The sequence below is a fragment of the Martinezella calliandrae genome (assembly GCF_030272695.1).
GTDB classification, from domain to species: domain Bacteria; phylum Pseudomonadota; class Alphaproteobacteria; order Rhizobiales; family Rhizobiaceae; genus Rhizobium; species Rhizobium calliandrae.
The window spans coordinates 113876-170342 of the sequence record NZ_JARFYN010000004.1; the positions used below are offsets into that span (position 1 = coordinate 113876).

Consider the following 56467-nt stretch of genomic DNA (forward strand, 5'->3'; position numbering starts at 1 on the left):
CAGGAAGGGGCGCGAGAAGGCAAAGGTCTTGCGCAGATCGGGCGTGACCGCGACGCCCGCGATCACCGCATCACCTTGCGAACTGGCAAGCGCGCCCTGTAGCTCATCGAACGGCAGCGCCTGGATCTGGCATTTGTCCAATATGCCAAGCTCACTGCAGATTTCGCGGGCAAGATCCACATGGAAGCCGGCGAGCTTGCCGTTCTGGTCGGCAAAGTTGAAGGGCGGGAAATCGACGGATGTCAGGAAACGCAGCCTGACTAGCGAGGAAAGGTCCGGCTTCGGCAGCCGCTCGCGCGAATCGAACAGGATCGGAAGACCGGGCGGCGGCTCTTGCGCGCCAAGGGGCATGGCATAGAACACGGCGATCAGCACCACGCCTGCCATCAGCCTTGCCACGGATCCCAAAAGCGAAAGGCCAACAGGCATGATGATGATCCAGCCTCCAATCGAATGTTCAGATCTCTGATGTCGAAACCGGTCTAGCAGAGTTGGGCAAAATGGAAAATATCATGCGGCAGCTGACAGTCACGAGCCTTTCTCAAGCTGAGCAGCATTCATGATCGCATCCGGCGGTTGCGGTGCACCAAAAAAGCACGGACGCTGTAGAATTCGGCCCCGAACACTGTCGGCGTTAGCGGTCGATTAAGCTCTATCGATTCTATTTGAGGCATCGACGACGTCGGCTCCGGAAGCTGATCGCATGACGCATGTCGTCCGAACCTTTTTCGCAAGGTATCCCACAAGAATTCGGCTTCACCTGCGTGCATCAGGCAGCAAGCGTTAAATCCGCCGCCTCTCCCAGGCGCGCGGGCCATTGCGCGCTACCGTCCGATGCGGCGCGATATCCCTCGGGCGGATCGTCATGTTCAGGAACCTGAAAATCAAAACCAAGATGCTCGCCGTGATCCTGCTTCTCGGGATCATCTCCTTCGCCGGGCTGCTTTACATCGTCAGCGAATTCCGCAAGGCGGACCAGGCCTATAGCGCCTTCCTCGACAACGAGGCCGTCGCCGCGTACATGGGCACACGCTCAAGCACATCCATTCTAAATTCGGTGCTGCAGGCGAGCCTGATGCTGAATTTCGATCCCGACAGCCAGGCCTTCAAAGCGCTTGCCGGCGATAAAAGCCGCTTTGGCGAGGCCAAGGATCGATTGAAGCAGGCCGAAAGCCTGGTTCCTTCGAAAAAGGCGCAAATGGATGAGATTCTCGCCGGCATGGACGAGCTGGAGGCACTGACGAACAAGGTGATCAACCTGCGCAAGAGCGGCGACGTGGGGGGCGCAGAAGCGGGCATGGCCGACGTCAGCGACAAGCTGGCCGCACTGGTCGGCAAGATGCAAGAGAACAACAATGGGCTGACCGACCGACTGAATAAGGGCGCCGATGCCCTGTCTGCCCATGTCAACACCGCAATCGACTACGCGCTCGTCATCCTCGGCGCTCTGACGCTTCTTGGCATGGCCCTTGGCGTCTATGTCGCGCAGACAGGCATCGCCACGCCCCTGACGCGGCTGCATCGCCGCATGGTGACGCTCGCCAACGGCGACACGACGAGCGAGATCGACGGTCGCGACCGTCGCGACGAAATCGGCCAGATGGCTTCGGCGGTTTCCGTTTTCCGCGACAACGCCATCGAACGCGGCCGCCTGGAAGCGCAAGCCGAAGCCGATCGCAATCTCAACGACAGCGAGCGTGCCGAGCACGAGGCGCAGCGGGCGGAAGAAGCCGCGCATCTGCAGCAGGCAGTCCAGGTACTCGGCGATGGTCTGAAGCGCCTCGCGGAAGGTGATCTCGTCACCCAGATCAATACGCCTTTCGTTGCCCATCTCGACCAGCTGCGGCAGGATTTCAACAACTCGCTCACCAAGCTGAACGAGGCCATGCAGGCGGTCGGCGCCAATGCGCGCGCCATCAATGCCGGCGCTAACGAAATCCGCGGTTCCGCCGACGAACTTTCCAAGCGCACCGAACAGCAGGCGGCATCCGTAGAAGAGACGGCCGCCGCCCTCGAGCAGATCACTACGACAGTCAAGGACGCCGCCAAGCGGGCGGAAGAAGCCAGCCAGCTCGTCGCCCATACGCGCGCCGGCGCCGAACGGTCGGGCGAGATCGTCCGCAATGCCGTCAGCGCCATGCAGCAGATCGAGAAATCCTCGTCCGAGATCGGCAATATCATCGGCGTGATCGACGATATCGCGTTCCAGACCAACCTTCTCGCTTTGAATGCTGGTGTCGAAGCAGCGCGCGCCGGGGAAGCCGGCAAGGGCTTTGCGGTCGTCGCACAGGAAGTGCGCGAACTGGCACAGCGCTCGGCCAATGCCGCCAAGGAGATCAAGTCGCTGATCACCGCCTCCGGCACGCATGTGCAGACCGGCGTCAATCTGGTCGGCGAGACCGGCAAGGCGCTCGACGCCATCGTCTCCGAAGTTCAGGAGATAAATCGGCATGTGCATGCGCTCGCCGAAGCATCGCGCGAACAATCGGCCGGCCTGCAGGAGATCAACACGGCCGTCAATGCCATGGATCATGGCACGCAGCAGAATGCCGCCATGGTCGAGGAAAGCACCGCCGCCAGCCATAGCCTGGCAGCGGAAGCCGCCTCGCTGACGGCCCTGCTCAGCCAGTTCCGCATGACCGAAGGCGGCCACGTTTCGGCAGCGTCACCGAACTACGCGCCGCGCACCACCGTCCGCCCAGCGCCGCGATCCGCCGCAGCACCGGTCCGCGCTGTCGAAGGAACGAAAGCACGCCCCACTCCCTCACCGGCCCGCGCGCTCGGCCAGAAGCTGATGAGCGCCTTCGGAGGCGGCAGCCAGGCAGCCGCCGCTCCAGCGAAGGATGCGGACTGGACGGAATTCTGAGCCGCGTCACTGCTTGGTGCGATAATTCGACAACAAAACAGGCGGGATGCCTTCAACACATCCCGCCTGTTTATTTGAATGAAATCTATCGATCCGCTTTTCGTTTAGGAATTGGCAGCGGTTCGACATTTGCGTATCGGGCGCCGCCGGCAGCTTCGCCTCGCCGCCTGATCAGCTTCGCGGGGCCGCCAACATAGATGCCATAGGGTTCAGTCTTCCCCTTGACGACGGAATTTGCGCCAATGACGCATCCCTTGGATATATGGGAGCCGCCGAGGATTTTCGCTCCGGCGCCGATCCAGACATCGTCTTCGATGACCACCGGCTTCTTGGTAACGCCCTGCATACGAATGGGCTGGTTCGGATCGTCGAAATTATGGTCGAACGACACCACCATAGCATGGGCGGCGATCCGCACGTCGTTGCCGATCGTGATGCCGCCACGTCCGAGCAGAATAGCATAGTCATTGAGGGAGACGCTGCCGCCGATGTCAATGCTGCCGCGTTGGGCATCGATGACGATCCCCCTGCGGAGAAAGGCCTTTGGCCCAATGCTGACACTACCATCTTTCCAGACGATCATTGCGCTCAGTGGCACCTTCGTGCGTCGGGAGAGCTTCAACACACCCCGCGTGAAGATCGCCCTCAATCTGTAAAACCACGCAATGTTGAGCATCGGCTTCCATTCCATTTTTGTTGATCTTTTCGCACGAATGTCTGGCAGCAACCTGAAGGAAGAAAGGTATTAATGCGGCGGCACCAATGAAGATACCGCCATTCGTTCGTTACGACCATTCGGGCCAGAAGATATATCAGCTCCTTGTGGCAAGCCCGGTCAGGAGTGCTGCAGCTCCGAAAACTGCGCCGGTGGCACAGACGGCAGTCCAGCCACCCCAGCTCGAGGCCGTGCCGGCCAGGGCCGAGCCGACGGCGCCGCCGAGAAAGAAGATGCCGACGAACAGCCCGTTGATGCGGCCTCGCGCTTCCGGCCGTAGCAGATTGATCGCCCTGCGGCCCAATGTCTGATCGCCAGTAACGCCGACATCGAGCATTACGGCACCCGCGCCGAGCAGCACTAGGGAAATCACGGGTTGGCTGGCCTTAGCCTCGCCTGCCCAAGCGGACAACGTCATGGCGCCGATCAAGATCAGATGCGAGACGGTTGTCGCCACCCGTGTCCAGCCACGGTCACCCATTCGCCCGAAGGGCGAGGTCGCCACCGCGCCGCCGGCTCCGACAAGGGCGAACATGGCGATGCCGGCTTGACCTAGGGAAAATGGTGGCTGCGCCAGCCGCAGCGCGACCGCAGTCCAGAAAAGGCCAAAACTCGCCATCACCAGCGCGGCCGTGAGGGCGCGTATCCGCAACACCGCTTCATCGTGCAGGAGGTGCCAAAGCGAGGCGATCAAGCTGACGTAGCTTGATCTTACCAATGGTTGGCGTTCCGGCAGTCGGGGCGCAAGAGTGGCCGTCAGCAGGGCGAGCGCAGCGGCGCTGACCGCGTAGAAGCTGCGCCAACCCCAGATATCAGCGACCAGGCTAGCCAATGGACGCGACAACAAAATGCCGACCATCAGACCGCTCATGACGTTTCCGATCACCCGGCCGCGATGTTCCGGCGGCGTCATGGTCGCAGCGATCGGTACCAGGATCTGAATGGCGGAACAGGCCGCGCCGAGCAAGAAAAGAAAGGCGAGCAGGCTTAACGGCAGAGATGCCGTTTTTGACGTAGCCGATAGGTTAGGAGGCGGCGACTACGACGGCGGCGCGGCGGGGAGCGAGTCGCCGCCTCGCACCCAAAACGCCCTGCCGTTCGCGTTGCCTTCAAACACGTATAGGCAGCACTATTCGATCTGAGCTCCGCCAAGAGCCGCGATCCCAGAGTCGAGAAGATGCTTCGCGATCCCCTGTCGCCTTTGCGATGCACACACAGCAAGATGATGGATCAGACCGCGACGGCCATCATGCCCAACAAGAATGGTGCCTACAATATTTCTTTCGTCTTCAGCGACAAAGCTTGGGCCGGGATTGCGAGCCAGACCGGCGAGAATGGCATGTTTTTCGTCTGCTGAACTTAAGCCGACAACCTCGGTTGTCTCCCATAGCGACCTGGCGCCTGCATAATCAGCCGGCATGAAGCATCTTATTGCGAAGGACATGCACTTTAGCCTTTAATCCTCATTCTGAAATGCATGTCACGCTGATGCCAAATCTGGTGGCTCAGAGCGACCATTGTAAAAATCCCGATTCTTGTAATGTTTTGCGACTGATTTCTACAGTCCCGCGAATGTTCTGTGGCCAGAGGTTTTGGAGCGGGTGAAGGGAATCGAACCCTCGTATTCAGCTTGGGAAGCTGCTGCTCTACCATTGAGCTACACCCGCTTGACATTCAGAGATGTCCAACAGTTGGCGGCCTCTGTCAAGGCCGCCAACAAGACGATCAAAGCCGGAAGTGCTTCGACAGCTTTAGGCCCTGCGCCTGATAGTTCGAGCCGAGGCCGGAGCCGTAGAGGCTTGACGGCTGTTCCAGCATATGCTCGTAGACCAGGCGGCCGACGATCTGGCCGTCTTCGAGGATGAAGGGAACTTCGTGGCTGCGCACTTCCAGCACCGCGCGGCTACCGCGCCCGCCGGCGGGCGCATGGCCGAAGCCGGGGTCGAAAAAGCCGGCATAATGAACGCGGAATTCGCCGACCAGGGGATCGAAGGGCGTCATTTCGGCGGCATAATGCGGCGGTACGTGGACGGCTTCGCGCGACACTAGGATGTAGAACTCGTCCGGATCGAGGATCAGCTCTGTGCGGCCACGGCTATAAAGCGGCTCCCAGAAATCGAAGATATCGTGCTGCGCCTTCTTGTCGACATCGACAACCGCCGTGTGATGCTTGCCGCGGTAACCAATCAGGCCTTCCTTATCGCCGGCAAGATCGATCGAGAGCGCTATGCCGCCGCCGGTCACATTTGGCTGCTTGCTGGCGACCAGTGTCTCGCTGGCATGCAGCGCCATAAGCTCCGGTTCGCTCAGTAGTGCCTGGCCGACTCGGAAGCGGATCTGCGACAAGCGCGAGCCGCGGCGTACGACGATCGGGAAGGTCCGGGGGCTGATTTCGAGATAGAGCGGGCCGGAATAGCCGGCGGGGATCTTGTCGAACTCCTGAGCCCGGTCGGTGATCACGCGGGTGAAGATGTCGAGGCGGCCGGTCGAGCTTTTCGGGTTGGCGGAGGCCGACATGTCGGCCGGCAGGTCGAGCCGCTCCATCAGCGGCACGATATAGACGCAGCCGGTTTCCAGCACTGCGCCTTCGGAGAGATCGACGACGTGCAGCTTCAGCCGGTCGAGCTTGTCGGCCACGAGATGCGAGGGGCCAGGCATGAAACTGGCGCGGACACGGAAAGCATGCGCGCCCAATCGAAGGTCAAGGCTCGCCGGCTGGATCTGATCGACATCCAGTTCCTTTTCGCTCGTCAGCCGCCCCGCTTCGAAAAGGGCGGCAATGGCCCGATCGGCCAAAATTCCAGTATTGCGAGCCATCATGCCTCATCTCCAGCGCATAACCCGGCAAGTCGAGAATAGACTTGCCGGGTTATGCGCCGATTTAAACTGTTACTGTGACCCTTGCGGATCCTTCCGAACGCGCGGGCAGTAATTTGCCGGAGACAAAACCAAACTCGGGGAATTGACGCAAGCGGTCAACGGAAGTATTGCAACTTATCCCGTGGTGATTTGGCCGGTCGGCTTGCAGCCACGTTAAACAAGTGGCTAAAAGGACCGGGGTTAAACCGGTCTGCTTTCGCGGCCGGTTTTTTGTTTTGAAAGTGGTGATGGCATGAGCAAGACTTGGCGCCCCGCAACACAGCTCGTTCACGGCGGAACGCTCCGTTCGCAATTCGGCGAGACGTCTGAAGCGATCTATCTGACCCAAGGCTTCGTCTACGACACCTCGGAAGCGGCCGAGGCCCGTTTCAAGGGTGAAACCGACGGCTTTATTTACGCCCGCTACGGCAGCCCCACGAACGACATGTTCGAAAAGCGCATGTGTGCGCTCGAAGGCGCCGAAGATGCCCGCGCCACCGCATCCGGGATGGCCGCCGTTTCCGCCGCCATCCTCTGCCAGCTGAAGGCCGGCGACCATATCGTTGCCGCCCGCGCCCTCTTCGGCTCGTGCCGTTGGGTCGTCGAAACGCTGGCACCGAAATACGGTATCGAATGCACGCTGGTCGATGGTCGTTTCGTGGAGAACTGGGAAAAGGCGATCCGCCCGAACACCAAGGTCTTCTTCCTGGAAAGCCCGACCAATCCGACGCTCGAAGTGGTCGACATTGCCGCCGTCGCCAAGCTCGCCAACCAGATCGGCGCCAAGGTCGTGGTCGACAATGTCTTCGCCACGCCCCTCTTCCAGAAGCCGTTGGAACTCGGCGCGCATATCGTCGTCTATTCCGCCACCAAGCACATCGACGGCCAGGGCCGATCGCTCGGCGGCGTCATCCTCTCCGACAAGCAGTGGATCAGCGAGAACCTGCAGGACTATTTCCGCCACACCGGTCCCGCGATGTCGCCGTTTACCGCCTGGACGCTGCTGAAGGGCATCGAGACGCTGCCGCTGCGTGTCACGCAGCAGACGGCGAATGCAGCAAAGGTTGCCGATTTCCTCGCCGAGCAGACAAATAAGGTCGCCCGCGTCATCTATCCCGGCCGCAAGGACCATCCGCAGGCTGACATCATCGCCAAGCAGATGAGCGGCGGCTCGACCCTCGTGGCCTTCGAGCTGAAGGGCGGCAAGGAAGCGGCGTTCAAGCTGCAGAACGCACTGGAGATCGTGAAAATCTCCAACAATCTCGGCGACTCGAAGAGCCTGATTACGCATCCGGCCACGACCACGCACAAGAACCTCACCGACGAAGCTCGCGCCGAGCTCGGCATATCGCCCGGAACGGTCCGCTTTTCCGCTGGCATCGAGGACAGCGAGGATCTGGTCGAGGACTTCGCCCGCGCGCTGGCGTTGGTTTCAGCCTGACCTTTCTACTCAAACCCGTCCGAACATCGTTCGGGCGGGCTTACAAGTCTTGAAAGCAGACCATGCGCCTATACTTTCGGCCGCGTGCGATTAAGCTTTAGAATTAGGGCTAACATTTGAAAATCCGATTGGTTTAACCCGGCAAGGGAGTTTTCACCAATCCGTTCCTTGACGGAACAGGTCGCTTTATAGGATACCGCTAACAGTCCCGCTTTCCGTGGGATCATAGAAAGCGGATAAGATGCCCTAGACGTAAAATGCTGGAGCGTCCTTTGTGTGTTCGTTTGAATGCATGGCGTTTCGGAGAAGTGACCAAGGTATCAGGCATGTATCGCGCTCTGACACGCGACATCGAAGTTGTCGTCGAACCCTTTTATCTGGAGGAGCAATCCGATCCGGACGACGATCGTTATGTCTGGGGTTACCGTATCGTCATTTCCAACCACTCCGCCATTTCCGTCCGGCTGGTGACGCGTTATTGGCACATCACCGATCAGAATGGTCTGGTGGACGAGGTGACCGGTCCCGGCGTCGTCGGCGAGCAGCCGAGGCTGCGGCCGGGCGATACCTATGAATATTCCTCAGGCTGCCCGCTCGACACGCCGTCGGGCATGATGTTCGGCCACTACCAGATGGAAACGGATGACGGGGAGCTCTTTCACGTCAAAATCCCCGCCTTTTCACTGGATACGCCTAACCTGTTGCGCACGCTGAACTGACTCTGAGACAAGTTGCTCAGGCGTCAGTCACCTCGGAAACCTCGAAGCGATAGGTCGTAGAGCAGAACTCGCAGGTGACGGCAATTTCGCCATTCTCTTGGCTCGCCTCGATCTCCTCGGCAGAAAACCCCTGCAACACACTCTTCAGCTTGTCGCGCGAACAGGTGCAGCGGTCGAAGACCGCCTTCGGCTCGTAGACCCGCACGCCGCGCTCGTGGAAGAGGCGGTACAGCAAACGCTCGGTGCCGACCTGCGGGTCGGTCAGTTCGTCCGCATCGATCGTCTCGACAAGCGTGCGCGCTTCCGCCCAGGCGTCATCCTCGACATGTTCGCGAACGCTCGTGTCACCGTCGCCGCCGTGGAGGTCCGGCTGGCGCATGCGCTCGGGTGCTTCCGGCAGGAACTGCGCAACCAGGCCACCCGCCCGCCAACGGCGGCGCGGCTTGCCGGCCTCGTCGCGGTCGAACAGTTCGGCCGCACCCAGACGAACACGCGTCGGGATCTGCTCCGACTGGCGGAAATAGGTGCCGGCAATCTCCTCGAGCGAAGCGCCGTCAAGCGCCACGATCCCCTGATACGGCTGGCTGAAGCGGCCTTGATCGATGGTGAAGGCGAGCACGCCCTTGCCGAGCAGCTGTTCCGGCTCGGTCTTGCCGGCGGCGACAGCCTCGCCCAGTGCCTCGTCATCAAAGCGGGCATAGGCGCGGACGTTCTCTGGCGTCGAGAAATCGGCAACCAGAAGATCGACCGGCCCGTCGCTCTTCGTCTGCACGGTGAACTTGCCCTCGAACTTCAGCGAAGTGCCGAGCAATACGGTCAGCACCACAGCCTCGGCCAACAGCCGGGCGACGGGGGCAGGATAATTGTGCCGGGCGAGGATTGCATCCAAAAGAGGCCCGAGCTGCACGGCGCGGCCGCGTACATCAAGACCTTCTACCTGGAAGGGAACGACATGATCGTCGCCGGCAAAATCGAATTGACCCAGCGAGGCTGCACTTTCCGCCATTGCTCTACTCCTACTGCGCCCGCGACATTAACGCGGTTCTATATCCTCAGATCGCGCCCAGGCACCAAGCAAGAATCGATTTTTGCGCATGAAGGCGGTTTTCCGCCTCATCGAAAACAACGGATTGCGGACCGTCGATCACCTCGTCCGTCACTTCCTCCCCGCGATGGGCGGGCAGGCAATGCATGAACAACGCGTCCTTGCCGGCCTGTGCCATCAAAGCCGCATTGACCTGATAGGGCTGGAAGACGTTGTGACCGCGGGCCCGGTGCTCCTGATTCATGGAAACCCAGGTATCGGTTACCACACAATCGGCGCCAGCGACCGCACGGTCGGCATCATGCGAGAGCATGATTTCGGCGCCCTCGTTGCGGGCCCAGTTCAGATAGTGATCCTTCGGCTCGGAACCAAGGGGCACGGCCATGTTCATGCGATAGCCGAAACGGGCAGCCCCTTCGACCAGCGAATGAAGCACGTTGTTGCCGTCGCCGCTCCAGGCGATCGTCTTACCCTTGATCGAACCGCGATGCTCCTCGAAGGTCATGATATCGGCCATGATCTGACAGGGATGCGTGTCGTCGGTCAGAGCGTTGATGACTGGCACGGTCGCGTGTTCGGCGAGTTCCAGCATGCGCGAATGGTCGGTCGTGCGGATCATGATCGCGTCGACGTAGCGCGACAGCACCCTGGCCGTATCGCCGATCGTCTCGGCGCGGCCGAGCTGCATTTCCGTACCCGACAGGAACAGCGTCTCGCCACCGAGTTGGCGCATGCCGACGTCAAAGGAGACGCGTGTGCGCGTGGACGGCTTCTCGAAGATCATCGCCAGCATCTTGCCGGTCAACGGCTTGTCGACAGCGCCCGCCTTCAGCGCCTGCTTTCGCACGATAGCATCGTCGATGATATTGCGCAGATCGGTCGCCGCGACGGCGGAGAGATCGAGAAAGTGTTTCGGTGAAGCCATGTCTTACCTGTACTCCCAAAAAGATTACGCCCGCTGGGGGCAATAACGCCCCAAAACAGCGGGCGTTGAACTCACGCCGACTTCTTGGCGCGGGCGGCGCGCAGGCTCTCGGCGGCACGTTCGATGCGAGCAATGCCTTCGCGCGCTTCCTCGGCAGTGACCACCAGCGGCGGCAGCAGGCGGATGACGTTGTCGCCGGCCGGCACGCCCAGCAGATGTTCGGCGCGGATCGCCTGCAACAGCTCCGATGATGGGATGGCAGCCTTCATGCCGAGCAGCAGCCCCTCGCCGCGGATATCCTCGATGATATCCGGAAAACGATCCTTGAGCGAGGCGAGGCCCTGGCGGAAGACCAATGCGACATCGCGCACATGCTGCAGGAAGCCATCCGCCAGTACGATATCCAGCACAGCATTGCCCACGGCCATGGCGAGCGGATTGCCGCCATAGGTCGAACCATGGGTTCCCGCTTTCATGCCCGATGCGGCCTCAGCCGTCGCAAGGCAGGCGCCGAGCGGAAAGCCGCCGCCGATACCCTTGGCGACTGCCATGATATCAGGAGTGATACCGGCCCATTCGTGGGCGAAAAGCTTGCCCGTGCGGCCGACGCCGGTCTGAACTTCGTCGAGAACCAGCAGCAGACCATGCTCGTCACAGATCTGACGCAGCCCGCGCATGAACTCGTTCGTCGCCGGGCGAATGCCACCTTCGCCCTGTACGGGCTCGATCAAGATGGCGGCCGTTGCATTGGTAATGGCGGCTCGCACCGCATCGAGACCGCCGAAGGGTACCTGGTCGAATCCAGGCGCCTTCGGGCCGAAACCTTCGAGATACTTCTCCTGGCCGCCGGCCGCGATCGTCGCGATCGTGCGGCCATGGAAAGCGCCTTCGAAGGTAATGATATGATATCTCTCCGGATGACCCTTCGCGAACTGGTAGCGCCGTGCCGTCTTGATGGCGCATTCCAGCGCCTCGGCACCGGAATTGGTGAAGAACACCTTGTCGGCGAACGTGGCTTCCGTCAGGCGCTTCGACAGCTTCTCCTGACCGGGCACTTCATAGAGGTTGGACAGGTGCCAGACCTTGTCGACCTGCGACTTCAGCTCTGCAACCAGATGTGGATGCGCATGGCCAAGCGCATTGACCGCGACGCCAGCCGCGAAATCGAGATAGCGCTCGCCGGTTTCGGTGATTAGCCATACGCCTTCGCCTCGCTCGAACCGCAGCGGAGCACGCACATAGGTGTCATAAAGCGGCGCGGTTTCAGCCATGGCCCATATCTCCTCGATCACAACCTTTAGGACAAACGTTTCCCTTCGAGTGAAACGGGCCCGAAAAAATCAAAATGCCGCCTTGCGGCGGCCCGAGGCACTATTGATGTTTTGCACCGCGATGTCAACAAAACTGGCGAGTTAGCAGGTGCGGCAGACCGCCTCTGGATGGATGGCACGCCTTCGACAACTTATATTGCATAAATGCCACTCACGTATAGCAAGTTGGGGAAAACCTCGAAATCGATTCTCCAAGATTCGTGCGACTCTTGTCACGGAGTCAGCCTCACACTAGGTTAAAAACCAATTACTAGACTGCATGCGGCGGAACTAGTCACCACAATTTTAAAGCGTTTCGCGCCTCGACCCAATGCGAGGCAATGGTGAGGGATTCTGCCATCAGAAACGCGACAGCGGAGACAGGGCATGAATTGGACAGACGAACGCGTCGAGAAGCTGAAGAAGCTGTGGTCCGAAGGTTTGAGCGCCAGCCAGATCGCGGCACAGCTCGGTGGTGTCAGTCGCAATGCCGTCATCGGCAAAGTGCATCGCTTGAGCCTGCCGGGCCGCGCCAAGGCCGGCGGCACGGCAACGGCGGCCCGAGCGCCGAAACGCAATACCTCGGCACCACGCGCGCCGAACTACGCCTCGCGCGTTGCAACCCGCACGGTTACCCGCCAGCAGGGTGCGACGATGCTCAAGGAAGAGGTCGAGATCGATACCGTCAACGAGATCGAATATCGTCCGGCCGCCAATGTGGTCGTTCCGATCTCGCGCCGCCTCGGCTTGACGGAACTCACCGAACGCACCTGCAAGTGGCCAGTCGGCGACCCTCTGAAAGACGATTTTCACTTCTGCGGCAACGACAGCCCGGACTCTTCGCCTTACTGCACCTATCATCAGCGCCTCGCTTACCAGCCGGTACACGATCGACGCCGGGCGGCACACTGAACCGCACCAGCCACATGAAAGAAACGGGCCGAAGGGCCCGTTTACTGTTTCCGCCGCTCTGCAAAAACCTGTCGGATGATCCCGATCAGGCCTCCATGGAATAACCCGCACCGCGAACGGTGCGGATGACATCCTGCATATTGGAGAAATTCAGCGCCTTGCGCAGGCGACCGACATGCACGTCGACTGTGCGTTCGTCGACATAGATGTCGTGTCCCCATACGCCGTCGAGCAACTGGGACCGCGAAAAGACGCGGCCCGGCGAGGACATCAGGAATTCCAGCAGGCGGAATTCCGTCGGCCCCAACCGCACTTCGCGGCTCTTGCGGTGAACGCGATGGGTTTCGCGGTCCAGTTCGATATCGCCACAGCGCAACACCGTGGAGAGAACTTCCGGGCGGGCGCGGCGCAGCATCGCCTTGACGCGAGCCATCAGCTCCGGCGTCGAGAACGGCTTGACGACATAGTCGTCCGCGCCGGTGGAAAGGCCGCGCACGCGCTCGCTTTCCTCGCCGCGAGCGGTAAGCATGATGATGGGTAGGCGCTCTGTCTCCGGCCGCATGCGCAGCCGGCGGCAGAGCTCGATGCCGGACACGCCAGGGAGCATCCAATCGAGGATCAGAAGATCGGGGGTGCGCTCCTGGAGGCGCAGCTCGGCTTCGTCGCCTCTCAGGATGGTGTCGACCTCGAAGCCCTCAGCTTCAAGATTATAGCGCAGCAGAACGCTTAGCGCTTCCTCGTCTTCTACAACAGCTACTCTCGGAACCATGCGCCTCTGGTCTCCCTCTCTTACTCTCTTAGCGTGTACGTTATTCCGTCACTGCACCGACGGTGTTCGCGGTATCGTCTTTCGGGCGCTCGCCTTCGGGCTGGGCGCCGGTTGCCATGTAATAGATCGTCTCGGCAATGTTGGTGGCATGGTCGCCGATGCGCTCGATGTTCTTGGCGCAGAAGAGAAGATGCGTGCAGGTGGTGATGTTACGCGGATCTTCCATCATGTAGGTCAGCATCTCGCGGAAGAGCGAGGTGTACATGGCGTCGATTTCCTCGTCGCGTTCGCGGATCGACACAGCCTTGTCGGGCGAACGGGTCGTATAGACGTCGAGCACTTCCTTGAGCTGGACGAGCGCGAGTTCGGAGAGGTGTTCGATGCCGCGAGCGAGACGGCGCGGAACGCCGGTGCCCTGCACGGCTATGACGCGTTTGGCGGTGTTCTTGCCGAGATCGCCGACGCGCTCCAAGTCGGAGGCGATGCGGATGGAGCCCATGATTTCACGCAGGTCGGCAGCCATCGGCTGGCGGCGAGCGATGGTGACGATCGCCTTGTCGCCGACTTCGCGTTCGGCGTGGTCGAGAATGACGTCGTCGGAGATGACCTTCTGCGCCAGGCCGGCGTCGCCATTGACCAGAGCGCGAACACTGTCGCTGACCATTTGCTCCGCCAGGCCGCCCATTTCAGCAATGCGGCGCGTCAGAAACTTCAGGTCTTCGTCATAGGCAGAGAGAATGTGTGTGGAGACCATTTTTCTATCCTCAAGGTGAACGATGTGAAGGGAACCGCGCGGGGAGCATCATCAGCCAAAGCGGCCCATGATGTAATCCTGCGTGCGGAAATCATCGGGATTGGTAAACATCTTATCGGTATCATTCTCCTCGACCAGATGGCCGAGATGAAACATCGCGGTGCGTTGTGAGACGCGGGCCGCCTGCTGCATGGAATGCGTCACGATGACGATCGTGAAGTTTTCCCGCAGCTCATGTATGAGTTCCTCGACTTTGGCGGTGGCAATCGGATCGAGCGCCGAGCATGGCTCGTCCATGAGAATGACTTCCGGACTGACGGCGACGGCTCGGGCAATACAGAGGCGCTGCTGCTGGCCGCCGGACAGGCTGGTGCCGGCATCATGCAGCCGATCCTTCACTTCTCCCCAAAGGCCGGCCTTCTGCAGGCTGGTTTCGACGATGTGATCCAGATCGGCCTTGGAACGATAAAGTCCGTGGATACGAGGCCCATAGGCCACATTCTCGTAGATCGATTTAGGGAAGGGATTGGGCTTTTGAAACACCATGCCGACGCGGGCACGCAGCTCCACCACATCGATGGCGTTGTCGTAGACATCCTGATCGTCGAGTGTGATCTTGCCGGTGATGCGGCACGTGTCGATCGTATCGTTCATGCGATTGAGGCAACGCAGGAAGGTGGATTTGCCGCAGCCCGAAGGACCGATCAGCGCGGTAACCGTATTGGCGCGGATGTTCAGGTTTACGTCGAACAGGGCGCGCTTGTCGCCGTAGTAGACCGAGACGTCCTGGCCGATCATCTTGTAGGGGATCCTCATCATCTTCCTGGCCAGTAATCTCTCGCTCGCGGCTTCCGTGATCATGTTCATACCGTCTTCTCCTGTCACCAGCGCCGCTCAAAACGACGGCGCAGCAGGATTGCTCCGATGTTCATCGCAACAAGGAAGAAGAGCAGAACGATAATGGCACCGGAGGTTCTTTCGACAAAGGCGCGCTCGGCTTCGCTCGCCCACATGTAGATCTGCACCGGCAGGGCCGTCGAAGGATCTAGCGGCCCTACCGGATAATTCGCGACGAAGGCGACCATGCCGATCAAGAGCAATGGTGCGGTTTCGCCGAGCGCATGCGCCAGCCCAAGGATCGTGCCCGTCAGGATGCCGGGCATGGCGAGTGGTAGGACATGGTGGAAAACCACCTGCATGCGCGACGCGCCAAGGCCGAGGGCTGCGCTGCGGATCGACGGCGGCACGGCCCGCAGCGCCGAGCGCGTGGCAATGATGATCATCGGCAGCGTCATCAGGCTGAGCACCAGCCCGCCGACCAGCGAAGCGGAACGCGGCAAGCCCATGAAATTGATGAAGACCGAAAGGCCGAGCAGGCCGTAGACGATCGACGGCACCGCAGCGAGATTGTTGATATTGACCTCGATCAGGTCCGTCAGGCGGTTCTTCGGCGCAAACTCCTCCAGGTAAATCGAGGCAGCCACGCCGATCGGCAAAGCCAAGACCAATACGGTCAGCATCAGGTAGAGGGAACCGATCAGCGCGACACCGAGGCCCGCCGCCTCCGGGCGGCTTGAATTGCCGGACAAGAACAGGCCGGTGTTGAATGCCTTGTACAACGCGCCGCTGGCTGCGAGCTGCCTCATCCATGTGAGCTGCTGGTCAGAGACCTTACGGTCCTTTTCTGACGCCGTCAGATCGATCTGTCCCTTGTTGGCGGAGTCGATATTGGCGCCGGCGAGGAAGGTGACCTCGACTGTCTTCCCGATGATCGAGGGATCGGCCAGGACCTTGTCGCGCAATGCAATCCGTGCGCCGTCCGATACCATTTCTGTCGCTTCGCGGACGAGTACCCGATTGGAAGGATCGATGCCCAGCGCCTTCACCAAAGCATCACGAATGAGAGCCGGATAATTGGCCGAGATCAGCACCTTAGGATCGGTGCCGCGCTTGCCCGCAGGATCGAACACTTTCTCCGTGAACTCGATCGGCAAGGTAATCGAGGTCTGCACGAACGCGGTGTAGCCGTGACGCACCACCGTAGAGACCAGGATAACGAGGAAGACGAGGCCGAAGGTGACGGCGGCAAGGCCATAGGCACGGAACCGCCTTTCAGCGGCGTAGCGACGATTGATGCCGATATCGCGCCGTAACGGCGCGCCGGGCGTCAACCCACGCGGAATCGGCGATGGTGCGGAAGAAGCGACCTCGCTCATTCGTATTGCTCCCTATACCGGCGGACGATGTAGAGCGCATAGACGTTCAGGCAAAGGGTCAGGCCGAAGAGCGTTATGCCGAGCGCGAAGGCCACCAATGTCTGCGGCGAGGTGAATTCGAGGTCGCCGGTCAACTGGTTGACGATCTTTACGGTGACCGTCGTCATCGGCTCGAAGGGATCGAGCTGCATGCGGGCTGCAACGCCGGCGGCCAGCACGACAATCATCGTCTCGCCGATCGCCCGCGACGCCGTCATCAGCAGCGCGCCTACGATGCCTGGCAATGCAGCGGGCAGGAGGACGCGCTTGACAGTTTCCGATCGTGTGGCGCCGAGGCCAAGCGACCCGTCACGCAGCGAGCGCGGCACGGCCATGATGATGTCGTCTGAAAGTGACGAGACGTAGGGAATGAGCATGACGCCCATGACGAAGCCGGCAGTCAAGACGCTCTGCGCCTCGATGAAGCTCGCGTAATTGCCCGTCAGCAGGCCGTTGATATCAGCGGAAATGTCGCGCAGGAACGGTCCGACGGTCACCAGGGCGAAAAAGCCGTAGACGATGGTCGGAATGCCGGCAAGCACTTCGAGCATCGGTTTTGCGACGGAGCGCACGCGAGACGAGGCATATTCGGCCATGTAGATGGCGGCAAACAGCCCGACCGGAACAGCGACCAGCATGGCGACGAAGCCGATGTAGAGTGTGCCCGCCAGCAACGGGATAAGCCCGAACGTGCCCGACGTTTGCGAGCCGGCTCCCGTGAAACGCGGATCCCAGACGGTGCCGAAGAAGAATTCGGCGGCGGGAACCATGTTGAAGAAACGGGCCGCTTCCGACAGCATCGAAGCGACAATGCCGATCGTCGTCAGCACAGCGATGGAGGAAGCGACGATCAAGCCGCCGAGAATGACCTGCTCCACCCGGTTGCGGGCACGAAAGCGCAGCGCGATGGCACGGAGGCCATGAATGGCGCACAGCACCGAAAGAATGATGGCTGCCGCCGACATGACGATGCGACTGACATATCGCATGCCGTTATATTTGTTGGCGGCCTCGATCATATAACCGGTCGGCCGGACCGCGAGCGGCACACCCTTCTGCGCCAGGAGCAATTGAAGATCGGCCGAGCCGCTGGCGACAGTGGCAAGCTCCCGGTCATCGAGCAGGCGCATACCATGGGCGATGCTGCGCACCATGCCGTAGCTGAGGTTGAGCTCCGCTTCCGGCAGGGATTTCACCTCCTCCGGAAAGGACTTAATCACGAAACGGTCGATCACCTCCGGGCTGATTGTCAGCCAGACGCAGATCAACGCTAGCGCCGGCAGCACCGCCCAGATGGCGGCATAGGCGCCGTGATAGCCGAGTCGCGAATGCATGGCCGAGGACCTGCCGCCCGAAAGCGCAGCCGCTCTCGTCCGCCCCAGCACGAAGGCAGAGGCGCCGATGATCGACAGGCACAACAGCAGCAATGACAAACTCATTCCCATTCCCCGGCAAACGCCGGCGCGGGCAAACCCCGCCGGCGGCAGTCGTTATGCACTCACATGATCTTCCCGTCCGCGAAATCCTTGCGGATCTGATCCCTTTCAGCATCCGGTGCCGGCACCAGGCCGTATTCGGCCAGGGGGCCGTCCGGTCCGATCATCTGATCGCTCATGAAAAAGTCGACATATTCCTTCAGGCCCGGAATGACGCCGAGATGCGCCTTCTTGACGTAGAAAAACAGCGGCCGCGACACCGGATAGGTGCCGTCGGCGATGGTCTGGCCCGAGGGCACGATGCCGCTCACGGTCGCGACCTTCAGCTTGTCGGCATTGTTCTGGTAGAAGTAGAGGCCGAAGACGCCGATACCATGCTTGTTAGCGTCGATGCGGGCCAGCGTCTCGGGATAATCGCCGTCGATGTCGACCGCCGCTCCGTCCTTGCGCACCGCAATGCACTTCGCCGTCCGGTGATCGGGATCGGAAACGGTCGTCTTGATGACGTCGAGCGCGCCGGAATCCTTGCAGCCGGCGGCAAGCACCTTCTCTTCGAAGACCTCGCGCGTGCCGTGCTTCTCGCCCGGAATGTAGGCTGCGATCTCGAAGTCCGGGAGGGCAGGATTGATCTCGGACCACTTCCTGTAAGGGTTGGGAACCAGTTTGCCCTTCACCACGACCTCGGCGGCGAGCGCCTTGTAGAGATCGGCGGGGACGAATTTTATATCGGGATTGCTCTTGTCGAAAGCAAAAACGATGCCGTCATAACCGATCTTGACCTGCTGGATATCGGCGACGCCGGCTGCCTTACAGGCCACGACTTCGCTGTCCTTGATCGGGCGCGAAGAATTGGCGATATCGATGGAATCCGGGCCGACGCCCTTGCAGAATTCCTTCAGGCCGGCACCGGAACCGCCGGATTCGACGACCGGCGTTTTGAAGTTGGTGAAGGTTTCGCCGAAGGTCTCGGCAACGATCTTGGCATAGGGGAATACGGTGGAAGAACCGGAAATCTGAATCTGATCGCGGGCCAGCGCGACACCGGAACAAGCGGCGGAAGCGACCAACGCAATGATAGACAGTTTCAACGTGTTCATGGTGAACCCTCCCTGACGGGCTTTGAAGAGCGCGGCGGCGAACGGGCGTCCGCCTTTCAACAGCCCTTTTTAGCGGTCAAAGCACCGCCCTTTTATGTCAGGCGAGTGAAACAATTATGACAGTTCAACCTGTTGAAATATATTAATTAAATTGCGTACAAAATGATCGATTCGCGGAGCCGTTCAGAACCGCACGGTAAAGTCCGTTCCTTTTCCGACTTCCGACTTAACGATCAGCCTTGCTCGATGGCGGGTGAGAATATGCTTGACGATGGCAAGCCCCAGGCCCGTGCCTTTTTTCGAGCGGCTATCTTCGACATTGACGCGATAGAAGCGCTCGGTCAGGCGCGGCACGTGCTCCGCCGGAATACCCGGCCCCCTGTCGGAGACGACGACCTCGACGGCCTGACCGGGCTCATTCAGGAGCGAAACCTCGACGACCTTGCCTTCCTGACCGTATTTGCAGGCGTTTTCGATGAGGTTTTCGAAGACCTGCACCAGTTCGTCGCGATCACCCAGCACCTCCACCTTTGCGGGAGGCAAATGCAGATTGATGGTCACGTCGAGATCGCCGGCGAGCGGCAGCAGCGCATCACGGACATGGCCGAGCAAGGGCACGAGATCGACCTTCTGATCCGGCGCGATGTGCGACTTCAACTCCAACCGCGACAGCGACAGGAGGTCGTCGACCAGTCGGCTCATGCGCGTCGTCTGGTCGAACATGATGCCGAGGAAACGCTGCTGCGCCTTCGGGTCCGCCTTAGCCGGCCCCTGGATGGTTTCGATAAACCCGCGCAGCGAGGCAAGCGGCGTGCGCAGCTCGTGGCTCGCATTGGCGACGAAATCGGAGCGCATGCGATCGATATGGCGAAGTTCGGAGATATCGCGGAAGGAGAGCACAAAGAAGGTCCCGGGCTCGATGTCTGTTTCAGGCAGATCGATCGGCGCGATGCGGACGATATAAACGCGTTCGGACGGCAGGCGCTCCGAATGTTCGATCTGGTTCGGCGCGTTGGTGGTGATCGTCTCACGCACCATGTCGAGCACGCCGGGGGAGCGCAGCTTGGCGGAGATATGGGCGCCGGGTGGAAAAGCACCGAAGGCTTTATCGGCAGCGGCATTCTGGACCAGGACGGACGCCTCGCGATCGATGATGAGCACCGGCACGTCAAGTGCTGCAAGCCCGGAAAACACCGTGCGAAGCAGGACCTCTCGATCGGTCGGCACAGGATCGGCGGCCGGCGGCGGGGCTGCCTTTTCGACCAGGGGCCGGCGGATAAGCGCAACGCTCATCACGACGACCCAGATCCAGAAGACGACGCCGGTGTTGATGCCCTCGACGAGCGCGAGAATGGCGATCAGCGTCGCCAGAATCAGGATGGCGGTCTCCTGCCGCAGCCGTGCAGCCAGCTTCCTGAGGAATGACCATTCGTCTTCCACGTGCACCCGTCCCTTCGCCTGCCATTGCGGAATCCAAGACTCCGCGTCTTAGCGGGGATTCATGACAGAATTTTCGGCTCTATCCACAGAAGCCGACGACTTACAACAATAAATGTAGCCGGCAAAGGGTGCCGTCGGCAAAGAGCTTGAAAATACTGGATAAATATCCCAACTTGCTTCAAAGTTTTTTTGCCACACCCAGCGGATATCGTTAGAACAAGATAAATTACAAAGGAATGGAACACATGGGAGAGAACGTGGGAAGCCGCGCGGTCGAGTTGCATATTGGTGGCAAGACCCGCGTATTCGATGTCGACGATCCGGTGCTGCCGGACTGGGTCAACGACGAGGCGCTTGCCTCCGGCGGCTATCCCTACAAGAAGAAGCTGAAGGATGAAGAGTATCTACTAGAGCTGGAAAAGCTGCAGATCGAACTCATCAAAGTGCAGTTCTGGCTGCAGGCAACCGGCAAGCGGGTGATGGCACTCTTCGAGGGGCGTGACGCCGCCGGCAAGGGCGGCTCGATCGCCGCAACGTCCGCGCATATGAACCCCCGCCTCGCGCGCGCTGTGGCATTGACCAAGCCGACCGAGCGCGAAGCGGGGCAATGGTATTTCCAGCGCTATGTCGCTCAGTTCCCGACGGCCGGCGAATTCGTCCTGTTCGACCGTTCATGGTACAACCGCGCCGGTGTCGAGCCGGTCATGGGCTTCTGCACGCCGGAGCAATACGAGCAATTCCTGAAACAGACTCCGCATCTGGAAAAGCTCATCGTCCAGGACGGCATCTTCTTTTTCAAATTCTATCTCGATATCGGCAGGGAAATGCAGCTCAAGCGCTTCCACGACCGACGCCACGATCCGCGCGCCGTCTGGAAGCTTTCCTCAATGGACATCGCGGCGCTGAGCAAATGGAAAGATTACAGCGAAATGCGCGACCGCATGCTGAATGAGACGCATACGGACTACGCGCCATGGACCGTGCTCCATGCCAACGACAAACGCCGCGCGCGCCTCAACCTCATCCGTCACATTCTGCTGACGCTCGACTATGACCGCAAGGACGAGAAGGCGATCGGCGAAATCGACGACAAGATTCTTGGCACGGGGCCGCATGTCCTCAAATAAGAGGCGGCCGCAATAGCGGCGGCGGCCCACCCTTACTGACCGGGCAGGACGCGGATGGCGTAGATGTTGATGCCCCTCGCCTTGCCGTCGACATCGCTGTTGATGATCAGATGGCCGGGCGCGTTTGGCGCCAGCGAACGGTCGAAATGAACCTCGAACAGGGCGTCGTTCTTCTGGCGACTCACGTTAAAGCGGTGACGGCCGCAACTGCCGAGCGAGCCGAAATCGCATTCCACGGTGATCTGCGTCGGTGTGTCCGAAGTGGACTGCAGCGTGAGCGCGACCGCTGACGATTTGCCGGCCAATTGCTGCAGCACACTGACCGGCACTTCGACTGACGCATCGCCGTCCGGGGCGTTGGTCTGAGAGATCAGCCTAACCGCCGGGCCCTCGTTTTCCGCGACGCTCTCGGCCTTAGCCTGCGCACCGCTCACAATTTTCGCCACGTCGGTTGGCTTGAAAATCTCGATCCACTCCTCAGAGAAGCGGTTCTGCGGATCGATTGTTGCCAATCCCGGATTGGCGGGACCATTGTTGTCATCTTCATTGGAGGTGTCGTCGTCGCTGTTGTTGCCCTTGAAATCCTGGGAATCAACATGCGCCGGCGGATTGGGGACGCTTGTGTCGCGCTGCGCGGCCGTCATGAATACGCCCGAACTCTTGATCCACCAAGCGCCGACCCCGAGGAAGGCGAGCAGGATGCAGAACACCAATAAGCGCGAGAAGAACTTGCGCGGCTTGCGGCGAACGGCGGCGCGTTCCGGTTTGAAATTCATCGACCGCGTTGCGCCCAGCGCGGCTGCCTGCGGCTGATCGCTGTCGGCACCGAGATGGTCGGTTGGGCCGGCACGCATGTCGCCAAACTCGCTTTCCGGCGCAGGCGATTTGACGGGAACGGAGGCTTGAGCGGCCGTAGGGCGGTCGCGCGTCTCGCCTCGCACGCTCATGACAGGCTCCTGCGCCTGCCGTTGCTGCACAGGCTGCGGCGCCTGCTGCGGCGGTGCTGAGGGAATATGGGGCGCTTCCACCTCGGGCGTCGCCGGCGTTTGCGGCGGGCGGACGCGCTCCTCACCCTCAATCGTCCGGATGGTCGCCTCCAAGCGCTGGCGCTGGGCCGCAATGATGCCGACGTCGGTAATGTCCTGCTTGCGAAGTCCCGATTCGAGCGCCTGTCGTGCCGACTGATAGATGCGGGCCCGGATTTCCGGATTGGCACGGTCGGATCGCTCCAGGGCGTTTCTGATAGCCGTTTCTAATCCGCTCACTTCAGGTCCTTTACTCTCACCCGCGATGCGCCCGCATACTCTACCGCCACGTCGACCATTTCTTTACCATTCGCTAACCAAATTCGGTAACGCCCCGCCCGGCAATGTGCAAGTCTCTCCAAATGACCCGCGGGCACTCCGACGGGGATAATTGGCAAAGACGACACAAATGGGGTGGCAGTTGGGAAGCAGTAGGCAATGGGGAAGAACGTGGACTGCGGATTCCGGCACCCACTATCGCTTATTGCCTGTTACCTCCTTCTTCCTCCATCTTCCCCTCCCCGCCCGCATCTGCTATCCCTTTGACGTTTTCGTAAACGTCAAAGGATGATGTTCATGGCCCTCCCCGCTGTCCTGACCGAGCGCCTGCGGTTGCCGGTCGTGGCCTCGCCGCTCTTCATAGTCTCGCATCCGGCATTAACGCTGGCGCAGTGCAAGGCCGGTGTCGTCGGTTCGTTTCCGGCGCTGAACGCCCGGCCGGAAAGCCAATTGGATGAATGGCTGGCGATGATCACCGAGGAGCTCGCCGCGCACGACGCCGCGCATCCGGATCGGCCGTCCGCCCCTTTCGCCGTCAACCAGATCGTCCATGCGTCGAACAAGCGGCTGGAGCACGATCTGATGCTCTGCGTGAAATACAAGGTGCCGATCGTCATCTCCTCGCTTGGCGCCGTGCCGGAGGTCAATGCGGTCGTGCATTCCTATGGCGGTCTCGTGCTCCATGACATCATCAACAACCGTCATGCCAATTCGGCGATCGGCAAGGGCGCGGACGGGCTGATTGCCGTGGCGGCGGGCGCAGGCGGCCATGCCGGCCAACTCTCGCCCTTCGCGCTCGTCCAGGAAATCCGTGAATGGTTCGGCGGGCCTTTGCTGCTCGCCGGCGCAATTGCCAACGGCGGCGCGATCCTGGCTGCCCAGGCCATGGGCGCGGACATGGCTTATATCGGCTCGCCCTTCATCGCCACCGAAGAGGCGCGGGCAGCGCAAACCTACAAGCAGGCAATTGTCGACGGAGCGGCTGCCGATATCGTCTATTCCAACTTCTTCACCGGCGTGCATGGCAATTACCTGAAACCTTCGATCCGCGCCGCCGGCATGGACCCCGATAACCTGCCCGAAGCCGATGCTTCGAAAATGGATTTCGAGATCGCGACGACCGGCGTCAAGGCCTGGAAGGATATTTGGGGCTCCGGCCAGGGAATAGGCGCCGTCAAAGCCATCGAACCGGCGGCCAAATTCGTCGATCGGCTGGAAGCAGAATACCACCAGGCACGGGTCCGGCTGGCGCTCTGAGAATGCTCATGCGCTGGGCCAGTTCTTCACAAGCCTCTCGCTTTTTTGCCATTCGCCAATTTGAACGCTTGAAATCTCGCCGCATTGACTGTATCAGCGCCATGCAAATCGCGGGGCAGTACCGAACGCCCTGGGATGCCGCTTTAGCTCAGTCGGTAGAGCACATCATTCGTAATGATGGGGTCACGTGTTCGAGTCACGTAAGCGGCACCATATTTCTCCAATAAAAATAAGATAGTTATATCGTTAGAAGTTCTTGAGCTTTTCTGTGCTGACAGCTCGTGTCGCGACCAATTCGATCCGAGCATCATCTTTCGGCCATAGGCAAGCCTCTCTCACGTCGTACCACTCGCTGACACATAGAATGCTATCGCGGAGAATATCATGACCCCAGAACGCTTTTCCGAATGCCTTTTGCATATCCGTTGGACGCCGATCAATTTGGCGAGCGCCCTGCAATGTGACCTATCATGGGTGGAGGCATTGGAAGCGGGGAATGCCAAAGTGCCAGAGGGGCTGGCAGCATGGCTGGAAACTCTGGCGCAATGCCATGAAGCGGCCGGCGTTCCAACGACATATCGTGGGCGTGGGCATGATTGACTAGATGCGGGCTTGATGTGAGGTTCCCACGGCTCCAACAAGATGGAGCAAATGCCCGCGCTGCCGGTTTCCAATCCTCAAGCGACCAATATGCCGCAACAGTGGCTGGCGACACGGATCCGAAGGCCTGGGAACTCGTTCGAGATTTCCAGGGACTCATGCTCCGATCGCAGACGACGACGCATACCGTCGCTAATGAGGCAGAGGCGGCCACGGGAACGAACGGCGGTATTTGAACCTTCTTTACGGCTCGCTTGATCAACTTTTCTCCAGGCAATGCCCGTCGCTCCCGCCTTCGGCACGCCTGTCGAACAATGAGGCGGACCGTTCAAATACCTCTTCTTCCAGATATAACAGCGCAAAATAGTAGTTGACTTATAATATGTTCAACTTAGTGATTTGTCATCTGGTTGGATTTGACCCCTGATCGGATCGTAGAGCAGCTCGACCGTCTGAGCGGTCGGGCTGCTTGGCTCGGGAACCGGGAAACCGGGGTTCAAGCGCGGTGACAACCCGCTATGCCCTGATGAATAGAGCTCCCACCAGGCCAAAGACCACGATCGACTGCAATATGAACATTGGCCAATCAGCTGACATGGCTTCCTCCTGTTTTTATGAACATAGGGAAGCACTAATGTTTGTCGATTGTCATGTAATCACTTTGGTTGCGCCCTGGCAGACAAAGCTCCAGACGCGATTGCCATTAGGTTTGGAAAGACGGGCCGCCAATTGGCGGCATCGCCACCGCCGAAGCGTCTTGTTGGAAAGCAATGATTTTCCCGAAGTGCGGAAATCAAGGTGCGTTTCGGCTGCTCCCCCCGCTTTTTCATCCAGAGCGCCTGATCGGTCTAACGGCGCCGCAGCTCTTCGTCATGGTCGGCAATCATCTTGGAAAGGAAAGCATCGACGATCCACCAGATGCCGAGAGCAATCAGCATAACGAAGCCGATGACTGCTGTAAGCCAGCCCAGTACCACCAGAATCAAATGCGCCACTCCGCTGCCGGTTCTGCCGAGGTAAACCGGTGAGCGCCCAGAGTGCCCAGAAAGAACCAGAGCACGTTGGCTGCTGCCAACCGATTTGCTTCATTGGCCACGCGTTGTTCGATCAATATTAGCGCTTGCGTAGAAAGCGCCATTTTTCCTCTCAAATGATTTTCGGGCGCAAGCTCCCGCACGCCGTAATAGATTAACTCATAAAATCTCACGCCAGGATAGCAAATTGGGATGCCACAAAAGTTAAGGCAAGCGTCCGATCGCCGTCTATTTGTGATATTCGTCACAACCGGGCGCGCAATCTGCGCAAGCCGACGTCTTGCCTCAGCATCATCCAATCCATTAAAAGGAAACATCATGATCCACGTTCTCGCCATTCTGACCGCCCTGCCCGGCAAGCGCGCCGCCGTGCTCGAAGCCTTCCAGGCGAATGTTCCGGCTGTACACGCCGAGGACGGCTGCATCGAATATACCGCAGTGGTGGATGTCGAAGGCGCAAACCCCGCATTCGGTCCCGATACGTTTGTAGTGGTCGAAAAATGGGAAAGCATGGCGGCGCTTAAGGCACATGCCGCCTCGGCGCACATGGCGGCCTATGGGGAGAAAGTGAAGGACCTAATGGCCGCGCATGCCGTGCATGTACTGAACCCCGTCTGATCTCGCCTCGCAGGGGTCTCACCTCGCAGGAGCTGTACAACTCTGCCCACGGCGCCTCTTGGCGCCGTTCTTCCTGTTACCCAGCCTGCCGGCGCGGGCTGTCCGCTAGCTCAGTACGGGCTGTAATAGCGATCACTCCAATAGGGGCGATGCCAATAGCGGTAATGCCCATAATACGGGCCATCCCAATAGCGGTCGCGGTAGTAGTCGCGATAATAATAGTGACGATAGCCGTAGCTTGGACCGACATAGGCGCCGTAGCCCGGCGAGATCACCACGCTGGGGCCGCCGTAATAGTGGTGGTAATGGTGGTAACGATAATAATGGTAAGCCTCAGCATTGGTCACTGGCAACGCGAGGATACCCAGCGCCACTAACGCTGTTGCGATGATCCTCATTTCTCTTCTCCTTGAACGCATCCGCAAGGCCGGCGACATCTGCGCCGGCCCGATGGTATCGTCCCCGCACAATCAGGGGACATTTGGATAACGCTCAAAGGGAAGGCATGGTTCCGGATGGCTGGACGCAATTAGTTATGCAAGAAATGCGGCCTCTGGCTATAAGCCCGATCCCAGCGGTGATGGACTGGCCGATGGTGATGCCATTCATAGGCGTGATGATAGTAATGGTGATAATAGCCATGATGGTAATAATGAGGATGATGAAAGACGTGATGCGGATGGTACTATTCCCGGGCTTCGGTATAGGTTGCGGGCAAAACGACAACGCCCAGCGCAACGAGCGCTGTTGCCAGAATTTTCATTTCTTTTCGTCTCCTTGATTGCCGGACAAAACATCCGCCCAGAATGGGATCAATGTACGCACGTCCGAACGAACGAGACGTAGGTAACGCGATTAGAGCCGGCTGGTTCCAGATCGCCTCAAGATGGAGCGCGTCTTCAGGCGGCTTCCGGCCTGCCCACCAATTCCCGCACCGCCTCCTGGATCAACCGGCAGGCATCGATCGAAGCGCGGCGGCCGTTGTGGGCGAGGTGATAGGACAGCGGTAGCACGTGGTCCGGATTGACGATCCGGACCTTGTCGGCGATCGGGGCGGCACTGACGCGCCCGAGAAATGAAACATAGCCATGATTGGCGACGAGATCGACGATGACGGGCAGCGAGTCGGCCGAGGTAATGTCGCGGCCGCGAAATCGACGGCGGTCGCCGCTGTCAAAGCCGAAAGCCATAGCGGCATTGCCGATGCCGGTGCGCGGGCTCGGCACGCAGAGCGGATGGTTTTCGACCAATGCCGTCAGGGTCAGCTCCGTGCTACCAGGCGGCGCGATCGCCACCATGTCGGTCGTCACCAGTTCCGTATGCTCGAAGGCATCGAGGCCGAAGACGGAATCGACAATAGCGACATCGATCCGGCCAGACCTCAGCGCCTCGCGCAGATCGTCGGCGGTCATCAGCATCAGGGACAGCGTGTTGCGGTTGCCGCTGATGTTCCAGCGCGCCACGAGGCTGGCAAGCGAGCGCGCCACCCAGCTTTCCGAGCCCGTCGGGATGATCGACCCGATACGCACGGCGCGCGCTGTCCGCCGAAATCGCTCATCCGCCGCCGCCTTCATCTCGTCCCATGCCTGGGTGATACTGGCGAGGATGGCATAGACGTCGCGTCCCGCATCGGTCAGCACCGAACCCTGCGCCTGACGTTCGAACAGGCGGCAGCCGAAGAATTCTTCCAGATTGGCGATCTGCAGCGAAAGCTGCGGCTGACCGAGACGCAGGCGGCGGGCTGCGCGATTGATGCTGCCCTGATCAGCGACCTCGAGGAAACGCTCGATGGTGGCAATCTTCAACGGCAGGCGAGCCGCCCATTGAGCATAGTTCTCCGGCGCTGGCGGTTCCTGCGTTAACGCCGAGAGCTGCCGCATAGCCGACAAGATCGGCTGCAGACTCTTCTGCACCTTCGAGCTGGCGAGCAAGGTGGCAAGCTCGCCGGATGCTCGTTCGACGAGCTTCATCGCCAGTTCCGTCTCCAGGCGTCGTAGCGCGCTCGACACGGTCGAGGCCGAAAATGACAACCTGCGCGCCGTCTCTCTGACGGAACCGATCGAGAAAACCGTATCGGCGACGAACAATGCTCCGAGATACAAACCAGCCTTCCTTCCAGGCGTGCTGCATACGTCCCCTTTTGCATGCCGCCCGCCGCGACGATATGATGTGTTCTCAAAAAAAGATATCCCAAACCTGAAAAGCTATGACTATCGTTCGACCGCTGGCTAACCGATCCTGCCGTCAACAAGAGATCGGAACGGCGGCGAAATGGGTGAGGGGAACAAAAACAAACGCACTTGCCCCTGAAAAAAGAAATCTATTTTCGCGCTTATGCCGGGCACCCTCGTCATAATCGCGCGGCACTGCAGGTGGCGGATTGGCATGTCATCGATTTTTTGATGACGAGCACTATCTCCCAGACGCAGACAGGACTTCGCATGCGGGTTCTTCGGCCCGCAGTTACACGTGGCGCGTCCGGGGACCGGATTTGAACCGAACGGATACGCCAGGCAAACGGTTCAACGGGGTATAAAGGGTAACATCATGTTCAAGAAGCTCGCACTCGCCGCCGCGCTGGCGGCTTTCGTCGCCAACGGCGCCAGCGCCGCCGATGTCGTAGTCTCTTCGAAGATCGACACGGAGGGCACTCTGCTCGGCAATATCATCTTCGCCGCCCTTAATGCCAATGGCATCAAGGCGAAGGACCGCATCGCGCTCGGCACCACGCCGGTTCTGCGCAAGGCGATCACGGCAGGTGAAATCGACATCTATGCCGAATATACCGGCAATGCCGGCTTCTTCTTCAACAAGGCCGAAGATCCGGCGTGGAAGAACTTGCAGCAGGGCTATGACCAGGCGAAGAAACTCGACTACGACGCCAACAAGATCGTCTGGCTGACGCCCTCGCCCGCAAACAACACCTGGGCGATTGCCGTTCGCAACGACGTTGCCGGCCCGGCCAAACTCAAGACCATGTCCGATTTCGGCAAATGGGTTGCTGGCGGCGGTCCCGTGAAGCTTGCGGCCTCTTCCGAATTCGTCAACTCGCCGGCGGCCCTGCCGGCCTTCCAGACCACCTACAGCTTCCAGATCAAGCCAGATCAGGAAGTAGTGCTCTCCGGCGGCGACACTGCGGCGACGATCAAGGCTGCGGCCGACCAGACCAACGGCGTCAACACCGCCATGGTCTACGGCACGGACGGCGCCATCGAAGCGGCTGAACTGACGGTTCTCGAGGACGACAAGAGCGTGCAGCCGGTCTATGCACCGACGCCGATCATCCGCGAAGCCGTGCTAAAGGCCAACCCGAAGATCGAAGAGGTTCTGGCACCGATCTTCAAGGGCCTGACCGCCGATGTGCTGCGCAAGCTGAACGGCCGTATCCAGGTCGACGGCGAACCGGCCAAGTCGGTTGCCGAATCCTACCTCAAGGAAAACGGCTTCCTGAAGTAAGACTTTACCAACTACCCTAGCGGCTCCGCTTTGATAAGGTGGAGCCGCAGTCACATTTGATGAGGCATGATCTTGGCCAAAAGCCGCTTTGCGCGTTTTGAGATCATGCGCTGACGGAGCTTGCTTGATGGAACATGCACTTGCGGTCCGCAGGGTGGACCGTCTTGGAATGGTGCTGGTGGCCGGTGGTCTCCTGGCGACGGCATCGATGCCGTTCGTCATCGTCAAGGCAAATCGCATTGCCGCCGGCAAGCCGCAATTGCTGACACAGCTTCTTGCCCAGCCGGTCGCGCTGGCGCTTCTTATTCTTCTCGTCGCCACCGCGCTTGCCGCTCTTTTCCTGCGCAACCAGCTCGTCCGCCTCGGCATCGCCACGTTCGCCATCGCCCTGCTGATCATCACGCTCGGCCTCGTCTCTACCGCGGCTACGCCGGCCGGAAGCACTGTGGCGCGCATCACGCCGGGCGGCTGCTTTTGGGTGCTGCTCGCCGTTATCGGCCTAGTGATTTCCGATGCGCTGGTGAAGCTGCAGCTCACGCCATGGCTTCGGGTCGCCTCGCTCGCCCTCTACACAGCGATTCTCGGCGTCATCCTCAGGGCCGGCCTGCTCGACAATCTGTCGATCATGAAGGAGTACGGCAACAATGCCGATAAATTCTGGAATGAGGCGCTTGGCCATGTGTTCCTGTCGCTCGGCTCCGTCGCCATTGCCATCGTGCTTGCCCTGCCGCTCGGCATCTTTTGCTATTGGCAGCCGAGACTTCGCGCCGTCGTGCTGCGCGGCTTGAGCCTAGTGCAGACCATTCCGAGCCTGGCTCTGTTCGGCATTTTGATGCTGCCGCTCGGCTATATCGCGGCGCACATCCCTTTCGCGGCCGCGATCGGCGTTCAAGGCATCGGCACAGCGCCGGCGCTGGTAGCGCTGGTGATCTATTCGCTGCTGCCGATCGTCGCCAATACCGTCGTCGGGCTCGCCGGCGTCGATCCCTCCGTGCGTGACGCAGCCGCCGGCATGGGACTGACGCGCCGACAGATCCTGACTGGCATCGATCTGCCGCTCGCGTTCCCGGTTATCCTGACCGGTATCCGCATCGTGCTTGTGCAGGCCATCGGCCTCGTCACGGTCGCGGCGCTGATCGGCGGCGGCGGTTTCGGTCTCTTCATCTTCCAGGGCATCGGCCAGACGGCCAATGACCTGGTGCTGCTCGGCGCCGTGCCGACGGTCTTTCTAGCATTCTCATCGGCCGTCATCCTCGATGCGGTCATCGACAGCATCCGAGGACAACACGCATGACCACCATGATCGAGCTGAAAGGCGTGACCAAGCGCTATGGCAGTGTCGCCGTGGTCGACAATGTTAGCATGAGCATGGAAAAGGGCACGATCACCGTCATCGTCGGCACCTCCGGCTCCGGCAAGTCGACGCTGATGCGCATGATCAACCGGCTGGTGCCAATCTCCGCCGGCCAGATCTTGCTCCGCGGCCAGGATGTCACGACCGCGCCGGCGACCGAGCTTCGCCGCGGCATCGGCTATGCCATTCAAGGCCACGGCCTGTTTCCGCACCGGACCGTGGCGCAGAACATCGCGACCGTGCCGCAATTGCTCGGCTGGGACAAAGCGCGCATCGACCGCCGCGTTGAGGAACTCCTCAATCTCTTCCATCTGGATCCCGGGACCTTCGCGGCGAAGTATCCGAGCCAGCTTTCCGGCGGCCAGCAACAGCGCGTCGGCGTTGCGCGTGCGCTCGCCGCCGAACCGGAAGTGCTGCTGATGGACGAGCCGTTCGGCGCACTCGATCCTGTCATCCGCGGCAAGGCGCAGGACGATCTTCTGGCCATCCAGAAGCAGTTCGGCACGACCATCGTCCTTGTCACCCACGACATGGACGAAGCCTTCCATCTCGGTGACAAGATCGCCGTCATGAGCGAAGGCAAGCTGCTGCAATGTTCCGAACCGGGGAAGATCCTGACCGAACCGGCCGATCCCTTCGTACAACAACTGACCGGCACCTCCGATCGGGCACTGAAGCTGATGTCGCTGCTGCCGCTGAAGGGAAGCATGCAGCCGCTGCGACCGGGCCTCGGCTACAGCCTGTCGCAGACGCTCAATCTGCGCGATGCGCTGGCCGAGATGATTTGGCAGGGTGCCGACGAAGCGATCGTGGAAGATGACAGCAAGGTGCCGGTCGGCTCGATCTCCATGCGGCATCTGATCGAACTGGGCCGCAAAGCATGAAATTTCTGACCGCTAACATCTTCCGGTTCCTGGCGCTGGCGCTGCTGCTGGTGCTGCTGTTCCGGCCGGAATGGCTGATGCCGATCCTGGCACCGCTCACCAAATTCGGGGCATCGCCGATCTACACGCAGAACAGCCTAGTGGGTCTCGCGATCAGCCATATGGAGCTGATCCTGATCTCGATCGCCGCCAGCGGCATCCTCGCCGTGCTTGGCGGCGTCTTCGTCACCCGCAAAAGCGGCGCCGATTTCCTGCCCCTGTCGCGCGCGATCGCCAATGCCGGCCAGACTTTTCCCCCGGTCGCAGTGCTGGCGCTCGCCATCTCCACTACGGGTTTCGGCGCGGTGCCGACGCTGATTGCGCTTTTTCTCTATGCGCTGCTGCCGATTTTCGAAAATACCGTCGCCGGCCTGCAGCAGGTGCCCGCCTCCGTACTCGACGCCGCCGACGGCATGGGCATGAATGGCTGGCAGCGGCTGTTTCAGGTCGAGCTGCCTCTGGCTCTCCCGCTGATCATCGAGGGCCTGAAGATTGCCACCGTCATCAATATCGGCACGGCGACCATCGGCTCGACCGTTGCGGCGAAGGGGCTTGGCGAAGTCATCATCGCCGGCCTGATCAATGACAATACTGCCTTTATCCTGCAGGGCGGCTTAATCGTCGGCCTGATGGCGGTGCTAATCTACGACGGCATGGAGACGATCGAACATGCCGTCACCCGCAAAATCGGCTTCCGGCCGCAGTGATTTCGCGGCCTGGGCATCCCGTGGGTACCACCTGCAAGCGGACAAAATGCTCTAGATTCAAAAGACTAGAACAACCTTTGTGCGTTTAACTGAACGCAGGGCTTTCTAGGCGGTATGGCTCTGATGGTTCGCGTGCGCGATTTTGTCCAAAAATCGCTTCGCAGTATTTGGGGTTCATGCTTCACATCGGAGTCCACATTTAGCGCCAAGGAGGTGCATATGGCGAAAATGATCCATTCGATGATCCGAGTTCTCGATGAAGCGCGGTCGATCGATTTCTACAGCAAGGCTTTCGGGCTAACGGTCGCCGACCGCATCGCCTTCCCGACCTTTACGCTGATCTATCTCAGCAATGTGGAGACTGGTTTTGAACTGGAATTGACCGTCAACCAGGACCGAGTCGAGCCCTATGCGCTCGGCAACGGCTATGGCCACCTCGCTGTATCAGTCGACGAGCTTCGGGACGAACACGCGCGCTTCACCGAGCTGGGCCTCGATCCCGGCAAGGTCATCGAACTCAATCGCGATGGGAGACTTTTCGCCCTCTTCTTCTTCGTCACCGATCCCGATGGCTACAAGATCGAGGTGGTTCAAAGGCACGGGCGGTTCCAATAAAAACAACACAACCACGCCCCGCGCACGCGGGGCAGGCCGGCTCAACTATTTGTGTGCCTACATCCAGTAGGGCGGCACGCCGAAATAGTCGTGGCTCTTATGGCCATGATCCTTGTGGACTAGGGTATCGTCCTTGCTGGCGAAACGACGAGCCTTCTCGATGTCGTTCTTGGTCATGTTGACGCGGTAACCGTCGATGCGGGCGTCGTAGCGCAGCTTCTCCCAAGGCAACCGATAGTGATCCTGGCCGATGCCAAAAAAGCCGCCAAAACTGAGGATAATGAACGCAATACGTCCATCGCTTTTTTCCAGCATCAGGCGCTCGATATGACCAATCTGCTTGCCGTCTGACCCAAAGACCTTCGATCCCTCGACCCGATCGCAGGCAACCAGCATCGACATGTCCTTGACATAGAGGTCGCGGCTGATCGTCTCGGCACTCTCTTTATGCATGTGCGCACCTCCTTTTGGATACGCTTCACATAAACTTTTGGAGCGTCCGATCCGCCTTCTACTTGCGCAGGCACCACGATGCTCCGATGGGTCTTCGCCCACGGCTCCATTAACGCTCCGTCGTCGCAAAAGTTCCAGTACTTTTTTCAAACTTATTAAAAATTGGTTAACGCCCATGGATTATTGACGTTTACGTCAAAGTTATTATAGCTTTGTTATTGCCTTAGGTCTTTAGGCGAGGGCAAAGCGGCGGCGCTAGCGAAAAACGGGAGACTTTTCAGCCAAGTAGTGCCACGCTAAAGAGCCGCGCGCCGAAGGCTGGGCGTGACGATTGCGTCAAGGAGGAAGTACGCATGAATTCAGTTTCCGCTCCTTCGGATGGACCGGCGATCAAGAAGATCTGGCTCGCGTCCTATCCGGACGGCGTGCCGGCCGAGTTGCCGCCGCTGGAGCATGTATCGCTTGCCGAACTGCTGGAGGAAAGCTGCGCGCGCTATGCGGATCGGCTCGCTTTCACCAGCATGGGCAAATCGATCACCTATCGCGACCTCGACGCACAAACGCGCAAGATCGGTGCCTGGCTGCAGAGTCTCGGCCTGAAAAAGGGCGATCGCATCGCCGTGATGATACCGAATGTGTTGCAGAACCCGATCGCCGTTTACGGCATCCTTCGCGCAGGCTTCGTCGTCGTCAATGTTAACCCGCTTTACACGCCGCGCGAACTGGAACATCAGCTGCGCGATTGCGGCGCCAAGGCGATCTTCGCGCTGGAAAACTTCGCGCACACGGTCGAGCAGGTGCTGGCGCATACCGATGTGCGCCATGTCATCGTCACCTCGCTCGGCGACATGCTGGGCCTGAAGGGCCATTTCGTCAATTTCATCGTCCGCAAGGTGAAGAAGCTGGTACCAGCCTGGTCCATCCCCGGCCATCGCCGTTTCATGGCCGTACTCGATGAAGGGGCAAGGCTGCCGTTGAAGCCGGTCGATCTCACCAGCAGCGACATCGCATTCCTGCAATATACCGGCGGCACGACCGGTGTTGCCAAGGGCGCGATCCTGACCCATGCCAACCTGCTCGCCAATCAGTTACAGTTGCTGCTGTGGTTGGCCGCCGCTTACGGCAATAAGACACGGCCCGCTGTGCTGACCTTTGTCTGCGCATTGCCGCTCTACCATATTTTCGCACTGACGGTGAATTCGCTGATGGGCATGTCGCTCGGCGGACATAATGTGCTGATCGCCAACCCGCGCGATATACCGGGCTTCGTCAAAGAGCTCGGCAAATACAAATTCGACCTGTTTCCCGGCCTCAACACTTTGTTCAACGCGCTGATGAACAATCCGGAATTCGCGAAGGTCGACCTGTCGCGCACCTTGACGCTAGCTGGCGGCATGGCCGTGCAGCGGCCAGTTGCCGAGCGCTGGCAGAAGATGACAGGTTCGTGGATCACCGAGGGTTATGGCCTTTCGGAAACCTCGCCGGTCGCCAGCGCCAACCGCTTCGACAGCCCGGACTTCACCGGCACGATCGGCCTGCCGATCACGGGTACCGATTTCGACATTCGTGACGAGGACGGCAATTCGCTGTCGCTCGGCGACGTCGGCGAAATCTGCGTTCGTGGGCCGCAGGTCATGGCCGGTTACTGGAAGCAACCGGCGGAAACCGCTAAGGTGATGACAGCGGACGGCTTCTTCCGAACCGGCGACATGGGGTTCATGGACGAGCGCGGCTACACCAAAATTGTCGACCGAAAGAAGGACATGATCCTCGTCTCTGGCTTCAACGTCTATCCGAACGAGATCGAGGAAGTCGCCGCCATGCATCCGGGAATTCTCGAAGCTGCAGCAATCGGCGTGCCGGACGTGCATTCTGGCGAAGCCGTCAAACTTTTCATCGTCAAGAAGGACCAGGCGCTAACCGAAGCGGAGGTCAAGGCGCACTGCATCGCAAACCTCACCAATTACAAACGACCGCGCTTCATCGAATTCCGCACTGAACTGCCGAAATCGAATGTCGGCAAGATCCTGCGCAAGGAATTGCGCAACTGACATAATTCCATGTCATTCCGAAAGCCGCTCGCTCTATTTCGCGAGCGGCTTTTTTCATTTTGGATGACACGTGAACTTGATTTAAGCCCCACAAAGCGAATAGTTTCCGCGACTAACTCAGATTGCCCCGCCCTCGCCAGACGGCCAGTGGCGCGAACCGCAAGGAGCCCCCCATGAACGCCCTCGTCGAACAATTGAAGAGCACCGCAGCGGCCACCAAGGCCACCGATATCCGCGCCGCCTTCGCAGCCGACTCCAACCGTTTTTCACGCTTCAGCACCTCGCTTGACGACCTGCTGATGGACTATTCCAAGACTGCGGTGAACGACGAGATCTTTGCTCTTCTTGAGAAGCTCGCAACCGATGGCGGCATCGCAGCCAAACGTGACGAGATGTTCTCGGGCGTTGCCATCAACTTCACCGAAAACCGGGCCGTTCTGCATACCGCGCTGCGTAACAGATCCAACACGCCCGTTCTCGTTGATGGCAAGGATGTGATGCCTGAAGTCAACAGCGTGCTGGCCGCCATGGGCAAATTTGCCGACGGCATCCGCTCGGGCATGCTGAAGGGCGCGACCGGCAAGCCAATCACCGACGTGATCAACATCGGCATCGGCGGCTCCGATCTCGGCCCTGTCATGGCAACGCTGGCGCTTGCGCCGTTCCATGACGGCCCGCGCGCGCATTTCGTCTCCAACATCGACGGCGCCCATATCGCCGACGTCCTGAAGCTCGTCTCACCGGAAACGACGCTGTTCATCGTCGCGTCCAAGACCTTTACCACCATCGAGACGATGACCAATGCCCAGACGGCGCGCAAGTTCATTGCCAAGGCGCTCGGCGAAGCTGCTGTTCAGCATCACTTCGCCGCTGTTTCGACGGCGCTCGATAAGGTTGCTGCCTTCGGCATCGACAGCGAGCGCGTCTTCGGCTTCTGGGATTGGGTCGGCGGCCGCTACTCGATCTGGTCGGCCATCGGCCTACCGCTGATGATCGCCGTCGGTCCTGAGAATTTCGGCAAGTTCCTCGACGGTGCGCATGCGATGGACAACCATTTCCGCAAGGCGCCGTTCAAGGAAAACCTGCCGATGCTGCTCGGCCTCATCGGCTTCTATCATCGCAACGTGCTGGGCTATGCAACCCGCGCCATTCTGCCCTATGACCAGCGCCTGTCGCGCTTTCCGGCCTATCTGCAGCAGCTCGACATGGAATCGAACGGCAAGGGCGTCACCATCGACGGCACGCCGGTCGAGGGCAATTCCGGCCCGGTCGCCTGGGGCGAACCCGGCACCAACGGCCAGCACGCCTTCTACCAGCTCATCCACCAGGGCACGAGCATCATCCCGGCCGAATTCATGATCGCCGCGAATGCCTTCGAGCCGGACCTCGTTCACCAGCACCAGTTGCTGATGGCCAACTGCGTGGCGCAGTCGGAAGCTCTGATGAAGGGCCGCACTTTTACGGAGGCCAAGGCTCAGCTCACCGCCAAGGGCATGGACGACAAGAAGGCCGATTTCATCGCGCCGCATCGCGTCTTTACCGGCAACCGCCCGTCGATCACCTTCGTCTACGACAAGCTGACACCCTACGCACTCGGCCGCCTGATCGCGCTCTATGAACACCGCGTCTTCGTCGAAGGCGTATTGTTCCGCATCAACTCCTTCGACCAGTGGGGCGTCGAGCTCGGCAAGGAACTGGCAACCGGCCTGCTGCCGGTCATCGAAGGAAAGGAAAGCGCCGCTGGCCACGATTCGTCGACGCAGGGCCTGGTGGCTGCGCTGGCGAGCCGGGCGAAATAGGATCCGTCATTTACCTCCCCCTCGAGGGGGAGGTCGCCGCAAGGCGGCGGGAGGGGGTGACGATGCTCTCCACGTCGGAACGACTAATGGATCACCCCACCCGGTATTGCGTACCGACCCTCCCGTTAAGGGGAGGGTTGAATTAAAGCCCGATCTCACGCGCCCAGGGTGGGTTAGCACCCGCGCGGGAGACCGTCACAGCCGCGGCCTTAGCGCCCAAAGCCAGTGCATCCCGCAACGCCTTCTCATCCAGCGATGCCACCTGCGTCTTGGTCAGCAGATCGTTCATTTTCAGCGACGCGAGAATACCGGCGTCAAAAGTGTCGCCTGCCCCCACCGTGTCGACGACCGTGACCCGTTCGCTGGGGACTGTGACCTTCAGCGATTTCGTGTACCCCGTCGCGCCCTCGGCACCCTTGGTGACGACGACCAGCTTGGCGCCCTGGTTCAGCCAGTGGGCTGCAAGTTCGTCATGGTTTCCGGGCATGCCGAACCATTCCAGATCCTCATCTGAGAATTTCAGGATATCGGACATGGCAGCCATGCGGCTGATGCGGCCCATATGCGCGGCCTTGTCCTTGATGAAGCCGGGGCGAATGTTCGGATCAAGCGAAATGACGCGGCTTTGATGCTCGCGCTTCATCAGCGCTTCGTAGGTCGCGCCGCAAGGGTTGGGAATGAGGCTGATGGCGCCGAAATGCAGTGCTTGGCAGTCGTCCCCCAAGGTCGGGAGATCGGCTTCGGTGATCATCCGGCCGGCGGAACCTTCGTCGTAAAAGGCATAAGTCGCCTGACCATTGACGAGTTTGACGAAAGCGATCGTGCTCGGACGGGGAGCGATGGCGCAGTAGCTGTAATCCACCTTGGCGGCCGACAGAGTCTCGCGCAGAATATCGCCCATCATATCGTCGGCAATACCTGTGAAGAAGCCAGTGGGGACGTCGAGGCGGCCAAGCGCGATCGCGGTGTTGAAGATCGCGCCGCCAGCATAGGGCGCAAAGGCCTTTTCGCCCAGCGTCGTATCCCGCGGTAGCATGTCGATCAAAGCTTCGCCACAGCACAATATCATTCCGGCCTCCTCGAGAGCGTCTGTCGGTCTAGTTCCGTAAATCGATTAGATAAATTTGCGGCAAAAGCAAAGCGTCACTTTGTTGCCAGCTCGGACACGCCGCCGTTCCGACCGGACCAGGCGAGCGGTGCATTGAGGAATGCTTCGACTTCCTCGAGCGTCTTGTCGTCGAACAGCTTCTGCGCCTTGGCAACAGCGAGCACGTCGCGCCACGTGGCGATATAGTGCAGCCGAACCTTGCCGTTGGCAAACCGTTCCTCCGCTTCGGGGAAGATGTCGTAGTAAAACAGCGCGATGCCATGCTCGACGATGCCGCCGGCGGCGCGGACGGCGTCGATGAAGGTGAACATGCTGCCACCGGCCGTCGTCAGATCCTCGATGACCAGTACACGGGCGCCTTCAGGCATGTGGCCTTCGATCTGCGCATTGCGGCCATGGCCCTTCGGCTGCTTGCGAACATAGATCATCGGCAGGTCGAGACGCTCCGCAAGAAAGGCCGCGAAGGGAATGCCAGCCGTTTCACCGCCGGCGACGCAATCGAACTGCTCGAAACCGGCGTTACGCATGACGATGCTGGCGGCGAAATCCATTACCGTGGAGCGGATGCGCGGGTAGGAAATCAGCTTGCGGCAATCGATATAGACCGGGCTCGCCATGCCGGAGGCGAGCTTATAAGGCTTGTCGGCGCTGAAGTGCACCGCCTTGATCTCCCAAAGCATCTTCGCCACCAGTTCGGCCATGACGGCGCGATCGGAAAATGTCATTTGGGTGGTCATGCGCAGCCTCCTTTGCTCTTAGGACATTCCTGCGGCAATAGCAGCAAGTGGCCGAGGTTTCCAGCCGGACGGAGAGATTCGTATGCACCCGTTTTTCAGTGCTGCTATTTCATCTGGTGGGGCGTCGATACCCTCTCCGAGACAGCACCGACATCGGCGGGCAGCATTGCCTTGAAAAGGGCGATCGCCTTGTCGCCCTCCGCCTTCTCAATCGAGATCGCGTAGCGGACTGCGGCGGCGACAAGTTGCATGGTCAATCGGGCGATCCGCGTCAGTTCATCGGAATCTCGCGCCGGCCACAGACGATGGAGCACTGCCAGAAAAGCCTGGGAATGCCATTCCATGTCCTCGGCATCGATCGCCTGAAGAAGCTTGTCCGCCTGCGTCGCATGCCAGATATCCCGCATAACCGGCTCTTCGCAAAACATCGCGTAGTAACCATCAATGATGCTGCCGAGTACGCCCTGGAGATCAGCGGCGCTTTTCACACGCGCCAGTTCGCTCTCCACGCATTGCCGCCCCTGTTGGTTGAAACGTTCGGCCAGGACGCGGATGATAGCGGTCTTATCGGGAAAGTATTGGTAAAGCGAGCCGAAAGATACGTCGGCCTTTTCGACGATCTCGCCCATTCGCAACGCATCGCTGCCATTCTTTTCGATCAGTTCCATCGCAACGGACAATATCCGCTCGACGCGCTCGCGGCCGCGCTGTTGGCTCGGTATTCTGCGGGGCGTGCCTGCCTCCTCCTTGCTGCGCCTGTGTTTCACAAGAGGCTCCTGCACCATGTCACGGCTCGTCCAACATTCTTGACATACGATATAAGAGAGTTTATCACATTTTGCAAATGAGAGATTTTATCACATTTTCGCGGGAGGAGCCGACATGCAGATCTCGACAGTCGCCATCATTGGTGGATTGGGAAAAACCGGCGGTCGTGTCGCCAAGCGCCTGAAAGATCGTAGCATCCATGCCCGTGCAGCCTCGCGCTCGACGGCACCCAGCTTCGATTGGCAGGACCGTGGCACATGGCATGCAGCGCTGACCGGCGCTTCCGCCGCTTATGTCGCCTTCCAGCCAGATCTTGCCGTCGCCCGCGCCGCCGAAGCCATTTCGGCCTTCGCGAAGACGGCAGTTGATGCGGGCATTGGGCACATCGTGTTGCTCTCCGGCCGTGGCGAGGATGGTGCCGTTCGCAGCGAGAACGAACTCAAGGCGGTGGGCGTGGACTACACCGTGCTCCGCGCCAGCTGGTTCAACCAGAATTTCAGCGAAGGCGCCTTTTTAGAGCAGCTCCGCCAAGGAAGGTTGGCATTGCCGGTCGGCGATGTGCCTGAACCCTTCGTCGATGCCGACGACCTTGCCGACGTGGCCGTCGAAGCTCTCACCAACCCCCGACATCGCAACCAAACCTATGAGCTGACGGGACCTCGAGCGCTGACGTTTCGCGAGGCGGTCTCGGAGATCGCCGCGGCTTCCGGCCGAGCCATAGAGTATGAGACCGCCCCGGTAGATGCTTTCACTGCCGAACTGACGGCTGCGGGTCTGCCGCAGGAGACGATCGGTATCTTGTACGAGCTTTTCACGAAGGTTCTGGATGGCCGGAATTCGAACGTCATGGATGGCGTTCAACAGGTCCTCGGCAGGCCGCCTCGGGATTTTCCCGACTATGCGCGTGAAACGGCGGCAACCGGCATCTGGAGTGTCCAACCATGATCTACCCGATCACAAATATCGCCCTCATCGCCGCCGCACTCGGTAGCAGTCTCATTGCCGGCATCTTTTTCGCCTTCTCGGCCTTCATCATGCAGGCCTTCGCCAGCCTTCCCGCCGATCAAGGCATCGCCGCCATGCAGTCGATCAATACGACGATCCTACGCTCGCCGTTCATGGTAGTATTTCTTCTGACCGTAGCGCTCTCGGTGTTTATCGCAGTGATCGCCATCGTCTATTGGCGGGGCGGCGTTAGCATCCTGATGATTGCCGGCGCGGCGCTCTATATCGTCACCACTTTCCTTTCCACGATCGTCTTCAATGTTCCTTTGAACGACGCCTTGGATAAGGTCGATGGTCGCACTGCGGAGGCGGCCCAGTTATGGACCACCTATCTCAGCGATTGGACAAGATGGAACCATTTGCGCACGGCAGCGTCCCTGCTGGCTGCCTGCGCTTTCGTCCGTGCTCTCTTTTAGCTAATCATCAGGATGCCGTGCGGGAAACGTCTGGCGGGACGGCGTGCAGATGGACCGCGATTTCGACCCGGTTGCGACCATTGCGCTTGGCGGCATAAAGCGCCTTGTCGGCAGCACTAAGGACGCCGTCGAAACAGATACCCTCTGCGGCGCCGAGCGCGATGCCGGCGCTGACCGTGCAGGCGAAAGACTTACCCTCTACAGCGACCTCGCGGTTCGCAAAAGCGGTCCTCACCCGCTCGGCGATCTGCTCTGCCCGGCCCGGCAGGGCGTTATCGAGCACAAGCGCGAATTCCTCGCCGCCAAGGCGAGCCACCGTATCGGAGGCCCTCAAGCCGCTCGACAACTCCTGGGCAAAAAGCTTCAGCACGCGGTCACCGGTGGCATGGCCATGCTCGTCATTAACGGACTTGAAGCGGTCAATGTCGAAGACGACCACCGCCATCGACGGACCGAAGGAGCGTTGGCCATAAAGATCGAACAGAGCGCGGCGATTGAGCAAGCCGGTCAGCGGATCCGTAATCGCCTCAAGGCGGTGATGCGCCGCCTGACGCCAGTGATGCAACGCAAGCGACAAGGCACCGATACCTGTCATGCCGGCAATGCAGACGGCAAGGCTGACATCCTCGGCCCAATTGTCCGGCGCACGGCCGAGCACGAGCTTACCATCCCAAATCAGGACGCCCGCGCACAGCACAAAAGAAATGGCGGTCAAAGTGTAGAGCGCGGCAATCCCATAGAGCGGCGTTGGCGCCTCCTCGCGGCTCAGCCAGTATTCGCGCGCCGTCAGCATGAGCAGCACCGCGACGACCGAATTGTCGCCGATGAAAGCAAGGCCATCATAACCGGCAAGCATGGCCGGCACGGAGAAGGCAATGCCGATCAAACTTCCCAGAACGACACGGGTCCTCGAAAACCGATGCATGCGGAACTGGTATCCCGCCGCCCAGATGGTCGAAAAACCGATGAAAAGCAGCACGAACGTTGGGATGGCGAATATCAACCGTGGCTTATCGACATAGGCGCCATAGCTGAAAATTCCCGCAACGATAGGCGCAAGGCCCGCCGAACCGGTCAGCAGGAACGTCTCCGGCCGGCGGGAAAACCAACTGCCGATCAGCGTCACCGCAAGACAAGATGCAGAAACGCCCAAGGCCAGCAGAAGAGAATTATAGTCAAGCTCCATGCTCTTCCTTCGACGGTTTCATTTCGCACCGCTGGGGATCAGCATCAGGCTATCCTTCAAGGGGTATCAAATTGGTTACAGGGTCCGATAAAGATCATGTATTTCAATGAAATATGCCCCGACATTACTCCCAGAATTTTCAAATAAAAGTACTATTTATAGGAGTACGAATTTACTGCGCTCAGCTCTCGACATCCCAATGCAATGGGAACATCGGGTCGAATACGGTAACGGGGCCTGCCGCCGTTTCGATCTTGTCGGGAAAGGCAACCGATTCAGCACGGCGAAGCAGTGTAATCCGGTCCTCATTCGCAGGCAGCGCATACCAGATCGGGCCGTTCAGCGAGGTGAAGGCCTCGAGTTTGTCGAGGGCGCCTTCCTGTTCGAAGACGTGCGCCAGGCAGCTCATGGTGTTAATCGATGTGTAGATGCCGGCGCAGCCGCAGGCGCATTCCTTCAGCGGATCGACGTGCGGCGCGGAATCGGTGCCAAGGAAAAACCTGGCATCGCCGCTTGTGGCGGCTGCGCGTAGCGCCAGGCGATGGCTTTCGCGCTTGGCGACCGGTAGGCAGTAATAATGAGGCCGGATGCCGCCGACGAGGATGGCATTGCGGTTGATGATCAGATGATGCGTGGTGATCGAGCCGGCGAGATTGGCCTTTGCCGACTTGATGTAGTCGATGCCGTCCGATGTCGTTACATGTTCCATCGTAACTTTCAGTTCCGGCAGGCGTCGACGTAGTGGATCGAGCACGGTTTCGATGAACACGGCCTCGCGGTCGAAAATATCCACATCCGGCGTCGTTACCTCGCCATGTACGCAGAGCGGCAGGCCGATCTTGGCCATTCGCTCCAGCACCGGCATCGCCTTCTCCATGTGCCGCACGCCGCCGTGGGAATTGGTCGTCGCACCGGCGGGATAGAGTTTGACGGCAGTGATGAGGCCGCTTCTCTTGCCCTCCTCGACATCATCGGGATCGGTATGTTCGGTGAGATAAAGCGTCATCAACGGCTGGAAACGGTCGCCTGCGGGCAATGCCTTCAGGATACGTTCGCGATAAGCGACTGCATCCGCTGTCGTGACAACCGGCGGCACCAGGTTCGGCATGATGATGGCGCGGGCGAAATGTCTGGAGGTATCGCCAATCACGCCTTCCAGCATGGCGCCGTCGCGCAGATGCAGATGCCAATCGTCAGGGCGGCGGATGGTGAGCTTTTGCATGGCAGCGACCTCTGGACTCGTCTTGTATCGTCGAGCCTCGATAGCACCATCCCATGCCGCAAAACAATCGAAGATGCGGCGGAAATGACCGCTGGATGTCAGTCCTGGACGATATCAATGGTGGTATCGGCCCTGCGGCGGTTTTCAAGGACGCGGCGACCATTGGGCAAATCGTTACCGTACACCTTGGCGCTCGCCGCTTCCTCGGTGAGATTATAGCCTCGCCAACGCTGCCACAGCCGCTCCTCCAGCACCTCAATCGGCGGCGCCAGCATGATCGTATAGTCGAAAATGCCCTCGAGTTCCGCCCACTTGCCTTCGCTGAACAGCAGGTAGAGCCCCTCGACGACAATGAAGCGATGATCGGCCGACACAATCCGGGCCGACGCGATGGCGATTTCGCGTGAACGATCGAAGACGGGCACCAGCACCTCTTGATCGGCCGCACGCACCGCCTTGACGATATCGATAAACGCCCGAACGTCGAAACTTTCCGGCACGCCCTTGCGTGCCAGTAGTCCCTTTTCGATCAGCACGGCATTATCCATGTGGAAGCCGTCCATTGGCAGAACCTCGACGCTCTCGCCCTTGGCATGCAGTACCTTGGCCAAATTGTCGGCCAAGGTCGATTTTCCAGCGCCGGGCGGACCGGCGATCGCGACCAGGAATCGTTTGGCATTGCCGGCACGCGCAATAATGTCATCGGCAAGTGCCTCAGTCGCAGATGTCATGCAGCGACAGTCTCCGCCGGCGGTGCTTTGGCGCCGGTCATGAAGGCAACGGCATCGGACATGGAATATTCCTTGGGGTTGATCACGGTCAGACGACGCCCGAGGCGATGGATATGAATACGGTCCGCCACCTCGAAGACATGCGGCATATTGTGCGAAATCAACACGATCGGCAAGCCACGTGCGCGCACGTCAAGGATGAGTTCCAGTACCTTGCGGCTTTCCTTGACGCCAAGGGCTGCCGTCGGCTCGTCCATGATAACCACCTTCGACCCGAAGGCGGCGGCACGCGCTACCGCCACGCCCTGGCGCTGGCCGCCAGAGAGCGTTTCCACGGCTTGGTTGATATTCTGAATCGTCATCAGGCCGAGTTCGGTAAGCTTGTCGCGGGCGCGCTTTTCCATCGCCGGCCGGTCCAGCATGCGGAACCAGGAGCCAAGGATGCCGGGTTTCCGGATCTCGCGTCCGAGGAACATATTGTCCGCGATCGAGAGCGCCGGCGACAGCGCCAGGTTTTGATAGACCGTCTCGATGCCGGCCTCGCGCGCTTCCATCGGCGACCGGAAGTGGACGGGTTTTCCCTCCAGCCTGATCTCGCCTTCATCCGGCGTGGTCGCGCCGGAAATCGCCTTGATTAGCGAGGATTTTCCGGCGCCGTTGTCACCGATGACGGCAAGGATTTCGCCGGGGTAGAGGTCGAAATCGGCATTGTCGAGGGCAGTCACGCGTCCGTAACGCTTGACGAGGCCGCGAGCCGTGAGAAGGGGTTCGCCAGTCGTGGTCATGCCGACACCTTTCTGATCCATTGATCGATCGCGACGGCGCCGATGATCAGCACGCCCGTCAAAAGAACCTTCCACTGCGGATCGGCTCCGAGCATGTTGAGGCCCATGGACACCACGCCGACGATCATCGCGCCGAACAGCGTACCGAGGATCGAGCCACGGCCACCGAAGAGCGAGATGCCGCCGATCACAGTCGCAGTAATCGCCTGAAGATTGAAATCAGTTACAGCCGAGGATGGCGAAATCGAGCCGTTGCGGCCGATCGAGACCCAAGCGGCAAACGCCGCGATCAGTCCCGAAACACCATAGACGGCGAGCAGAACCTTCTTGGTCTGGATACCAGACAATTTTGCCGCTTCCGGATCGTCGCCGACCGCATAGACATGCCGGCCCCAGGCCGTGTGATTGAGAACATACCACAGACCGACCACGAGCAGCACCATGGCGATGACGCCGAGGGTCAGCACCGCGCCGCCAAGCCGGAAGCTGATGGCGAAGAAATGTAGGAGCGGTGCCTGTTCGTCCACATCGGTATCGCGGATGGTTTCGTTGGCGGAATAGATGAAATTCGTCGCCATGACGATGTTCCAAGTGCCGAGCGTCACGATGAACGGCGGCAGCTTCATGTTGGCGACAAGGAAACCGTTAAGCAGCCCGCAGACACCGCCCGTGGCCATGCCGGCAACAATGGCAATCGGCGTCGGCATGCCGTAGGTGATGGCGCAATTGCCCATGACGACGGCGGAAATGACCATGATCACACCGATCGAAAGATCGATGCCGGCAGTCAGGATGACCAGCGTCTGTGCCGCGCCGAGAATGCCGACGATGGCAATCTGCTGCAGGACGAGCGTCAGCGTATAGGCGGAAAAGAAGCGCCCGCCAATGGCGATGCCGAAGATGATGATTGCCATCACCAATACGATCAAGGGCACAGCCGCCGGCGTCGAATGCAAGAAATGCTGTGTGCGTTTGAGAAGAGTGACATCCTGATGTTCGAACGAGGCAACGTTCTTGTCGCTGCCGTCGAGAACACGCTCGAATTCCTGTGCTCCGGTCATTGTTTTCCTCCGTAACCGCGCCGAACTTCGCGGAAACCGCGGGGGTTGAAACCGACCGGGCTCAAACCCGGCCGGCATTGGTGGGGCGACGGCATGATCCCCCGAAGAGCCGCATCAGTGGATGTGAAACGGTCTTCGGACAGGATCACGCCAAACCCAGGACAGGGCTTAGCCCCAGCACTTTGCGGTGCCTTCCTTGGTGTCGATGGATTTCAGGCCGGCAACCGGCTTATCCGTCACAAGCGAAACGCCGGTGTCGAAGAAGGATTTGCCTTCGGTCGGCTTCGGCTTTTCGCCGGTATCGGCGAACTTCTTGATCGCTTCGACGCCGAGAGCGGCCATCATCAGCGGATATTGCTGCGAGGTTGCGCCGATGACACCGTCCTTCACCGATTTAACGCCGGGGCATCCGCCGTCAACCGAGACGATCAGGACCTGCTTTTCCAGACCGACGGCCTTCAGCGCCTGATAGGCACCGATAGCGGCCGGCTCGTTGATCGTATGGATAACATTGATGCTGGAGTCCTTCTGCAAAAGGTTTTCCATGGCCTTGCGGCCGCCTTCCTCGTTGCCGTTGGTCACATCATGACCGACAATACGCGGATCGGTCTCGTCGCCGATCTTGTTCGGATCCTTGGGATCGATACCGAAGCCGATCATGAAGCCCTGGTCACGCAGGACATCGACGGTCGGCTGCGACGGCGTCAGGTCGAGGAAGCCGATCTTGGCGTTCTTCGCCTTGTCGCCCAGCGTCTTGTTGGCCCACTCACCGATCAGCTTGCCGGCAAGTAGATTGTCCGTCGCGAAGGTCGCGTCGGCGGCAGTAGCTGGGTCCAAAGGCGTGTCGAGTGCGATGACCAGGAGGCCCGCGTCACGCGCCTTCTTGATCGTCGGAACGATGCCCTTGGTATCGGAGGCGGCGATCAGAATGCCCTTGGCGCCCTCGGCGATGCAGCTTTCAACGGCGGCGACCTGGCTTTCGCTGTCACCATCGATCTTGCCTGCATAGGCCTTCAGCGTCACGCCGAGTTCCTTGGCCTTGGCGGTAGCACCTTCCTTCATCTTGACGAAGAAAGGGTTCGTGTCCGTCTTGGTAATCAGGCATGCGGAAACGTCAGCAGCCTTGGCCGGAGCGGCAAAGACGACGCCGATCGCCAGGGCGGCGAGTGCTGCGGAAACAACAGATTTCTTCATTCAATCCTCCCAAAATTTGAATAGGCCGGAACTCCCGGCTGCCCCGGACCCCCACTGAGTCCGGATTTTAGACGTGCCATGTCTGCTTGGATTTTTTTGCCGATTGGGCCGCCTCCAAGGCCATATGCACGTCCTCCAACGCCTCCATCTGAGCCTAAAGATTTCGTCCTGTCAATAAATAAATCTGATTGAATTATTAATTGGATGTGGCATTTTGCTGGGAAATAGGGCATGGCCATGATGGAAGGAGCGGGCCAATGTCTCCCCTGCAAGACCCGGCGGATACGCCAACATCACCCTTGATTCTCGACCCCAGCGGCGGCGCGAATCAGGTTCGCGTGCGCGCTCATAACGAACGGCTGGTGCTGTCGCTCGTACGTCGTCATGGCGCCCTGTCGAAGGCGGAAATCGCCCGGCGCAGCGGCCTGTCGGCGCAGACAGTTTCCGTCATAATGCGGGCACTGGAGAAGGATGGACTGCTGTCGCGCGGCGCGCCGGTGCGCGGGCGTGTGGGGCAGCCTTCCATTCCTATGCGACTAAATCCGGATGCGGTGCTCTCCTTCGGTGTCAAGATCGGCCGGCGAAGCGCCGATCTTGTGCTGATGGATTTCGTTGGGCGCATACGGATGCAGTTGCACCAGATTTACCCCTACCCGCTACCGCAGGACATCATGTCCTTCGTCACACTAGGCATTCAGGAGCTTGAAACACGCCTCACCAGTGACGAGCGCCGCAGGCTTGCCGGCATCGGCATCGCCGCTCCATTCGAACTCTGGAACTGGGCAGAGGAAGTCGGCGCGCCTGAGGGGGCCATGGAGGCCTGGCGTGGCTTTGACCTGCAGGCGGAAGTCGCTGCGCGCGTGCCCTATCTCGTCTATCTGCAGAACGACGCCACCAGCGCCTGTGGAGCTGAACTCGTCTTCGGGGTCGGCCCGCGCTACCCGGATTTCGTCTATCTTTTCATCGGGTCCTTCCTCGGCGGCGGCATCGTTCTTAACTCCTCGATCTTCGTCGGGCGGACCGGAACGGCAGGCGCGCTCGGCCCCTTGCCCGTGCGCGGGCGCAACGGCGAAACCCGGCAGTTGCTCGACATTGCTTCGATCTACGTCCTGGAAAATTACTTGCGGGAAGCCGGCTTCGATCCTCGACCACTCTGGTATTCCGCTGACAATTGGATCGATTTCGGTGCACCCCTCGAAACATGGATTCAGGATACGGCCAAGGCGCTGGCGCAGGCGATCGTTGCCGCCGCCTCCATCATCGATTTCAGCGCCGCCATCATCGACGGCGGCTTTCCCGACTGGGTGCGCCAACGGGTCGTGCGCGCCACCATCAAAGCGGCCTCGGACCTCGACCTTCAGGGTGTCGTCATGCCCGAGATTATCGAAGGCGCGGTAGGACCGCAGGCGCGTGCCATCGGCGGCGCCAGCCTTCCGATCTTCGCGCGTTACCTGATCGACCAGAACATACTCTTTAAGGAGATAGACCATGCTGAAGGGCATTGACCCGCTGTTGAGCCCCGACTTGCTGGCGACGCTGCGCGCGATGGGCCACGGCGATGAAATCGCCCTCGTCGACGGCAATTATCCGGGTCTGGAACATGCCCGTCGCCTGATCCGCCTCGATGGTCACGGCGTCGTCCGGGTTCTCGATGCCGTGCTCAGCGTGTTGCCGATTGACGATTTCGTACCCCAGGCGATTTTCCGCGCGACGGTCAAGCAGGACCGCGATGCTCTTGATCCGGTGCACGCGGAAATGATCGACAGTTGTGCCCGGCATGTTCCCGACATCAAGGTCGTGCCGCTACTACCGGCGGAATTCTACGAACGGGTGAAGCAGGCTCATGCACTGGTGCAGACCGGCGAGCCGCGGCTTTATGGGAATATCATTCTGCGCAAGGGCGTGATCTATCCGAAAGCATAATGAGGGCGCTCGCTGCAAAGCCCCTCATCTGGCTTCCTGCGCTTGTCGAAGGGCGGCCACAACTCTCCAAATGACACCGGGTCTCAGATATCGCCTGCCTGCGGCCCCCAGACGTCTGTCATGGCAAAGCCATTCGCCATCGGATCGAAGGGATCGAGTGCCACCTGGCTCAGACCGAAGGTGAAGCCGCGGCCGGTGATGGTGGGGATGATGGCGGGTTTGCCGGCAACTTCTGTCACCGCCTGCAGGCCAACCTCGAATTCCGAGCCGATGATCGAGCGGGACTTGAAGACATCGCCTACCTTGACCTTGCCGCGGGCGTGAAGCGTCGCCAGATTGGCAGAGTTGCCGGTGCCGCAAGGCGAGCGGTCGGCGCGGCCGGGCCACATAGTCGTGCAGGTGCGGATGGCGCCATCGGCATCGATATCGCGGAACATCACATAGGCGACGCCCGAGATTGCCGGAATCTCCGGATGAACCACGGACATCGTCCGATTTATCGCATCCTTGAGAACCATGCCAGCCTGAACGAGGGCTGCGGCATTGGCCTTTTCGATCGTCAAACCGATCCGGCCGACATCGACGAGCGCGTAGAAGATGCCGCCATAGCAGAGATCGAGCTTGATCCGGCCCCATTGCGGCGTGTCGAGCTCGACATCCAGCTCATGCACGAAGGACGGAACCATGGTGAGCCGGACCTTCTCGCAGCGGCCGTCGCGGCACGTCGCGGTCGCCCGCACCAGACCGGCGGCCGTATCGAGCGTGACGACCGTTTCCGGCTCCTTCATCTCTACGATGCCGGATTCGAGCAGCGCCGTCGTTACACAAATCGAATTGGAGCCGGAGCTCGCGTGCGCCTGATCCGGCTGCAGGATGATGAAGCCGGCATCGGCTTCGGGATGCTTTGCGGGCAGCAGCAGATTGACAGAGCCAATCGGCGCGCCCCGCGGCTCGAGGACGAGGAAGCGACGCAGCTCCTGGCCCTTCGGATCGGTGTTCAGCCAATGCAGCTGCTCGGCGATGCTATTGCCCGGGATCTTCGGCACGCCGCCGATGGCAACCTTGCCGATTTCGCCTTCGCAATGAACGTCCAACAGCTGGATCGTGCGCTTCCATCTCATGTCGATAACTCCAATCAAACGTGACGGGTGATGCCGCCGTCGACGCGAATGTTCTGGCCTGTGATATAGCCCGCCCCATCGGAGAGTAGGAATGCCGCGGTCTTGGCGATCTCGCTCATCAGGCCGATGCGCTTCATCGGCACTTTATCGGCGGTTTCCGGCTTGTGGTTCAAGCTGTCGATATAGCCAGGCAGGATGCAGTTCATTCGGATATTGTCCGCAGCATAACGATCCGAATAGAGCTTGGTGAAGGCGCCGGCGGCTGCGCGGTAGGTGCAGGAGACCGGGAAGACCAGCGACGGCTCGTAGGCGGCAAAAGTGGTGATGTTGACCAAGGCGCCCTTGCCCTGCTTCAGCATGACCGGCGTCACCAGCCTGGCCATGCGCACAAGCGACAGGATCATCATGTCGGAACCGAGCGTCCAGTTTTCGTCGGTGATATCAAGCAGATCACCCTTCGGCGGGTGGCCGGTATGGTTGACCACGGCATCGATGCGACCGTAGGTCTTCATCGCAAGGTCGAAGATCGCCTCGATATCCTCCGCCTTTTCGGCGACACCTCGAGACGCGACGCCACCAAGTTCGGAGGCCAGTGTCTCGCAGCTTTCCGAAGGTGACATCAGCGCCAGACGATAGCCGCCGGCCGAGAGTTCGCGAGCGATCGCTTCGCCCATGCCGCGGCCGCCGCCGGTAATCAATGCAACACGCTTTTCGATCTCCGACATCTGTTTCCTCCTAATAGCGATTGATGCGGAATGGGCTCATGTCGACATCCGGCGTAACTCCGGTCATCATATCGGCCATCAGTCTTGCTGTCGTCGCTGAAAAAGTCAGCCCCAGATGGCCGTGGCCGGTGGCGTACCAGACGCCGGGAATGCGTGAGGACGGCGAGATGATCGGGATCGTGTCGGGCAGCGCTGGGCGATGTCCCATCCAGTCCTTGGCGTCTTCTACCTGCAGACCCGGCAGCGCCCGCTGGGCGTGACGGACGAGGATGCGCGGGCGACGGAAATCCGGGGGCGCATCGAGGCCCGCCAATTCGACATTGCCGCCGACGCGGATGCCGCCGGCCGTTGGGGTTACCATGAAGGCACGATGAGGCCAGATGATCGAATAGCGCAGGGCAATGCCGGGCCTCATGATCTGCGTGTGATAGCCGCGCTCGGTCTCGAGCGGGATCGGCTCGCCAAGTAGAGAGGCGATGAAGCGCGTGCAGACACCGGCGGCGAGCACGACATCATGGGCCTCCAGCCGCGTTCCGTCTTCGAAAAGCAAGGCCATGTTGCCATTGGCCTGACGTTCTACGGTCCGGACCGGGCCGGAGGCGAAGGTGGCTCCGAGAGCCTTTGCCCCGTCCACCAGCTTGAGGACAAGCTGATAGGGATTACGGATCGACTTATTGTCCGGCAGCAGCACCGCCTTGGCAATTTTCGGCGACAGAGCCGGCTCGTAATCGCGGATCTCGGTGCCGGAGAGAATCTTATGCTCGAAACCGTAGCGCCGCATCAGCTCGATATGGCTGCGATCGCCGGCAAACTCCGACTCGGTCTCGTAGATGGCCAAACAGCCCTCTTGCGTCATCAAATCCGGCGCGCCGATGGCGTCGAGCATCCTCCTGAAATCGCCGAGTGCGTGGCGAGACAGGCTCATGCCCGCATCTTCGATCTCCCTCACGCGAGAGGGCCGGCCGGCGGCGGCGAAGCGTAGGAACCAAGGCAGCATCTTCGGGGCATAGGAAGGCCTGAGCCAAACGGGGCCCTCGGGATCCAGCAGCCAGCCGGGAATTCTGCGCCAAGTGGACGGTCCTGAATTGGCGACGAAATCGAGTGCGATGCTCGCCATGTTGCCGAAAGAAGCACCCTCCCCCGGCTCGCCTTTGTCCACGAGCGTCACTTGCCGTCCGCGCCGCTGCAATTCAAGGGCGATCGCCGTGCCAATAATACCGGCGCCGACAACGATGACCGTCCGCTTACTTTCGTTCATCCCAAATCCACCTGCAGATGTCGCAGGGCCACGGACCAAGCCAAGCAGCCGGTCCGGCGTCCCGACCCTGTGATATATCAGATCGATTTGACTGGCTACGATCTTTTTTGCGGGCTCTCCCGCGACGATCTATTGATCGACCGCAGCCCCGACGTCGCTGCCAGTCGTCTGGACGCTATCGCTGACGGAACCGGCGGTATTGCCGGCGGATGCGCCGAGACGACGGATCTGCTCGAAATAGTTCCGGCGCGTACGCGGATCGAAAATCGCGATCGGCGTACTGACCGCGACACTAGCCGCGCTGCCGACCGTCTGCGCCGCCCCGATGGCGACGGCGCCGACCGCTTCGTCAATAGATCCCATACATGAGGTTGCTGCTCCCCTTGGCGGATGAGAGCATTCGCCTTGGTTTGTAAGCATGGAAGGTCATGGGGCAAGCCGCGCTCGCCGTCTTCGCAACGTGATGTAGTGCAAATTCATCACAGCGTGGCAAAGGCGCAATGGTGGGTTGGAAGAAAATGGCTCGGCACAATTGAGAGAAACAGGGGAAATAAAAAGAGCCCGATGCGGGAGGAGGATGCATCGGGCTCTTGATCCGGATTGGCAACTGGGAGGAGGAGGAGTGTTGCCAATCTATGAAGGAGCGCTGGGAGGAGGAGATGCGCTGCCTTCGAGGGGGTAGATATAACTGCCGGGCAGGCATTAACAGACCGGCTTTCGCAATGCAGCAATGCAAAGAACGCAACGCTTCTATTGCCTTGGATCGAAAATGCCGCATATCACTCGCAGTTCGAGCAATTCAGCGCCTAATTTACAGCCGCAAAATACGAAGGCATTAAATTCACATAGTTGTGATCCGTCATTTCGCGGCATGACCGCGGCCGCGATGCTTTGATGATCAGAGACGTCGAGCCGGATGACCAACACGTTGTCGAGCGCGGTCAGCTCGGTCAACACGGAATTTCGTGTTGCCGCCGGCAAACTCGGAATGTCGGCCTTAGCGGTTAGCAATGCGATAGCGACGCTGGAGGCGCGGATGCGAGTGAAGCTTTTCAATCGCGCCACACGCTGCGCCTCGCTGACCGAGGCTGGCGAGGAGTTTCTGAGCCGGGTGGGGTCGGAGCTCAGGGAAATTTCGTATGCGATGGAAGCCGTCAATCTATTCCGCGCCACGCCGAGCGGAACGCTGCGCATCAACACCTCGGAGGGCGCGGCGCGTGGACGCCGATGGCCTTCGTCTTGGAATCTCACCGGCGCTATCGCGACGTTCATGTCGACATCGTCACCGAGGACAAGATGGTCGATATCGTCGCCGATGGTTTCGATGCGGGCATCCGTATTGTCGAAACCGTGCGACAGGCTCGACGTTCAAAGGTCGATAACGCTGCAGAGCGCCGAGCTGATGTTGCATGCCGTGCTCTGCGGCGCGGACGTCGATTACATGACCGAACGTACCGCAGCACCTGGTCTCGCCGAGGGCAGGCTCGTCAACCTGCTGGAAGACTGGACGCCGCCGTTTGCGGGAATATGCGTGTATTGTCCGAGACATCGCCATGTGCCGGCAGGGCTGATGGCGTTTGTTGGCGTCGTCCGGGAGAACCAAAGCATAAAAGTCGGCCGCTTTATCAGCGACCGCGCCTTCAGTCATTTGCCTATTCAAGGCAGCCATCAAGCAGCAGCCGCAAACGCCTTTTTGCCTTCGGCATCGAGCGCGGAAAACTCTTCATCGGATAGCGTGATGTTGACCGCCGCAGTGTTCTCCTCGAGATGCTTGACCTTGCCGGTGCCGGGGATCGGCAGCATGACGGGGCTGCGCTTCAGGACCCAGGCGAGTGCGATCTGGCTCGGAGCAGCGCCATGCTTCTTGGCGATAGTGTCAAGCGGCGAGCCTTCCTTGGCGAGATCGCCGGCGGCGAGCGGGAACCAGGGAATGAAGCCGATATTGTGCTTTGCGCAGTAATCGAGCACGTCTTCGCTGGTGCGGTCGACGAGGTTGTAGCGGTTCTGCACCGTCGCCACCTTGAAACGCTTCGATGCGGCTTCAATGTCGGCCACCGACACTTCGCTGAGGCCCGCATGGCGAATGATCTTGGCATCGAGCAGCGACTTGACGGCATCAAACTGTTCGGCTGCCGGCACCTTCGGGTCGATACGGTGAAGCTGCCAGAGATCAATCTGTTCGACACCGAGATTGCGCAGACTCTTATGCGCCTGCTGGATCAGATATTCCGGGCGGCCGACCGGAACCCAGACGTTGGGACCAGTACGGGTCAGACCTGCCTTGGTGGCGATGACCATTTTGTCGTCGTAGGGGTGCAGTGCTTCCTTGATCAGACGTTCGGAAACGTCGGGACCGTAGGAATCGGCAGTATCGATAAAGTCGATGCCTAGGCCTGGGAGGCGCTTGAGGGTGCGGACGGCTTCGTCATGGTCCTCCGGCTCGCCCCATATGCCGAAACCGGTGATGCGCATGGCGCCGAAGCCGAGGCGATTGACGGTGAGATCTCCGCCGATCTTGAATTGACCGGACTTGGCTGCGTTGAAATCTGACATGGTTTTCGTCCCTATAGTCTGGTTGACATTAATCAAAATCCGTAGAAGCCGAGACTTGTTCCCAGGCGTCGAACTCGCTTTTCAGCAGGCCGAGCTTTTCGCGAACGAGACTGATGGCGTCGCGGCCTAACAGGAGATGGGTCGGCGGGTTGTCGGATGCAATGAGTTTCAGCATAACTTGCGCCGCCTTCTTCGGGTCGCCAGGCTGTTTGCCGCTGCGCTCGAGACGGCGCTGACGCAGAGGCTCGAAGACCTCGTCGTAATCTGGGATCGAGCGCTCGGCGCGCACCATAGAGCGACCGGCCCAATCGGTGCGGAAGCCGCCCGGTTCGGCGGCGGTCACATGGATACCGAAGCTTTTGACCTCTTTCCCTAGGCTTTCGGAAATCCCTTCCAGCGCGAACTTGCTGCCATGATAGAAGGAAATGCCGGGAAGTGTGATGATGCCTCCCATCGATGTGATGTTGAGGATGTGGCCGGCCCGGCGCTCGCGCATATAAGGCAGTACCGCCTGGATGACGGCAACGGGGCCGAAGACGTTGACTTCGAACTGGCGGCGCAACTCGTCGATCGTCGATTCCTCGACCAAACCTTCATGCCCATAGCCGGCATTATTGACGAGAACGTCGATCGGGGCGATCTCGTTTTCGACCGCGGCGATAACGGGAGCGATGGCTGCGGTATCGGTGACGTCGAATAGCTTGCCAAAGGCGGAGCCTGGTTTCAGCGCTTCGAACTCGGCGCGGTCAGCTTCCTTGCGCAGCGTGCCGACAACCTTATGGCCGTCGGCAAGGGCGGCCTCGGCAAGCGCCCGCCCGAAGCCGGAGGAAACT

54 protein-coding genes, 2 tRNA genes, 2 pseudogenes and 1 riboswitch (2 of these 59 cut by a window edge) are annotated in these 56467 nt (G+C 60.0%); of the genes and pseudogenes, 21 read left to right on the forward strand and 37 right to left on the reverse strand.

Translation table 11 applies throughout. The features are described from left to right. Window positions 1–387, reverse strand: the 5' end (the start) of a protein-coding gene (locus tag PY650_RS04530; protein ID WP_285877949.1) for a transporter substrate-binding domain-containing protein. The gene continues 444 nt to the left of window position 1, outside the view; the window shows 387 of its 831 coding nt (coding positions 1–387); its start codon is at window positions 385–387; its stop codon lies beyond the left edge, outside the window. Window positions 388–865: 478 nt separating this feature from the next. Between PY650_RS04530 and PY650_RS04535 the strand changes: the two genes are divergently transcribed. Next, entirely contained in the window at window positions 866–2866 is a 2001-nt protein-coding gene (locus PY650_RS04535) for a HAMP domain-containing methyl-accepting chemotaxis protein (RefSeq protein WP_285877863.1), read from the forward strand. An 85-nt stretch (window positions 2867–2951) separates the two neighbouring features. Here the strand turns inward: PY650_RS04535 and PY650_RS04540 are convergent, their stop codons facing one another. The 5 genes from PY650_RS04540 to PY650_RS04560 all read right to left on the reverse strand — a co-directional run bounded on the left by PY650_RS04540 (window position 2952) and on the right by PY650_RS04560 (window position 6401). Then, window positions 2952–3542: an acyltransferase gene (locus tag PY650_RS04540; RefSeq protein WP_285877864.1), complete on the reverse strand. Its 591-nt coding sequence runs from the start codon at window positions 3540–3542 to the stop codon at window positions 2952–2954. Between the two features lie 136 nt (window positions 3543–3678). Beyond that, window positions 3679–4578, reverse strand: coding sequence for an MFS transporter (locus tag PY650_RS04545; RefSeq protein ID WP_432761489.1), 900 nt, complete (start codon window positions 4576–4578; stop codon window positions 3679–3681). 132 nt (window positions 4579–4710) lie between these two features. After that, complete coding sequence (locus PY650_RS04550; RefSeq protein WP_285877866.1) at window positions 4711–5001, reverse strand: GNAT family N-acetyltransferase; 291 nt, start codon at window positions 4999–5001, stop codon at window positions 4711–4713. A gap of 173 nt (window positions 5002–5174) precedes the next feature. Next, window positions 5175–5248, reverse strand: a tRNA-Gly gene (locus PY650_RS04555). A gap of 58 nt (window positions 5249–5306) precedes the next feature. Further along, entirely contained in the window at window positions 5307–6401 is a 1095-nt protein-coding gene (locus tag PY650_RS04560) for a 2'-deoxycytidine 5'-triphosphate deaminase (RefSeq protein ID WP_285877867.1), read from the reverse strand. 171 nt (window positions 6402–6572) lie between these two features. Continuing rightward, window positions 6573–6651, forward strand: a riboswitch (SAM riboswitch). 42 nt (window positions 6652–6693) lie between these two features. Here PY650_RS04560 and PY650_RS04565 point away from each other — a divergent pair. Together PY650_RS04565 and apaG are read left to right on the forward strand one after the other, a co-directional pair. Beyond that, window positions 6694–7881, forward strand: a complete 1188-nt coding sequence (locus PY650_RS04565; RefSeq protein ID WP_285877868.1) for an O-succinylhomoserine sulfhydrylase — start codon at window positions 6694–6696, stop codon at window positions 7879–7881. A 326-nt stretch (window positions 7882–8207) separates the two neighbouring features. Then, the gene (gene apaG / locus PY650_RS04570; RefSeq protein WP_285877950.1) at window positions 8208–8600 is read left to right on the forward strand and encodes a Co2+/Mg2+ efflux protein ApaG; all 393 of its coding nucleotides are present in this window, start codon (window positions 8208–8210) and stop codon (window positions 8598–8600) included. A gap of 16 nt (window positions 8601–8616) precedes the next feature. Here the strand turns inward: apaG and PY650_RS04575 are convergent, their stop codons facing one another. The 3 genes from PY650_RS04575 to PY650_RS04585 all read right to left on the reverse strand — a co-directional run bounded on the left by PY650_RS04575 (window position 8617) and on the right by PY650_RS04585 (window position 11841). Continuing rightward, window positions 8617–9606, reverse strand: a complete 990-nt coding sequence (locus PY650_RS04575; RefSeq protein WP_285877869.1) for an Hsp33 family molecular chaperone — start codon at window positions 9604–9606, stop codon at window positions 8617–8619. Window positions 9607–9652: 46 nt separating this feature from the next. Next, the gene (argF, locus tag PY650_RS04580) at window positions 9653–10570 is read right to left on the reverse strand and encodes an ornithine carbamoyltransferase (RefSeq protein WP_285877870.1); all 918 of its coding nucleotides are present in this window, start codon (window positions 10568–10570) and stop codon (window positions 9653–9655) included. A gap of 71 nt (window positions 10571–10641) precedes the next feature. Then, entirely contained in the window at window positions 10642–11841 is a 1200-nt protein-coding gene (locus tag PY650_RS04585; RefSeq protein WP_285877871.1) for an aspartate aminotransferase family protein, read from the reverse strand. Window positions 11842–12267: 426 nt separating this feature from the next. On the opposite strand from PY650_RS04585, the gene PY650_RS04590 reads away from it, so the two are divergent. Further along, window positions 12268–12792: a GcrA family cell cycle regulator gene (locus PY650_RS04590; RefSeq protein ID WP_285877872.1), complete on the forward strand. Its 525-nt coding sequence runs from the start codon at window positions 12268–12270 to the stop codon at window positions 12790–12792. Between the two features lie 85 nt (window positions 12793–12877). On the opposite strand, the gene phoB is transcribed toward PY650_RS04590, so the two are convergent. The 7 genes from phoB to phoR form a co-directional block, all read right to left on the reverse strand. Then, window positions 12878–13561: a phosphate regulon transcriptional regulator PhoB gene (gene phoB / locus PY650_RS04595; protein ID WP_184355933.1), complete on the reverse strand. Its 684-nt coding sequence runs from the start codon at window positions 13559–13561 to the stop codon at window positions 12878–12880. Window positions 13562–13601: 40 nt separating this feature from the next. After that, window positions 13602–14315 carry a phosphate signaling complex protein PhoU gene (gene phoU, locus PY650_RS04600; RefSeq protein ID WP_285868102.1) on the reverse strand — a complete coding sequence of 238 codons (714 nt, stop codon included), beginning with the start codon at window positions 14313–14315 and terminating at the stop codon, window positions 13602–13604. Between the two features lie 51 nt (window positions 14316–14366). Then, the gene (gene pstB / locus PY650_RS04605) at window positions 14367–15182 is read right to left on the reverse strand and encodes a phosphate ABC transporter ATP-binding protein PstB (RefSeq protein ID WP_285877873.1); all 816 of its coding nucleotides are present in this window, start codon (window positions 15180–15182) and stop codon (window positions 14367–14369) included. Window positions 15183–15196: 14 nt separating this feature from the next. Continuing rightward, entirely contained in the window at window positions 15197–16531 is a 1335-nt protein-coding gene (gene pstA, locus PY650_RS04610) for a phosphate ABC transporter permease PstA (protein ID WP_285877874.1), read from the reverse strand. Then, a complete protein-coding gene (gene pstC, locus PY650_RS04615; protein ID WP_285877875.1) occupies window positions 16528–18009 on the reverse strand; it encodes a phosphate ABC transporter permease subunit PstC in 1482 nt (493 codons plus the stop codon). Before pstC ends, pstA begins: the two co-directional genes overlap by 4 nt. Window positions 18010–18068: 59 nt before the next feature. Further along, a complete protein-coding gene (locus PY650_RS04620) occupies window positions 18069–19103 on the reverse strand; it encodes a substrate-binding domain-containing protein (protein ID WP_285877876.1) in 1035 nt (344 codons plus the stop codon). A gap of 183 nt (window positions 19104–19286) precedes the next feature. Further along, a complete protein-coding gene (phoR, locus tag PY650_RS04625) occupies window positions 19287–20543 on the reverse strand; it encodes a phosphate regulon sensor histidine kinase PhoR (RefSeq protein WP_285877877.1) in 1257 nt (418 codons plus the stop codon). 245 nt (window positions 20544–20788) lie between these two features. On the opposite strand from phoR, the gene ppk2 reads away from it, so the two are divergent. Next, the gene (gene ppk2, locus PY650_RS04630) at window positions 20789–21670 is read left to right on the forward strand and encodes a polyphosphate kinase 2 (RefSeq protein WP_285877878.1); all 882 of its coding nucleotides are present in this window, start codon (window positions 20789–20791) and stop codon (window positions 21668–21670) included. Between the two features lie 32 nt (window positions 21671–21702). Here ppk2 and PY650_RS04635 read toward each other — a convergent pair whose 3' ends face one another. Continuing rightward, complete coding sequence (locus PY650_RS04635; protein WP_285877879.1) at window positions 21703–22935, reverse strand: hypothetical protein; 1233 nt, start codon at window positions 22933–22935, stop codon at window positions 21703–21705. A 336-nt stretch (window positions 22936–23271) separates the two neighbouring features. On the opposite strand from PY650_RS04635, the gene PY650_RS04640 reads away from it, so the two are divergent. The 3 genes from PY650_RS04640 to PY650_RS04650 all read left to right on the forward strand — a co-directional run bounded on the left by PY650_RS04640 (window position 23272) and on the right by PY650_RS04650 (window position 24831). Continuing rightward, on the forward strand, window positions 23272–24231 hold the full coding sequence (locus PY650_RS04640) for an NAD(P)H-dependent flavin oxidoreductase (protein WP_285877880.1): 960 nt from the start codon (window positions 23272–23274) through the stop codon (window positions 24229–24231). A 137-nt stretch (window positions 24232–24368) separates the two neighbouring features. Continuing rightward, a tRNA-Thr gene (locus PY650_RS04645) sits at window positions 24369–24444 on the forward strand. A gap of 171 nt (window positions 24445–24615) precedes the next feature. Then, on the forward strand, window positions 24616–24831 hold the full coding sequence (locus tag PY650_RS04650; RefSeq protein ID WP_285877881.1) for a hypothetical protein: 216 nt from the start codon (window positions 24616–24618) through the stop codon (window positions 24829–24831). A gap of 848 nt (window positions 24832–25679) precedes the next feature. Here the strand turns inward: PY650_RS04650 and PY650_RS04655 are convergent. After that, the gene (locus PY650_RS04655; protein ID WP_285877882.1) at window positions 25680–25826 is read right to left on the reverse strand and encodes a hypothetical protein; all 147 of its coding nucleotides are present in this window, start codon (window positions 25824–25826) and stop codon (window positions 25680–25682) included. Next, window positions 25814–26185 (reverse strand): TM2 domain-containing protein, encoded by a 372-nt coding sequence (locus tag PY650_RS04660; protein WP_285877883.1) that lies wholly within the window; start codon window positions 26183–26185, stop codon window positions 25814–25816. The genes PY650_RS04655 and PY650_RS04660 overlap by 13 nt, the downstream gene beginning before the upstream one ends. Here PY650_RS04660 and PY650_RS04665 point away from each other — a divergent pair. Next, window positions 26184–26483: a putative quinol monooxygenase gene (locus PY650_RS04665; RefSeq protein WP_285877884.1), complete on the forward strand. Its 300-nt coding sequence runs from the start codon at window positions 26184–26186 to the stop codon at window positions 26481–26483. The two genes, PY650_RS04660 and PY650_RS04665, sit on opposite strands and share 2 nt — an antisense overlap. Before the next feature lie 110 nt (window positions 26484–26593). On the opposite strand, the gene PY650_RS04670 is transcribed toward PY650_RS04665, so the two are convergent. After that, entirely contained in the window at window positions 26594–26881 is a 288-nt protein-coding gene (locus PY650_RS04670; RefSeq protein WP_285877885.1) for a hypothetical protein, read from the reverse strand. Window positions 26882–27382: 501 nt separating this feature from the next. Further along, window positions 27383–28585 (reverse strand): LysR family transcriptional regulator, encoded by a 1203-nt coding sequence (locus PY650_RS04675; protein WP_285877886.1) that lies wholly within the window; start codon window positions 28583–28585, stop codon window positions 27383–27385. A gap of 445 nt (window positions 28586–29030) precedes the next feature. Between PY650_RS04675 and osmF the strand changes: the two genes are divergently transcribed. From osmF to PY650_RS04700, 5 genes are all read left to right on the forward strand, one after another. Beyond that, entirely contained in the window at window positions 29031–29939 is a 909-nt protein-coding gene (gene osmF, locus PY650_RS04680; protein WP_285877887.1) for a glycine betaine ABC transporter substrate-binding protein OsmF, read from the forward strand. A gap of 127 nt (window positions 29940–30066) precedes the next feature. Then, on the forward strand, window positions 30067–31233 hold the full coding sequence (locus PY650_RS04685) for an ABC transporter permease (protein WP_285877888.1): 1167 nt from the start codon (window positions 30067–30069) through the stop codon (window positions 31231–31233). Next, window positions 31230–32177, forward strand: a complete 948-nt coding sequence (locus PY650_RS04690) for an ABC transporter ATP-binding protein (RefSeq protein WP_285877889.1) — start codon at window positions 31230–31232, stop codon at window positions 32175–32177. The genes PY650_RS04685 and PY650_RS04690 overlap by 4 nt, the downstream gene beginning before the upstream one ends. Further along, on the forward strand, window positions 32174–32923 hold the full coding sequence (locus PY650_RS04695; protein ID WP_285877890.1) for an ABC transporter permease: 750 nt from the start codon (window positions 32174–32176) through the stop codon (window positions 32921–32923). The genes PY650_RS04690 and PY650_RS04695 overlap by 4 nt, the downstream gene beginning before the upstream one ends. A 219-nt stretch (window positions 32924–33142) precedes the next feature. Further along, the gene (locus PY650_RS04700; RefSeq protein ID WP_285877891.1) at window positions 33143–33538 is read left to right on the forward strand and encodes a VOC family protein; all 396 of its coding nucleotides are present in this window, start codon (window positions 33143–33145) and stop codon (window positions 33536–33538) included. A gap of 57 nt (window positions 33539–33595) precedes the next feature. On the opposite strand, the gene PY650_RS04705 is transcribed toward PY650_RS04700, so the two are convergent. Continuing rightward, window positions 33596–33991 carry a PRC-barrel domain-containing protein gene (locus PY650_RS04705; RefSeq protein WP_285877892.1) on the reverse strand — a complete coding sequence of 132 codons (396 nt, stop codon included), beginning with the start codon at window positions 33989–33991 and terminating at the stop codon, window positions 33596–33598. A 353-nt stretch (window positions 33992–34344) separates the two neighbouring features. Between PY650_RS04705 and PY650_RS04710 the strand changes: the two genes are divergently transcribed. Together PY650_RS04710 and pgi are read left to right on the forward strand one after the other, a co-directional pair. Further along, the gene (locus PY650_RS04710) at window positions 34345–36042 is read left to right on the forward strand and encodes a long-chain-fatty-acid--CoA ligase (protein WP_285877893.1); all 1698 of its coding nucleotides are present in this window, start codon (window positions 34345–34347) and stop codon (window positions 36040–36042) included. Between the two features lie 173 nt (window positions 36043–36215). Further along, window positions 36216–37841: a glucose-6-phosphate isomerase gene (gene pgi, locus PY650_RS04715; RefSeq protein WP_285877894.1), complete on the forward strand. Its 1626-nt coding sequence runs from the start codon at window positions 36216–36218 to the stop codon at window positions 37839–37841. A gap of 142 nt (window positions 37842–37983) precedes the next feature. Here pgi and PY650_RS04720 read toward each other — a convergent pair whose 3' ends face one another. The 3 genes from PY650_RS04720 to PY650_RS04730 form a co-directional block, all read right to left on the reverse strand. Further along, window positions 37984–38910: a carbohydrate kinase family protein gene (locus PY650_RS04720; RefSeq protein WP_285877895.1), complete on the reverse strand. Its 927-nt coding sequence runs from the start codon at window positions 38908–38910 to the stop codon at window positions 37984–37986. A 74-nt stretch (window positions 38911–38984) separates the two neighbouring features. After that, window positions 38985–39686 (reverse strand): orotate phosphoribosyltransferase, encoded by a 702-nt coding sequence (locus tag PY650_RS04725; RefSeq protein ID WP_285877896.1) that lies wholly within the window; start codon window positions 39684–39686, stop codon window positions 38985–38987. A 104-nt stretch (window positions 39687–39790) separates the two neighbouring features. Beyond that, complete coding sequence (locus PY650_RS04730; protein ID WP_285877897.1) at window positions 39791–40471, reverse strand: TetR/AcrR family transcriptional regulator; 681 nt, start codon at window positions 40469–40471, stop codon at window positions 39791–39793. Between the two features lie 97 nt (window positions 40472–40568). On the opposite strand from PY650_RS04730, the gene PY650_RS04735 reads away from it, so the two are divergent. Both PY650_RS04735 and PY650_RS04740 read left to right on the forward strand, forming a co-directional pair. Further along, window positions 40569–41399, forward strand: coding sequence for an NmrA family NAD(P)-binding protein (locus PY650_RS04735; RefSeq protein WP_285877898.1), 831 nt, complete (start codon window positions 40569–40571; stop codon window positions 41397–41399). Next, the gene (locus PY650_RS04740) at window positions 41396–41875 is read left to right on the forward strand and encodes an anthrone oxygenase family protein (RefSeq protein ID WP_285877899.1); all 480 of its coding nucleotides are present in this window, start codon (window positions 41396–41398) and stop codon (window positions 41873–41875) included. Before PY650_RS04735 ends, PY650_RS04740 begins: the two co-directional genes overlap by 4 nt. A 7-nt stretch (window positions 41876–41882) precedes the next feature. Here PY650_RS04740 and PY650_RS04745 read toward each other — a convergent pair whose 3' ends face one another. The 6 genes from PY650_RS04745 to PY650_RS04770 form a co-directional block, all read right to left on the reverse strand. Next, window positions 41883–43061 carry a GGDEF domain-containing protein gene (locus PY650_RS04745; RefSeq protein ID WP_285877900.1) on the reverse strand — a complete coding sequence of 393 codons (1179 nt, stop codon included), beginning with the start codon at window positions 43059–43061 and terminating at the stop codon, window positions 41883–41885. A 181-nt stretch (window positions 43062–43242) separates the two neighbouring features. After that, the gene (gene pyrC / locus PY650_RS04750) at window positions 43243–44283 is read right to left on the reverse strand and encodes a dihydroorotase (protein ID WP_285877901.1); all 1041 of its coding nucleotides are present in this window, start codon (window positions 44281–44283) and stop codon (window positions 43243–43245) included. Window positions 44284–44381: 98 nt separating this feature from the next. Beyond that, complete coding sequence (locus PY650_RS04755; protein ID WP_285877902.1) at window positions 44382–45014, reverse strand: nucleoside triphosphate hydrolase; 633 nt, start codon at window positions 45012–45014, stop codon at window positions 44382–44384. Continuing rightward, a complete protein-coding gene (locus tag PY650_RS04760; protein ID WP_285877903.1) occupies window positions 45011–45820 on the reverse strand; it encodes an ATP-binding cassette domain-containing protein in 810 nt (269 codons plus the stop codon). Before PY650_RS04760 ends, PY650_RS04755 begins: the two co-directional genes overlap by 4 nt. Beyond that, window positions 45796–46860, reverse strand: a complete 1065-nt coding sequence (locus PY650_RS04765) for an ABC transporter permease (RefSeq protein ID WP_285877904.1) — start codon at window positions 46858–46860, stop codon at window positions 45796–45798. The genes PY650_RS04760 and PY650_RS04765 overlap by 25 nt, the downstream gene beginning before the upstream one ends. A 168-nt stretch (window positions 46861–47028) precedes the next feature. After that, window positions 47029–48054: a sugar ABC transporter substrate-binding protein gene (locus PY650_RS04770; protein WP_285877905.1), complete on the reverse strand. Its 1026-nt coding sequence runs from the start codon at window positions 48052–48054 to the stop codon at window positions 47029–47031. Between the two features lie 257 nt (window positions 48055–48311). On the opposite strand from PY650_RS04770, the gene PY650_RS04775 reads away from it, so the two are divergent. After that, a complete protein-coding gene (locus PY650_RS04775) occupies window positions 48312–49559 on the forward strand; it encodes an ROK family transcriptional regulator (protein ID WP_285877906.1) in 1248 nt (415 codons plus the stop codon). Further along, window positions 49543–49977: an RbsD/FucU family protein gene (locus PY650_RS04780; RefSeq protein WP_285877907.1), complete on the forward strand. Its 435-nt coding sequence runs from the start codon at window positions 49543–49545 to the stop codon at window positions 49975–49977. Before PY650_RS04775 ends, PY650_RS04780 begins: the two co-directional genes overlap by 17 nt. Window positions 49978–50060: 83 nt before the next feature. On the opposite strand, the gene PY650_RS04785 is transcribed toward PY650_RS04780, so the two are convergent. The 4 genes and pseudogenes from PY650_RS04785 to PY650_RS04800 form a co-directional block, all read right to left on the reverse strand. Next, the gene (locus tag PY650_RS04785) at window positions 50061–51098 is read right to left on the reverse strand and encodes a 4-hydroxyproline epimerase (RefSeq protein ID WP_285877908.1); all 1038 of its coding nucleotides are present in this window, start codon (window positions 51096–51098) and stop codon (window positions 50061–50063) included. Window positions 51099–51112: 14 nt separating this feature from the next. After that, entirely contained in the window at window positions 51113–51823 is a 711-nt protein-coding gene (locus tag PY650_RS04790; RefSeq protein ID WP_285877909.1) for an SDR family oxidoreductase, read from the reverse strand. 10 nt (window positions 51824–51833) lie between these two features. Continuing rightward, window positions 51834–53081, reverse strand: coding sequence for an NAD(P)/FAD-dependent oxidoreductase (locus PY650_RS04795; RefSeq protein ID WP_285877910.1), 1248 nt, complete (start codon window positions 53079–53081; stop codon window positions 51834–51836). A 129-nt stretch (window positions 53082–53210) separates the two neighbouring features. Then, window positions 53211–53432 (reverse strand): annotated as a pseudogene (locus PY650_RS04800) (esterase); the annotation flags it as partial. Window positions 53433–54069: 637 nt separating this feature from the next. Here PY650_RS04800 and PY650_RS04805 point away from each other — a divergent pair. Further along, window positions 54070–54669, forward strand: a pseudogene (locus tag PY650_RS04805) (LysR family transcriptional regulator); the annotation flags it as partial. An 80-nt stretch (window positions 54670–54749) separates the two neighbouring features. Here PY650_RS04805 and PY650_RS04810 read toward each other — a convergent pair. Together PY650_RS04810 and PY650_RS04815 are read right to left on the reverse strand one after the other, a co-directional pair. Next, the gene (locus tag PY650_RS04810; RefSeq protein ID WP_285877911.1) at window positions 54750–55634 is read right to left on the reverse strand and encodes an aldo/keto reductase; all 885 of its coding nucleotides are present in this window, start codon (window positions 55632–55634) and stop codon (window positions 54750–54752) included. A gap of 28 nt (window positions 55635–55662) precedes the next feature. Further along, window positions 55663–56467: the 3' portion of an oxidoreductase gene (locus tag PY650_RS04815; RefSeq protein ID WP_285877912.1), read on the reverse strand. The gene runs 44 nt beyond the window's last position; 805 of the gene's 849 nt are visible here — the last part of the coding sequence; its start codon lies beyond the right edge, outside the window; it ends in the stop codon at window positions 55663–55665.

Bases quoted from the DNA above. Each gene is read 5' to 3' on its own strand.
- PY650_RS04770 (WP_285877905.1), bottom strand. From the start codon at position 48,054: ATGAAGAAATCTGTTGTTTCCGCAGCACTCGCCGCCCTGGCGATCGGC.
- PY650_RS04765 (WP_285877904.1), bottom strand. From the start codon at position 46,860: ATGACCGGAGCACAGGAATTCGAGCGTGTTCTCGACGGCAGCGACAAG.
- PY650_RS04685 (WP_285877888.1), top strand. From the start codon at position 30,067: ATGGAACATGCACTTGCGGTCCGCAGGGTGGACCGTCTTGGAATGGTG.
- phoB (WP_184355933.1), bottom strand. From the start codon at position 13,561: ATGGTTCCGAGAGTAGCTGTTGTAGAAGACGAGGAAGCGCTAAGCGTT.
- PY650_RS04710 (WP_285877893.1), top strand. From the start codon at position 34,345: ATGAATTCAGTTTCCGCTCCTTCGGATGGACCGGCGATCAAGAAGATC.
- PY650_RS04775 (WP_285877906.1), top strand. From the start codon at position 48,312: ATGTCTCCCCTGCAAGACCCGGCGGATACGCCAACATCACCCTTGATT.
- PY650_RS04705 (WP_285877892.1), bottom strand. From the start codon at position 33,991: ATGCATAAAGAGAGTGCCGAGACGATCAGCCGCGACCTCTATGTCAAG.
- PY650_RS04695 (WP_285877890.1), top strand. From the start codon at position 32,174: ATGAAATTTCTGACCGCTAACATCTTCCGGTTCCTGGCGCTGGCGCTG.
- PY650_RS04735 (WP_285877898.1), top strand. From the start codon at position 40,569: ATGCAGATCTCGACAGTCGCCATCATTGGTGGATTGGGAAAAACCGGC.
- PY650_RS04670 (WP_285877885.1), bottom strand. From the start codon at position 26,881: ATGAGGATCATCGCAACAGCGTTAGTGGCGCTGGGTATCCTCGCGTTG.
- PY650_RS04585 (WP_285877871.1), bottom strand. From the start codon at position 11,841: ATGGCTGAAACCGCGCCGCTTTATGACACCTATGTGCGTGCTCCGCTG.
- PY650_RS04660 (WP_285877883.1), bottom strand. From the start codon at position 26,185: ATGATGTTTCCTTTTAATGGATTGGATGATGCTGAGGCAAGACGTCGG.
- PY650_RS04740 (WP_285877899.1), top strand. From the start codon at position 41,396: ATGATCTACCCGATCACAAATATCGCCCTCATCGCCGCCGCACTCGGT.
- PY650_RS04540 (WP_285877864.1), bottom strand. From the start codon at position 3,542: ATGCTCAACATTGCGTGGTTTTACAGATTGAGGGCGATCTTCACGCGG.
- pstB (WP_285877873.1), bottom strand. From the start codon at position 15,182: ATGAACATGATCACGGAAGCCGCGAGCGAGAGATTACTGGCCAGGAAG.
- PY650_RS04785 (WP_285877908.1), bottom strand. From the start codon at position 51,098: ATGAGATGGAAGCGCACGATCCAGCTGTTGGACGTTCATTGCGAAGGC.
- PY650_RS04780 (WP_285877907.1), top strand. From the start codon at position 49,543: ATGCTGAAGGGCATTGACCCGCTGTTGAGCCCCGACTTGCTGGCGACG.
- PY650_RS04690 (WP_285877889.1), top strand. From the start codon at position 31,230: ATGACCACCATGATCGAGCTGAAAGGCGTGACCAAGCGCTATGGCAGT.
- PY650_RS04650 (WP_285877881.1), top strand. From the start codon at position 24,616: ATGACCCCAGAACGCTTTTCCGAATGCCTTTTGCATATCCGTTGGACG.
- apaG (WP_285877950.1), top strand. From the start codon at position 8,208: ATGTATCGCGCTCTGACACGCGACATCGAAGTTGTCGTCGAACCCTTT.
- PY650_RS04560 (WP_285877867.1), bottom strand. From the start codon at position 6,401: ATGATGGCTCGCAATACTGGAATTTTGGCCGATCGGGCCATTGCCGCC.
- PY650_RS04790 (WP_285877909.1), bottom strand. From the start codon at position 51,823: ATGTCGGAGATCGAAAAGCGTGTTGCATTGATTACCGGCGGCGGCCGC.
- PY650_RS04565 (WP_285877868.1), top strand. From the start codon at position 6,694: ATGAGCAAGACTTGGCGCCCCGCAACACAGCTCGTTCACGGCGGAACG.
- osmF (WP_285877887.1), top strand. From the start codon at position 29,031: ATGTTCAAGAAGCTCGCACTCGCCGCCGCGCTGGCGGCTTTCGTCGCC.
- argF (WP_285877870.1), bottom strand. From the start codon at position 10,570: ATGGCTTCACCGAAACACTTTCTCGATCTCTCCGCCGTCGCGGCGACC.
- phoU (WP_285868102.1), bottom strand. From the start codon at position 14,315: ATGGTCTCCACACACATTCTCTCTGCCTATGACGAAGACCTGAAGTTT.
- PY650_RS04760 (WP_285877903.1), bottom strand. From the start codon at position 45,820: ATGGATCAGAAAGGTGTCGGCATGACCACGACTGGCGAACCCCTTCTC.
- pstC (WP_285877875.1), bottom strand. From the start codon at position 18,009: ATGAGTTTGTCATTGCTGCTGTTGTGCCTGTCGATCATCGGCGCCTCT.
- PY650_RS04535 (WP_285877863.1), top strand. From the start codon at position 866: ATGTTCAGGAACCTGAAAATCAAAACCAAGATGCTCGCCGTGATCCTG.
- PY650_RS04590 (WP_285877872.1), top strand. From the start codon at position 12,268: ATGAATTGGACAGACGAACGCGTCGAGAAGCTGAAGAAGCTGTGGTCC.
- PY650_RS04665 (WP_285877884.1), top strand. From the start codon at position 26,184: ATGATCCACGTTCTCGCCATTCTGACCGCCCTGCCCGGCAAGCGCGCC.
- PY650_RS04700 (WP_285877891.1), top strand. From the start codon at position 33,143: ATGGCGAAAATGATCCATTCGATGATCCGAGTTCTCGATGAAGCGCGG.
- PY650_RS04640 (WP_285877880.1), top strand. From the start codon at position 23,272: ATGGCCCTCCCCGCTGTCCTGACCGAGCGCCTGCGGTTGCCGGTCGTG.
- PY650_RS04745 (WP_285877900.1), bottom strand. From the start codon at position 43,061: ATGGAGCTTGACTATAATTCTCTTCTGCTGGCCTTGGGCGTTTCTGCA.
- PY650_RS04795 (WP_285877910.1), bottom strand. From the start codon at position 53,081: ATGAACGAAAGTAAGCGGACGGTCATCGTTGTCGGCGCCGGTATTATT.
- pyrC (WP_285877901.1), bottom strand. From the start codon at position 44,283: ATGCAAAAGCTCACCATCCGCCGCCCTGACGATTGGCATCTGCATCTG.
- PY650_RS04725 (WP_285877896.1), bottom strand. From the start codon at position 39,686: ATGACCACCCAAATGACATTTTCCGATCGCGCCGTCATGGCCGAACTG.
- pstA (WP_285877874.1), bottom strand. From the start codon at position 16,531: ATGAGCGAGGTCGCTTCTTCCGCACCATCGCCGATTCCGCGTGGGTTG.
- PY650_RS04575 (WP_285877869.1), bottom strand. From the start codon at position 9,606: ATGGCGGAAAGTGCAGCCTCGCTGGGTCAATTCGATTTTGCCGGCGAC.
- PY650_RS04810 (WP_285877911.1), bottom strand. From the start codon at position 55,634: ATGTCAGATTTCAACGCAGCCAAGTCCGGTCAATTCAAGATCGGCGGA.
- PY650_RS04720 (WP_285877895.1), bottom strand. From the start codon at position 38,910: ATGATATTGTGCTGTGGCGAAGCTTTGATCGACATGCTACCGCGGGAT.
- PY650_RS04550 (WP_285877866.1), bottom strand. From the start codon at position 5,001: ATGCCGGCTGATTATGCAGGCGCCAGGTCGCTATGGGAGACAACCGAG.
- pgi (WP_285877894.1), top strand. From the start codon at position 36,216: ATGAACGCCCTCGTCGAACAATTGAAGAGCACCGCAGCGGCCACCAAG.
- PY650_RS04620 (WP_285877876.1), bottom strand. From the start codon at position 19,103: ATGAACACGTTGAAACTGTCTATCATTGCGTTGGTCGCTTCCGCCGCT.
- PY650_RS04755 (WP_285877902.1), bottom strand. From the start codon at position 45,014: ATGACATCTGCGACTGAGGCACTTGCCGATGACATTATTGCGCGTGCC.
- ppk2 (WP_285877878.1), top strand. From the start codon at position 20,789: ATGGGAGAGAACGTGGGAAGCCGCGCGGTCGAGTTGCATATTGGTGGC.
- PY650_RS04730 (WP_285877897.1), bottom strand. From the start codon at position 40,471: ATGGTGCAGGAGCCTCTTGTGAAACACAGGCGCAGCAAGGAGGAGGCA.